Genomic DNA, 56,585 nt, shown 5'->3' on the forward strand with positions numbered 1-56,585 from the left:
AGGGCCTGAAGGCCCCCGCCAGCATCGTGGTGGACCGCTGGGGCGTGCCGCACCTGCGCGCGGAATCCGAGGCCGACCTCTGGTTCATCCAGGGCTTCAACGCGGCGCGGGACCGGCTTTGGCAGATCGACCTCTGGCGCAAGCGCGGCCTGGGGCTGCTGGCGGCCGATTTCGGCCCCGGCTACCTGGCGCAGGACCGCGCCGCGCGGCTGTTCCTGTATCGCGGCGACATGGATGCCGAATTCGCCGCCTATGCGCCGGATGCGCGCGCGATCTGCGGTGCCTTCGCCGCCGGCATCAACGCCTATGTCGATCTCTGCGCGCGGGAGCCCGAGCGGCTGCCGCCCGAATTCGCGCAGATGGGCACCAGGCCCGCGCACTGGGCCGCCGATGACGTGGTGCGCATCCGCACCCATACCCTGACGCGCAACGCGCTTTCCGAGGTCATCCGCGCCATCGTGCTGGCCCGCGCCGACCTCGCCACCGACCTGCTGCGCAAGGACATCGAGCCGATGCGCGAGCCGATCCGGCCGGAAGGCCTGGACCTCGGCAGCCTGGAGATCACCTGCCTCGATACCTTCAAGCTCGCCACGGCGGCGGTGACCTTCAGCCCGGAGCGCCTCGCCGCGCCGCTGGAGGACTGGCGCCGCTGGACCCAGGTGGCCGACAATGGCGAGGTGATGCGCAAGGCCGAGATGGAAGGCTCCAACAACTGGGCCGTGCATGGCAGCCGCACCGAGAGCGGCCGCCCCATCCTGGCCAGCGACCCGCACCGCGCCCATGCCGCGCCCGGCCTGCGCTACATCGTTCACCTCGAGGCACCGGGCTTCAACGCCATCGGCGCTGGCGAGCCGGCGGTGCCCGGCATCTCCATCGGCCATAACGGCACGGCGGCCTTCGCCCTGACCATCCATGGCGCCGACCAAGAAGACGTCATGGTCTATGAGACCATCGGCGACGGCAGCAGCTATCGCTACGGCGACGGCTACGAGCCGATGATCGAGGAGATGGCCGAGTTCACCGTGATGGGGCAGGAGACGCAGAGCCTGCCGCTGCGCTTCACGCGCCACGGCCCCATCATCGCCGAGGCGCCGGGCCGCGCCGTCGCCGTCCGCACTGTCTGGTCGCTGCCGGGTTCCGCGCCCTATCTGCGCAGCCTGACCGGCATGCGTGCCACGACGCTGGAGGATTACGCGGCGGCGATGCGCGGCTGGGGCACGCCCTCGGTCAACCAGATCTATGCCGATACTTCCGGCACCATCGCCTGGATGCCCGCCGGCTACGCGCCGCAGCGCCCCAACTGGGACGGCCTGCTGCCCATGCCGGGCGATGGCCGCTACGAATGGTCCGGCCTGCTGGACCCGGCGGAATACCCCACCATCGTCAATCCGCCGGAAGGCTTCGTCGCCTCCGCCAATGAGCTGAACCTGCCGGCGGACTGGCCGCACGAGCAGAAGATGTTCGGCTTCGAATGGACCGAGGCTTCCCGCGCCCGCCGCATCCGCGAAGTGCTGGGGCGGATCGGCATCAATGAGCAGCCGCTGCACCGCGTGGAGGATTCGGCGGCGCTGCAGACGGATGTTCTGTCCATCCCCGCGCGGCGGCTCTGCGCGCTGCTGCTGCGCCTGCCGCGCAGCGGCGCGGCGCCGGAACTCTGGGCGGCGCTGACGCTGCTGGAGGAATGGGACCACCAGCTTCGCGCCAACAGCGCCGCCGCCGCGCTCTTCGAGGTCTTCCTGGCGAAGTTCCTGAAGCCGCGGATGCTGGAGGCACTGGTGCCCGATGCCTCTCTGCGCCCGCTGCTGCTGCCGCAGGACAATGAAGCGCTGCTGCGCGCGCTGGAGCAGCCCGACAGCCGCTTCGGCACCGACCCGGCGGCGGGGCGCGACGCGCTGCTGGCAAGCTGCCTGACCGATGCTTTCCGCGATTGCGAGAAGCGCATGGGCTCCTCCCCCTCCGGTTGGGAATGGGGCAAGCTGCACCACGGTTATTTCCAGCACGCGCTTTCCGGCCTGCCGGATGCGCCGGCGCATCTGGATGTCGGGCCGCTGCCGGTGGGTGGCAGCGCCTCGACGCCGATGCACACCGGCTACCGCCCCAGCGACTTCCGCGCCATGTACGGCGCCTCCGTGCGGCTGGTGATGGATGTCGGCGAGTGGGACAAGAGCATCGCCATCAATGCCCCGGGCCAGTCGGGCGACCCGCGCTCCCCGCATTACGCGGACCTGGCGCCGAGCTGGTCGCGCGGCGCCTATGTGCCGCTGCTGTATTCGCGCGAAGCGGTGGACGCGATGGAGATGCAGCGGATCGAGCTGATCCCCGGCTGACCAGCCAGACCGGCGGGAAAGGAGGAGCGGATGACGATCTTTCTTTGCAAGGCCTGCGGCACCTCCTACCCGGATGCGCCGCAGCCCCCCGCCCATTGCCCCATCTGCGAGGATGAGCGGCAATATGTTCCCGCCAGCGGCCAGGCCTGGATCTCGCGCGAGGCATTGGCCGAGGGCCATGTGAATGCCTGGCGCCAGCACGAACCCGGCCTGCTGAGCGTGCAGACCATGCCTGCCTTCGCCATCAACCAGCGCGCCTTCCTGCTGCGCACGCCCGCCGGGAATGTCCTGTGGGACTGCATCGCGCTGCTGGATGACGCGACGAAGGAACTGGTGCACGGCCTGGGCGGGGTGCGGGCCATCGCCATCTCCCACCCGCATTACTACACCACGATGCAGGACTGGGCCGCCGCCTTCGGCGCCACGATCCACCTACATGCCGCCGACCGCGAATGGGTGATGCGCCCCGATCCCGCCATCCACTTCTGGGACGGCGAGACGCTGGAGATCCTGCCCGGTGTCACGCTGATCCGCGCCGGCGGGCATTTCGCCGGCGGCACCGTGCTGCACTGGGCAGGCACGGAGGATGGCGCGGGCGCGCTGCTGCCGGGCGACATTGTGCAGGTGGCGCCGGGCGCGCGCCGCGTGTCCTTCATGTGGAGCTACCCCAACATGATGCCCCTGCCCGCCGCCGAAATCCGCCGCGTGGCGGCGCGGCTGGCGCCCTGGCGCTACGGCCGCATCTACGGCGCCTTCAAGGGGCAGGAAGTGCTGGCGGATGGGCCGGAGATCGTGGCCCGCTCCGCCGCCCGGTATATCGAACTGCTGGGCTAGGGAGCGGCCTTCACCACTCGATCGGCCGCCACAGCGACACCGGCGGCGATTCCTTGGCGCGGATCGCCGCCTGCAATTCCGTTTCCAGCGCCGAGAGGAAACGGGACTTGTCGGAACCCTGCATCGGCGCCGGGCCGCGCGTGGTGGCGCCGGTGGAGCGCAGATGCTCCGCCACCGCCCGCCCGGCCAGGGCGCCACCGATATTGTCAGTGGTCCAGACCGTGCCGTTGTGCTTCAGCGCCCGCGCACCCTTGGCCAGGCAGCGGGAGGCAAGCGGGATGTCGGCGGTGACGCAGACATCATGCTCGGCGATATGCTCGGCGATCCAGTCATCCGCGATATCGGCGCCCTCGGACACGATGACGCGCTTCACCCAGTCCACCTCCGGCAGGCGGATGCCGCGCGCCCCGTTGCTCACCACATGCACGATGAGGCCGAGGCGCTCCGCGACGCGGAACACCTCGTCCCGCACCGGGCAGGCATCGGCGTCAATGTAGACTTCAGGCTTCAACCGGCCACATCCGCCAGCCAGCGGGTCACCACGGCGCAGGCAGCGGAGAAATCCTCCATCCGCATCGCCTCATGCGGGTTGTGGCTGCCATTCTGGTTGCGCACGAAGAGCATGCCCGCCGGAATGCCCGCCGCCGCGAAGGCCGCAGCGTCATGCCCGCCGCCCGAGGCCATCTCCATGTGCCGCACGCCGATGGCTTCCGCCGCGCGCGCCAGCCCGGCCCGCACCCCGGCATCCATGGGAGAGGCGGTGGAACCCGTCTCCGGCCCCAGGTCGAACTTCACGCCTCGCCGCGCCTCGATCTCCGGCACCAGCACGGCGAGCCGCGCGAAGATGGCATCGACGCTGGCCGGGTTCACGCTGCGCACGTCCAGCATGAAGGTGGCCTCGCCGGCGATCTTGGTGAAGCCGGCTTCCTCGGTGGTGGCCATGGTGCAGAAGGTGCAGACCAGCTTATGGCCATGCGCTTCCAGCAGCGCCCATTCCTCGTCCAGCCCCAGCGCCAGTTCCGCCAGGGCGATGGCGGCGTCACGGCGGTAGCGGCGCGGCGTGCCGCCGGAATGGTTGTACTCGCCCAGCACCCGCCCCTGCCGCAGGCGGCGGGAGCCGGGGATGCCGGTGACCACGGCCACGGGGATTTCCTCGGAATCCAGCACCGGGCCCTGCTCGATATGCACTTCGAGGAAGGCGGCGGTGTTGTCCGGCGTCACCACCTTCTCGCCACGCACGGCGAAGTCGGGGTCGAAGCCTTCTTCCCGCATGTGGTCGGCGAGGCTGCGGCCGGTGTCCTGCCGCTTCACTTCCAGCTCGGCGGCCTTCAGCATGCCCAGTGCGCCACGGCTGCCGGGATAGGATGTGGGGAACCAGGCCCCCGCTTCCTCCGCCCGCGTCGCCATGACAGTGATGTCGCGGCTGGGGCGGAAGCCGGCGCGCTTCAGCCCGGCCACGGCGGCCAGCCCGGCCAGCACGCCGGCGGCGCCGTCGAAATTGCCGCCTTCCTTCACCGAATCCAGGTGGCTGCCCAGCAGCACCTTCTTTGCCGCCCGGTCGGTGCCGGGCAGCGTCATGTAGAGGTTGCCGACCGGGTCGGCCTGCACGTCCAGCCCCAGCGCCTCGGCTTCCCGCCGCGCCAGTTCATGCGCCATCCGTTCCCCGGCGCCATAGGCGTCACGCGTGACGCCCAGGCCGTCGGTGCTGTTGGCACGCAGCTCATCGAACAACCGCGACGCCAGATCCATGTCCGGCGTCAGGTTGCTGCGGAGAGTCTCAGACACAGCCAACGACCCCGCCATCGATCAGGTGAATGCGGCCGGTCGTATAGGCGGCGCGGTCGGAAGCCAGGAAGGCGCCCATGGGGCCGAACTCGGCGGGCTCGCCATAGCGGCCGGCCGGGATGGTCTTGCTGCGGGCCTCAATGATGTCCTCGGCCGTCTTGCCGGCCTTCTGCGCCGCGCCGGCCGCCAGCTCGATGCTGCGGTTGGTGCGGATGGCGCCGGGGGCCAGGATGTTGCAGGTCACGCCCTCGCCCGCCACTTCGGCGGCAAGGGTCTTGTTCCAGCCCACGATGGCGGCGCGCAGCGTGTTGGACAGCGCCAGGTTCGGCAGCGGCTGCACCATGCCGGAGGAACCGATGGCGATGACACGGCCCCACTTCTGCGCCCGCATGGCCGGCAGCACCCGCGTCGCCACCCGGATGGGGGAGAGGACGATGCGCTGGAACCAGGTGGTCAGGTCTTCCTGCTTGATATCGGCCGCCGTGCATTGCGGCGGGCCACCATGGTTCAGCACCACGATGTCGATGCCGCCCAGCTCGGCCACGGCCTTGTCCACCAGCGCGTCCATCTGCTCGCCATAGGCGACATCGGCGGGGATGCCGACAGCCTTGGCAGCACCCAGCGCCTTCAGCTCGGCCGCGACCTTGTCCAGGCTCGCCTGCTCACGGCCCGAGACGGCAATGGCCACGCCTTCGGCGGCCAGCGCATCGGCCACCGAGCGGCCGAGGCCCTTCGAGCCACCCATCACCAGGGCGCGACGCCCCTTGAGACCCAGATCCATCTTCTCTCTCCCGCAGCACAGCCGTGCGATTCCGCGCGGACGGTGAACGCAACGCGGGGGGAAGGCAAGCCCAACCCCCTTGGCGGCGGCGGCGCCCGCCCGCAAGCTGGCCACCAAACCGCGCCATGCCAGGGAGGCCGAACACCGATGTCCAAGCCGCTGCTGCTGCTGACCCGCCACTTTCCCGAGGCGGTGGAAGCCCGCGCCGCCCGCGACTACGCGACGATTCCCAATACCGCCGACACGCGGATGACGGGGCCCGAGATCGTCGCGGCCGCCCGCAAGGCCGAGCCCGCCGGCATCCTCTGCGCCGCCGGGGATGCGCTGAATGCCGAAACCATCGCGGCCTTGCCGGAGAGCGTGCGGATCATCGCCACCTTCAGCGCCGGCACCGACCATATCGACCTCGCGGCGGCGGCGGCGCGCGGCATCCCGGTGGCCAATACGCCGGACGTGCTGAGCGTCGCCACCGCCGAGATCGCCATGCTGCTGATCCTTTCCGCCGCCCGGCGTGGCGGCGAGGCCGAGCGGATGGTGCGCGCCCGCCAGTGGACCGGCTGGGCGCCGACGCAGCTCATGGGCGTGACGCTGGAAGGCAAGGTGCTGGGCATCCTCGGCATGGGCCGCATCGGCCAGGCCCTGGCGCGCATGGCGCGCGGCTTCGGCATGGAGATCCATTACCGCAACCGCCGCCCGCTGCCGGAAGCCGAGGCGCAGGGCGCCACCTATCATGACAGCGACGAAAGCTTCCTCGGCGCCATCGACGTGCTCTCCATGCACATTCCCGGCGGCGCCGCCACGCGGCACTGGCTGGATGCACAGCGCATTGCCCTGCTGCGCCCCGGCGCCATCGTGGTGAATACCGGGCGAGGCTCCACGGTGGATGACGCGGCACTCTGCGCGGCACTGGAAAGCGGGCATCTGCGCGCCGCCGGCCTGGATGTCTTCGATGGCGAGCCACGGATCTTCGAGGGCTACTACAGCGCCCCCAATGTCATGCTGTTGCCGCATCTGGGCAGCGCCACGGTGGAGACGCGCGATGCCATGGGCTTCCGCGCCCTGGACAATGTCGACGCCGTGCTGCTGCGCGGGGAAGCGCCACCTTATCCGGTGAAGTGATAGTGAATTAAAGATTCCACGATTGTTTTCCGATTAATTATTTACCACCGGATCGGAATCGTTAATCCTGTCACCAACCCGGTGACAGGAAGCGGCCCGTGCCCCATCCGATCCGCATTTTCATCCAGCCCTGGCGACAGGGGTGCAGGCGATGTCGGCGGCATTGAGCCGCCCCCTCCTCCATCCCGCCGACAAGGGCTTTGCCATGACCGATATCGTGATCCGACGCCGCGCCGCGCTGCTGGGCGCCGCCGGACTTCTTGCTTCCCCCGCCATCCTGCGCGCGCAGCCGCTGCCCGTGCTGCGCGTGGGCAACCAAAAAGGCGGCATCCGCTCTCTGCTGGAAGCCTCCAGCCAAGCGCGCGACCTGCCTTTCCGTATCGAGTGGAGTGAATTCCCCGCCGCCGCGCCGTTGCTGGAGGCGCTGAACGCCGGCGCGCTGGATGTCGGCAGCCAGGGCGACCTCGCCTTTCTGGGCGTCTACGCCAATGGGGCGCCGATCCGCGCCGTCGGCGCCACCAGGGCCGAGGCGCGCAGCCAAGCCATCCTGGTGCGGGACGGCAGCCCGATCCGCAGCCTCGCGGATCTGCGCGGCCGCAAGGTGGCGGCCAATCGCGGCGGCTGGGGCCAGTACCTCGTGCGCGCAGCGCTGAAGGATGCCGGCATCGATCCCGGCGAGGTGACACAGGCGGCGCTGGGGCCAATGGATGCGGCGCTGGCCTTTCGCTCCGGCTCCGTGGATGCCTGGGCGATCTGGGAGCCCTATGTGGCCATCGAGGTGGAAAGCTTCGGCGCCCGCGTGCTGCGCGACGGCACAGGGCTGACGCCCACCGTCAGCCTGACCTCGGTGCATGTGGATACGCTGAAGGACAAGCGGCCCTTGCTGCAGGAATTCCTGGTGCGGCAACAGCGCGGCTGGGATTGGGCGCGGGGCAATGTCCCCGCCTTTGCCCGCAGCACCTCGGCCCTCACCCGCATTCCGGAGCCGCTGCTGCGCCGCGCCTATGAGAACCAGGCCACCAAGGCCGTCCCGGTGGATGCGGCCCTGGTGGCGGAACTTCAGCAGGCCAGCGACCAGGCCGTGCAGTTCGGGGTGCTTTCCCGCGCCATCTCGGTGGCAGAGGCCTTCGACACCAGCTTCACCCTGGCTGCCCGCTAGGCGGCATCCAGGCGTCGATCAGCTTTTCGGCATTGGCGGCGGCGGCCCCGGCCGGCCCGCCATGGCCGAACATCTGGCCGGAGACATAGACGCCCTCGATCAACAGCAGCAGCCCGTCGCCCAGCGCCGCCGGGTCGCTGGCGCCCATGTCCGCCGCCATCTCCCGCAAGGTGGCGCGGAGCTGCTGCTTATGCGCCTCGCTCACCACGCGGGCGGGGTGGCCGGGCTCCGGATATTCGATGGCGGCATTGGTCAGGCCGCAGCCACGATAGCCATCCTGCATCGCGCGCTCCCCCGCCCCGCGCAGGAAGGCGAGGATCTGGGCACGCGGATCGCCGGGATGCGCCGCCCGCGCCGCATCGAAGCGGCCCCAGAAGATGCCGCAGTAGTCCCGCAGGTAGGTTGCCGCCAGCTCGTCCTTGGAGGAAAAGGCGCGGTAGAGGCTGGGCTTGGTGACGCCGGCCCGGTTGACGATCTCGTCCACCCCCACCGCCCTGATGCCCGCCCGGTAGAACAGTTCGGCGGCGGTCTGGCGGATGCGGACGGCGGCGCTGGGCTTGGCGGTCGTGCTCATGTGTGCGGATCGGCCTTGACGATGTTACCGATCGGTACGTACTGTGCAGGAAAGCAACGTACCGGTCAGTAACATGGATATAATCCAACGCAGGCCCTTTGGCCAGAAATACGCCTTCGTGGTCGTGGGCGTGATCTTCCTGGCTCTGCTCGCGGCCGCCGGCCTGCGCGCGACGCCGGGCGTGCTGATCCTGCCGCTGGAGGAAGCCTTCGGCTGGGGCCGCGCCACCACCGCGCTCTCCGCCGGCATCGGCATCTTCCTCTATGGCATGGTGGGACCCTTCGCGGCGGCGCTGATGACCACCTTCGGGCTGCGCCGCACCATGCTCTGCGCCCTGGCGCTGATGGCGGCCTCCACCGCCGCCAGCAGCTTCATGACCCAGCCCTGGCACCTGATCCTGAGTTGGGGCGTCTTTTCCGGCATCGGCAGCGGCGCCGTGGCCATCGTGCTGGGCGCCACCATCACCAACCGCTGGTTCTCCACGCATCGCGGCCTGATCATGGGCGTGCTGACCGCCAGCACCGCCACGGGCAGCCTGATCTTCCTGCCCATCCTGGCCACCCTGGCCGAGGCGGGCGGCTGGCGCCCGGTGGTGCTCACCGTCTCGGCCGTGATCGCCGCCGTGATCCCGCTGGTCTGGTGGCTGGTGCCGGAAAAGCCGGCCTCGGTGGGGCTGGTGCCCTACGGCGCCCCCCCGGGCTTCGTGCCGCCGCCGCCGCCCACCGGGCTGCTCTCCATCACCTTCGGCAGCCTGAAGCGCGCCGCACGCACGCGTGCCTTCTGGTACCTCTTCGCCACCTTCTGGGTCTGCGGCTTCACCACCAACGGGCTGGTGGGGACGCATCTCATCGCGCTTTGCGGCGACATGGGCATCCCGGAGGTGCGGGCGGCCGGGCTGCTGGCGCTGATGGGTATCTTCGATCTCGTGGGCACCACCCTCTCCGGCTGGCTGACCGACCGCTATGACCCGCGCAAGCTGTTGTTCCTGTATTACGGGCTGCGCGGCCTGTCGCTGATCTACCTGCCTTATTCGGATTTCTCGCTCTACAGCCTCTCGATCTTCGCGGTCTTCTACGGGCTGGACTGGATCGCCACCGTGCCGCCGACGCTGCGGCTGGCCACCGATGCCTTCGGGGAGCGCGATGCCCCCATCGTCTTCGGCTGGATCGCCGCCGGCCACCAGATCGGCGCCGCCAGCGCCGCCTTCCTGGGCGGTCTGCTGCGCGACACCCAGGGCGATTACCTGACCATGTTCGTGCTGGCGGGCATGACAGGCCTGCTGGCCGCCGGCATCTCCCTGGCCATCCGGCGGGAGCCGGTGGCGGCCGTGCCGGTCAGCGCATAAGCGGGCGGGCGGTGGGCGGCTGGACAGCCCCCGCCGCCCCTGTCCACCATGCGGCCCGCTCCTGCTGGAAGACGCCCGCCATGATGTTCGACTTCGCCACTACCTCGCCCAACAACCGCTACAAGCTGCTGACGGCGACGGTGGTGCCGCGCCCCATCGCCTGGGTGGTTACCCAGGATGCGCAGGGCGGCATCAACATGGCGCCCTTCTCCTTCTTCAACGCCTTCTCCAGCAACCCGCCGGTGCTGGGCGTCTCCATCGGCGGGCCGCATACCGACAAGGACACCCTGGCCAACATCCGAGCCACCGGCCAGTTCGTGGTCTGCCTGGTGCCGGAATCGGCGGTGCATGCCATGAACATCACCGCCATCGACCTGCCGCCCGAGGTGGATGAGATGGCGGAGGCCAAGCTCACTCCGGTGCCGAGCAGCCTGGTCAAGCCGCCCCGCGTCGCCGAAAGCCCTGTGGCCTTCGAATGCCAGACGCATCAGCTGGTCCCGCTGGGCGGCAATACCCTGGTGCTGGGCACCATCCTGGCCGCGCATGTGCAGGACGATTGCGTGCTGGATGCGGCGAAATGCTACGTGGACACGCCGAAGCTGGGGCTGATCGGCCGCATGCATGGCGGCGGCGGCTATGCCCGCACCACCGATATCATCAACGTGCCGCGCATTCCGCTGGCGGATTGGCAGGCGCGCGACAAGGGCTGAAAACGCCGATGGCGGCGGGCGCTTTCCGCACCCGCCGCCATCGTTCCGTGAAAGCCTCTGGCCTCAGTTGCCGGCGACGGCCCGCAGGCGGGGCGACTTCTTGGCGTCGATCAGCTCCTGGTACAGGTCCACATAATCCTGCGCCATGCGGCGGGACGTGAAGCGCTCATCGAAACGCTGGCGCACGCGGGTGCGGTCCAACTCCGGCAGGCGCTTCAGGGCCGCCACCGCCTCTTCCTCGGTCTCGACGATGAAGCCGGTCAGGCCATCCTCCATCACCTCGGGCACCGAGCCGTGGCGGAAGGCGATGACCGGCGTGCCGCAAGCCATGCTCTCGATCATCACTAGGCCGAAGGGCTCCGGCCAGCGGATCGGGAAGAGCAGCGCATGGGCGCCGGAGAGGAATTCCGGCTTCTGGTCGTCGTTGATCTCGCCAATGAACTCGACCTCGCCGATGGAGAGCAGCGGCTTGATCTCGCTCTCGAAATAGGCCTTGTCGGCGTTATCGACCTTGGCGGCGACCTTCAGCTTCATGCCGGCGGCGGCGGCGATGCGGATGGCGCGGTCCAGCCCCTTCTCCGGCGAAACGCGGCCGAGGAAGGCTAGGTAGTCCCGCTTCACGTCCAGCGGCTTCAGGCGGTCGGCCGGCATGCCGTGCAGGATGGTGCGCGCCCAGTCGAGCTGCGGGATCGGCAGCCGCTGGTGGTCGGAGATCGAGACGAAAGGCGTATGGGCATAGGTGCCGTAGATCTCGCCGAATTCCGGCAGGTCCAGGCGGCCATGAAGCGTGGTCAGGAAGGGCGTCCCCTGGCGGTCCAGCAGGCCCAGTGGGAAGTAGTCGATATGGGAATGGATGACGTCGAACTCGCCGGCGCGGCGGCCGACGGTCTCCACCATGCGCATGTAATGCGCCACCCAGTCCTTCACCGTCGGGTCCAGGCGCAGGGCCTCCGGCCGCATCGCGGCCAGCTTCGCGCTGGTGATCGAATCGCCGCTGGCGAACAGCGTCACCTCATGGCCCATCGCGACCAGTTCCTCGGTCAGCGAATGCACCACCCGCTCGGTGCCGCCGTAGAGCTTCGGCGGAACAGCCTCGAACAGAGGAGCGATTTGCGCGATACGCATGAAACATTCCTTCCCACGGCCCGCCGAAGTCACGGGTCGCATGAACAACGACGATGCTGGAATGGACGCAGGTGGTCTGGCCTGGCCGAAGAGCTTCCGTACCCAGTGTCCATCTATAAAAATCGAATATGGCGGAATATGGGCTCGGTTCTGGCCGGGGTTTGGCGCATGCGCCTTCAAATTTGCCGCCGCGCGGCGCAATTCCGCCCAAATTGCCCCCGCCAATCCCTCCGTCATCACCTCGACAGGGCGCATCGCATGTCCCGCCTCATCGTCGTCTCCAACCGCGTCGCCCCGATCACGGAGGGCGAGCCCACCGCTGGCGGCCTCGCCGCGGGCGTCATGGATGCCTTGCGCCAGAAGGGCGGCCGCTGGTTCGGCTGGAGCGGCCAAGTCGTGCCCGACATGGTCACCCCGCCCCTGCCGGTGGTGGAGCAGCGCTCCGGCTCCATCAGCCTCTACACCACCGACCTGAACCAGCGGGACTACGACACCTACTATCGCGGCTTCGCCAATGGCACGCTGTGGCCGATCTTCCATTACCAAACGGAACTCGCCCGGTTCGACTGGGCCGATTTCGAAGGCTACCGCCGCGTCAATGGCCGCTTCGCGGAAGCCATCAGCGCCTTCATGACACCCGAGGACGTGGTCTGGGTGCATGACTACCACCTGCTCTGCCTTGCCAAGGCGCTGCGGCAGCGGGGCGCGCGCAACCGGATCGGGCTGTTCCTGCACACGCCCTTCCCGGCCCCCGCGGTCATGATGAACGTGCCCGCGCATGCCGAGCTGCTGGCGGCCATGTGCCAGTACGACCTGATCGGCTTCCAGACCGAATCGGACCGCCTTGCCTTCGCCGATTACGTTCTGCGGGAAATGGGCGGCGAGGCGCGCGCCGATGGCGTGCTGGCCGTGGGAGGCCGCGCCATCCGCACCGGCGTCTATCCCATCGGCGTGCATGTGGACATGCTGCGCGCGGAGGCCGAGGCCGCCGCCGACAGCCCGCAGATGCAGGCGCTGCGCGCTTCCCTCAATGGCCGTGCGCTGGTGATGAGCGTGGATCGGCTGGATTATTCCAAGGGCCTGCCGCAGCGCTTCGCGGCCTATGAGCGCTTCCTGGCGGAGAATGCCGGCTGGCATCGGCAGGTGGAATTCGCGCAGATCGCGGTGCCTTCCCGCTCCGACGTGCAGGCCTATCAGGAGATTCGGCGGCAGCTGGAAGGCGAGGCCGGGCGCATCAACGGCCGCTTCGCCGAGCTGGACTGGACGCCGCTGCGCTACCTCAACCGCTCCTTCGCGCGGCGGGACTTGATGCCGCTCTACGCGGCCGCCGCCGTCGGGCTGGTGACGCCGCTGCGGGATGGCATGAACCTGGTGGCCAAGGAATTCGTCGCGGCCCAGGACCCGGTGGACCCCGGCGTGCTGATCCTCTCCCGCTTCGCCGGCGCGGCGCGGGAGCTGGATGCCGCGCTGCTGGTGAACCCGCATGACGAGCAGGCCATGGCCGCTGCCCTGGCCCAGGCCCTGGCCATGCCGTTGCAGGAACGGCGGGAGCGCCACGCCGCCATGATGGCAGTGATGCGCCGCAACAGCCTGGAACGCTGGCGCGATCGCTTCGAGAACGACCTACGGACCCCGGCGGCGCTGGAAAGCGTCGCCTAGCGGAAGAGGTAGTCGGCCGGCAGGCCAAGCCGCAGGCAGGCCCGCACTGGCGCGGCGGAAGGCAGCAGCAGCCGGTCCGCCGCCGCGCAGGCGTGCCGCACCAGCGGGTATTCCCAGCGCCGCAGCCCCAGTTCCGGGCCGAGGCCGAGGCGTTCACGAACCCAGTCCGGCGTGGCCTCCACCGCGGCGCGCACCAGCAGCACCTGGAAAGGCCGCAGCGCCGCCGGCAGGGCCGGGGCATGGCGCATCAGGTCCAGGAACTCGAAGACGATGGGCGAAGGCTCCAGCCGCTCCGCCACGGCGGCGAAGAGCGCCTGCCGCTCCGCTTCCGAGCGCGGGGCGCCGGTGGCGCCGTAGAGCCGCGCGGCGGGCAGCGCCTCGGCATAGAGCCGGTCCATCTCCTCCTCCGCCAGCGGGCGGAGGTAGCGGTGATAGGCTTCCGCGAAGCCGAAGGTGGCGGTGGCCTGCACCCAGTCCAGCAGGGCCGGATCATTGGCGCGGTAGGGCTGGCCGGCGGGGGTCTGGCCGGTGACGCGGCCATGCGCCCGCACCACGCCGGCGATCATCGCCTCCGCCTGGCTACGGGCGCCATAGACCGTGACCATGGCCGCGAGGCCGGTGCGTTGCAGCCGCCGCACCGGGTCGCTGCGGAAGGAGGAATGCTCCCAGACGCCGCTACGCACGCCAGGCTCGGCCAGTTCCAGGATCACCGCCGTCACGCCGCCGATGAAGAGCGAAACCGGATTCTTGAAGACGCACCAGGACAGCGAGTCCGCCGGGATCAGCGCGGCCTCGCCGGGCGGCCGGGTGAAGTCGAAGCCGGGACCATCCGGCGGCTGCATCAGGTCACGGGCGCGGGTGTCCAGCCACCGGGTCAGCACGGCCGGCAGGCGCAGCGGGGATGACTCGCGGGGCCGCAGGCTGCTGGCGCCGGGCAGAAGGCGCGGGGCGCAGGCAGGGCGGGCGGTATCTGGCAGCATCGCGTCTCTCCTCCCCGCTGCTTCGGCACTCCCGGAACGGGTGCGCCAGGGCGGCAGTCATGCGGAGATAGGTGGGGGATGTGCCGGCACAGGCCAACCATCCCGCACCGTGGTGCGATGTCAGACTTCGGAAGCGCGGAAGTAGCGGATCAGGTCGATCTCGTCGGCCGTCGGCTTGGCTTCGGCGATGAAGGTGGAGAGCATGTCCTCCGCCAGATCCTGCAGAACGCCCAGCGGATACTTGGCGACGATGCAGGCCATCAGGCAGAGGGCCGGCATCCGGGTATCCTCGGCACCCTCATGAAGGACGCGGCTGGTGATTTCCCACGCCAGATCCAAATCCGACAGCGGCGGGGCGTATTGCAGGGCACTCATCCGGGCACCTTTCCGATCGGCCAGTTCTTAGCCGATTTCACGATCGTGTGATCGTAAGATGTCGTAAGCTTTTCCGACACATTGATCAAGCCCGATATGACCTGGTCTACAGGCCAGCCGTAAGGAACTGGACTGTCGGAAGCCCTATGGCGCGAAAGGTGCCCGCGGATAGAAGACAAGCAGGCGCAAGGCCGGGATGCAGGCCAAGCGATGTATCGAAGCATGTTCTTGAATAAAGCCGCTGTTCTCGAACCGCACTGCGGTGAGATGGCGTCCCCTAGGGGATTCGAACCCCTGTTACCGCCGTGAGAGGGCGGTGTCCTAGGCCTCTAGACGAAGGGGACTTCGTTGGGCGTGGCGGGCTTCTAACCGCGCTGTCGGCGCCGATCAAGGTGCCTTCTGCGTATCCTGGAAAGAAATTTTCATCCGCCTCACCAAACAGGGTCGGATCACTCTCCCAGCCGCACCTCGCCCGTCTGGCGGAGGCTGCGCGGGTCCAGCAACAGCACGCGGCCGCCATCGGGCCGCTCTACCCAGACGGCCAGCTGCCCTTCCAGCGTGGCGATACCGGCGATGCGGCTGCCGGCGGGCTGCCGCAGGGCCAGTTCCGTGCTAGCACCGGGCGCGACACCTTGGGCGGCTCGCCCCATGCGCTGGATCACCAGCACCACCAGCGCCACCGTGGCCACCACGATGAGCAGGCCCATGACGGACACCAGGATCTTGAGCGCGCGCACCGACACCTCCACTGAAAGCCTGACGCCAGGCGAAGCCTTCACCCTGCCGGCCGGCGCCGATGCGGCGGGCCAACGGGTGGACCGCTTCCTGGCGGCCGGGATAGGCACGCTCTCCCGCTCCCGCGTCAAGGCGCTGATCGAGGCCGGGCAGGTGCTGCGGGACGGTACCCCGGTGGCCGACCCGTCCGAGCCCGTGCGCGCCGGCGCCACCTATCGCGTCGAGGTGCCGCCCGCCGCACCGGCGAAGCCGCAGGCACAGGACATCCCGCTGACTATCCTCTTCGAGGACCGCCACCTAATCGTGCTGGACAAGCCCGCCGGGCTAGTGGTCCACCCCGCCCCCGGCAACCAGGACGGCACCCTTGTGAATGCCCTGCTGGCCCATGCCGGGGACGACCTGGCCGGCATCGGCGGCGAGAAGCGGCCGGGCATCGTGCACCGGCTGGACAAGGATACGTCCGGCGTCATGGTCGTGGCCAAGACGGAGCGCGCGCATCAGGCGCTCTCCGCCACTTTCGCGAGCCGGGAGGCGCTGGAGCGTTCCTACCTCGCCCTGGCCTGGGGCGTGCCGAGCCCGTCCAGCAGCGAGGTGGAGGCGCCGATCGGCCGTCACCCCACCGACCGCAAGCGCATGGCCGTGGTCACCCGCAATGGCAAGGACGCCCTCACCCGCTACGGCACCGAGCGAGCCTGGGGCACCGCCTGCGCCCTGCTGCGCTGCCGCCTCGCCACCGGGCGCACCCACCAGATCCGGGTGCATCTGGCGCATATCGGCCACCCGATCGTGGGCGATCCGGTCTACCTCAAGCGCGTGCCTGGCAGCGCCAAGGCGCTTCCGGCCCCTGCGCGGGACGCATTGCTGTCCTTCCCCCGGCAGGCATTGCATGCGGAGTCATTAGGCTTCCCGCACCCCGTTACCGGAGAAACCCTTCGCTTCACGGCTCCGCTGCCGCAAGATTTCAAGGACTTGCTCGCATTGCTGGATGGTGACGCCGGGTAACCCGACTATTACAGTCGGGATTTTCTTGCGCAACCCTCCGCCCCTTGATATCGTTCTCCCAGTCGCCAACGCCGGGTGCCACACCGATGGCGCGGCCGCCGGACCCGTCCCGTTGTGACTGCGGGGCAAGTGCGGTGCGTCAGGGCCCAGCGGGGTGCGACCCGGACAGATGACCTGTTCCGGGGCTCGCCGTCACAGGGGCTCCCGGCAGGTGCAGGAGGCAGATGCAACCATGGCTTCCACTACGTCTTCGATGATTCCGATCGCCCCTGAGGGCAATCTCTCCCGCTATCTGCAGGAGATCCGCAAGTTTCCCATGCTCACGCCGGAGGAGGAATTCCGGCTGGCCAAGGCGTGGAAGGAGGCCGGTGACCAGAAGGCCGCCCATCGCCTTGTCACCTCCCACCTGCGCCTCGTCGCCAAGATCGCCATGGGCTACCGCGGCTACGGCCTGCCCGTCGGCGAACTGATCAGCGAGGGCAATGTCGGCATGATGCAGGCGGTGCGCCGCTTCGATCCCGACCGCGGCTTCCGCCTGGCCACTTATGCCATGTGGTGGATCCGCGCCGCGATCCAAGAGTACATCCTGCATTCCTGGTCGCTCGTGAAGATGGGCACCACCGCCGCGCAGAAGAAGCTGTTCTTCAATCTGCGCCGGCTGAAGGGCCAGATGGCTGCCCTGGAAGAGGGCGACCTGAAGCCTGAGCAGGTGGAAAAGATCGCCCATGTGCTGCAGGTGCCGGAACAGGACGTGGTGTCCATGAACCGTCGCCTGGCCTCGCCCGACAACTCGCTGAACGCGCCGGTGCGCGCCGACAGCGAGGGTGAGTGGCAGGACTGGCTGGTGGACGAGAGTGAGAGCCAGGAAACCGAGATCGCCGAGCGGCAGGACATGTCCAACCGCCGCGAGTTGCTCGGTGAGGCGCTGAAGACGCTCAATGAGCGTGAGCGCCACATCCTGATCGAGCGCCGCCTGAAGGACGAGCCCACCACGCTGGAGGAGCTGTCCCAGCAGTACAACATCAGCCGCGAGCGCGTGCGGCAGATCGAGGTCCGTGCCTTCGAGAAGCTCCAGAAGAGCATGAAGACCCAGATCGCCGAGCGCCGCCTGACGGTGGACTGATCCACCGGAACGGTGGACACAAAAAAAGGGGCGCGGCCTGCGAAGGCCGCGCCCCTTCTCTTTTGGCGCCTCAGTCCGCGAAGGGGTCGCTGACCAGGATGGTGTCGTCACGCTCCGGGCTGGTGGAGAGCAGCGTCACCGGCGCTTCCACCAGTTCCTCGATCCGCTTCACATACTTGATGGCATTGGCCGGCAGCTCGGCCCAGGAGCGCGCGCCCTGGGTGGACTGGGACCAGCCTTCCAGCACCTCGTAGATCGGCTCGGCCTTGGCCTGGGCGCCGGCGGCGGCCGGCAGGCGCTTCACCACTTCGCCGTCGATGCGGTAGCGGGTGCAGATCTTCAGCTCGGTCAACCCATCCAGCACGTCCAGCTTGGTCAGGGCCAGGCCCTGCACGCCGCCGACCTTCACCGCCTGGCGCACCAGGCAGGCATCGAACCAGCCGCAGCGGCGCGGGCGGCCGGTGACGGTGCCGAACTCGCGGCCACGCTCGCCCAGGCGCTTGCCCACGTCGTCAAACAGCTCGGTCGGGAAAGGGCCGGAGCCGACGCGGGTCGTATAAGCCTTGGCGATGCCCAGCACGGTGCCGATCTGGTGCGGGCCGATACCGGCGCCGGCGGCGGCATTGCCGGCCACGGTGTTGGAGGAGGTCACGAAAGGATAGGTGCCGTGGTCCACGTCCAGCATCACGGCCTGCGCGCCCTCGAACATCACGCGCTTGTTGCTGTGGCGGGCCTCGTCCAGCCGCTCCCACACCGCTTCCGAGAAGGGCAGCAGCTTGGGGGCCAGGGCCAGCAGGCGGTCCAGCAGGTCCTGCTTCTCGAAGGTCTCGGCGCCGAGGCCCTTCAGCAGCGTGTTGTGGTGCAGCAGCAGCTCGTCGAGCTTGGCGGAAAGCGTCTCGGGCTCCGCCAGGTCGCAGAGGCGGATGGCGCGGCGCGCCACCTTGTCCTCATAGGCCGGGCCGATGCCACGGCCGGTGGTGCCGATCTTGCTCTCGCCACGGGCGGCCTCGCGCGCCTTGTCGATGGCGGGGTGCAGCGGCAGGATCAGCGGCGTGTTCTCGGCGATCCGCAGGTTGTGCGGGCCGACATCCAGGCCCTGCGCCCGCACCTTCTCGATCTCGGAGAGCAGCGCGTCCGGGTCCAGCACCACGCCATTGCCGATGATGCCCAGCTTGCCGCGCACGATGCCGGAGGGCAGCAGGCTCAGCTTGTAGGTCTGGTTGCCCACCACCAGCGTGTGGCCGGCATTGTGACCGCCCTGGAAGCGCACGACGATATCGGCCCGGCTGGCCAGCCAGTCGACGACCTTGCCCTTGCCCTCGTCGCCCCACTGGGCGCCGATGATGGCGACATTGGCCATGGCTATGCGTTCTCCTCGATCGGCGCGGCAACGGTGCCGCGCAGGATGTGGCTGCACCGCAGGCTCTGCGGTGTGTCGCTGTCAGACAGGGCAGCCAGGGTGATGAAACCTTGCGCGCGCAGGGCGGCGGCCGCGGCGGCATCGGCGCCGCGCGGGATGAAGACACGGGGCGGCTGCGGCGGCGCGGCCACGGCGCGGCCCACGACATCGGGGTAGAGCGTCATGCCGGTGGCAGGCTCCTCCCCGCTCATGTAGCGGCCGCCGCGCGCCAGTTCCCCGGTATTGCCGGGGCCATAGAGCGTGAAGGCGACGCCCACGTGATAGTGCAGGCCACGGAATTCCACCGGGTCCAGCGTGATGCGCAGCCCCGGCGCGCGGGCGCGGATGGCGGCCACGATGGCGGCGGCATTGTCGGCGATGGCGCGGGCGGCGGGCGGCAGGTCAGCGGCGGTCAGCGCGGCCAGCGCGCCATCGGCCGGGCCGGCGGCGGTCAGCAGCCCGGTCAGCCCCACGGCGGGCGGGCCGGCGATGGCGGCCAGTTCCGTCACAGCGGCGGCGTCCTTGCGGTCCAGCGCCCGGGCCAGCTTGCGGCGCAGGTCGCCTTCCACCCCGGCGGCATCCAGCAGGGCCGGCGCCATGGTCGGCAGGGTGATGTCGAGGCTGGGCGCGGCGATGCCGGCGGCCGCGAGCGCTTCCACGCCCAGCAGCGCCACTTCCGCATCGGCCTCGGCGCTGTCGGCGCCGATCAGCTCGATGCCCACCTGCGGGATCTGCCGCTGCGGCGCCAGTTGCGTGCCGCGCACCCGCAGCACCTGCCCGGAATAAGAGAGCCGCAGCGGGCGCGGCACGGCGCCCAGCCGCGTGGCGGCGATGCGCGCCACCTGCGGCGTGGTATCGGCGCGCAGGCCCAGCATGCGGTGGCTGTCCGGGTCCATCAGCCGGAAGGTCTGGTCCGCCACGGCGGCGCCGGAGCCGGCCAGCAGGGAATCCTCGAATTCCAGCAGCGGCGGCTTCACCCGCTCATAGCCATGCGCCGCGAAGACGGCATGCATCGCCTCCACCAGCGCCGCTTCCCGCGCCGCTTCGGGCGGCAGCAGGTCGGTCAGGCCGGAAGGCAGCAGGGCTGGGCTGGGCAGGTCTTCGGTCATTGGTCCCGGAGTCAAGACAAACGGCGGCTGTGTGGCAGCGCCGGGCGGCTGGGGCAAGGGCGGATCGGCGCATGAGAGCCCGGATGCCGCTTGCATGGCCCTGGGATGCGCCAGATGCTGCGGAACAGCAACCCGGTATCCGGCCATGTTCAAGCGCCTGCCCTTCCTGCCTGCCCTTGTCGTCCTGCCGCTGCTCGCCGCCTGCGCCGGGACTTCCGACCCGGCGGATCTCTATCTTGGCGGTGCCGGGGACCCGATCCGGGGGGCGGCGCTGAACGCGCCCTTCCAGTTCGGCGACCTGCCGTCGCAGCGCGGGCAGCCCGCGCGGGTGGCGCGCTCCGTCGCGCAGCTGGAATACCTGACCCGCCGGCTCAGCGAGGACCTGGCGCGTCAGAGCGATTTCAACGGCACCACGCTGCTGCAACTGCAACTGGGACAGGCGGAGGCCCGCCGCGCCTTCGGCATCGCCCCCAGGGCGCCGTCGCGGGAGGTGGAAGGCGCCCTGCGCCGTGCCGCGCGTGCCCTGGAAGGGCTGAACCCCGATGGCGCCCGCGCCGCCCTTTCCGGCCCCAATTTCCCGGAGGGCGGGGCGGTGGTGCTGCAACGGTTGGCCGAGCCCCCGGCCCTGCCGCAGGCAGCGGCCGCGGCGGCGGCCGTGAACAACGACATCATGAACAGGCGTTTCGACCGCAGCAGCCGCCGCCACCGCCGCGCGCCCATCGTATGAGATGATGCGGCGGCCTTTGCCGGCCCTGGGACGTTTCGCAGCGCAACAGCCGCAGTCTATGCTGGAACGCGAACGATTCCCCGGGAGCCTGCATGTCGATCAACGTCGCGCTGACGCACCGCACCAGCTACCGCTATGACCGCCCGGTTTCGCTGGGGCCGCAGACCATCCGGCTGCGGCCGGCGCCGCATGCGCGCACGCCGATCCTCTCCTATTCCCTCACCATCGCGCCCAGGCCGCATTTCCTGAACTGGCAGCAGGACCCGCAGGGCAATTTCCTGGCCCGCGTGGTGTTTCCGGAGCGCGTGACGCAGTTCGACGTCACGGTGGACCTCGTGGCCGACATGGCCACGGTCAATCCCTTCGACTTCTTCCTGGAGCCCGAGGCCGAGACCTGGCCCTTCAGCTACGACCCCGTGCTGGAGCATGAGCTGGCGCCCTTCCGCCGCGCCGATACGCCCGGCCCGCGGCTTGCCGCGCTGCTGGCGCAGATCAGCCGGGAGAAGCAGGGCACGGTGTCCATGCTGATGGACATCAATGCGCTGGTGAACCGCAGCGTCGCCTATGTGGTGCGGCTGGAGCCCGGCGTCTGGTCGCCGGAGGAAACGCTGGAAAAGGGCAAGGGCTCCTGCCGCGACAGCGCCTGGCTGCTGGTGCAGATGCTGCGCCACCTGGGCTATGCCGCGCGCTTCGTCTCCGGCTACCTGATCCAGCTGGTGGCGGATGAGAAGCCGCTGGAAGGCCCGGAAGGTCCCACCACCGATTTCACCGACCTGCATGCCTGGGCCGAGGTCTATCTGCCCGGCGCCGGCTGGGTGGGGCTGGACGCGACCTCCGGCCTGCTGGCGGGTGAAGGCCATATCCCGCTGGCCGCGACGCCGGAACCGCAATCCGCCGCGCCGATCAGCGGGCTGATGAGCAAGGCGGAAGTGAGCTTCGACTTCGGCATGTCCGTCCGCCGCGTGCGGGAAACGCCTCGTGTCACCAAGCCTTATGCCGAGGCGGAGTGGGAAGCGATCAAGGCCGCCGGCCGGCAGGTGGACGCGCAGCTTGAAGCCGGCGCGGTGCGGCTGACCATGGGCGGCGAGCCCACCTTCGTGTCCGCCACCGACCAGGAAGCGGCGGAATGGAACACCGACGCACTGGGCCCCACCAAGCGGAAGCTGGCCGGGCGGCTGCTGAAGCGGCTGATGCCGATCTGGTCCCAGGGCGGCGTGGTGCAATACGCCCTGGGCAAGCACTACCCTGGCGAGCAACTGCCCCGTTGGGCGCTGAACGCCTTCTGGCGCGCGGACGGCCAGCCGGTGTGGCGCGACGCTGGCCTGCTCTCGGACGACGACCACCAGGACAGTGCCACGGCGCAGGATGCCGCCGCCTTCGCCGCGGCCCTGGCGCAACGGCTGGGCCTGGACCCCGCGCTGGTGAACCCGGCGCATGAGGACATCCACTACTATCTCTGGAAGGAAAAGCGCCTGCCGGCCAATGTGGTGGCCGAGGACTCCAAGCTGCGCGACCCGTTGGAGCGCGCGCGGCTGGCGAAGGTCTTCAGCCAGGGGCTTACAGCCAGCGTCGGCTCGGTGCTGCCGCTGCGGCATGGCGCGGCGGGCTGGGAATCCGGCAAGTGGTTCTTCCGGGACGGCGTGCTCTTCCTGCTGCCCGGCGATTCACCCATCGGCTTCCGTCTGCCGCTGGAAAGCCTGCCCTGGGCCGACCCCAGGAGCATCCCCACGGAATTCGAGACCGATCCCTTCGCCCCGCGTGGCCCCCTGCCCGCCGCCGGCAGCTTCCACCGCGCCGGGACCGCCGCCGCGCCGCAGGCCGCGGGCCACGCCCGGCAGTTCTCCCGCCCCGGCGTGCCGCCGGCGACGGAGGGCAGCGCGTTCTTCCCCGTGCTGCACCAGCCGGTACCGGAGGTGGAAGCCGGAGCATCGGCCCTGGTCCGCACCGCCCTGACGGTGGAGGCGCGGGACGGCAGGCTGCATGTCTTCTTCCCGCCCCTGACGAAGATCGAGCACTGGCTGGACCTCGTCGCCGCCGTCGAGGACACGGCGGCGCGGGCCGGCCGCCGCGTGGTGCTGGAAGGCTATGCACCGCCGCGCGACCCGCGCGTGCTGAGCTTCTCCGTCACGCCCGACCCCGGCGTCATCGAGGTGAATGTCCACCCCGCGCTGAACTGGGACCAGCAGGTGGAGCGGACGGAACAGCTTTACGAAGCCGCGCGCCAGGAAGGTCTGGCGGCGCAGAAGTTCATGCTGGATGGCCGCCACACCGGCACCGGCGGCGGCAACCATGTGGTGATGGGCGCGGCCACCCCGGCTGACAGCCCCTTCCTGCGCCGCCCCGATCTGCTGAAGTCGCTGCTGGGCTTCTGGCACAACCATCCCAGCCTCAGCTTCCTTTTCGCCGGGCTGTTCATCGGCCCGACCAGCCAGCACCCGCGCATCGACGAAGCGCGGCAGGACGTGCTGAACGACCTGGAGATCGCCTTCCAGCAGGTTCGGCCCTTTGAGGAGAAGGCGCCCTGGGTCACCGACCGGCTGTTCCGCAACATCCTGGCGGACATGACCGGCAATACCCACCGCACCGAATTCTGCATCGACAAGATGTATTCGCCGGACAGCAGCACCGGCCGGCTGGGACTGGTGGAATACCGCGCCTTCGAGATGCCGCCGCATCCGCGCATGGCCGCCGCGCAGATGCTGCTGATGCGCGCCGCCGTCGCTGCCTTCTGGAACCAGCCTTATGAACGGCGCCTGGTGCGCTGGGGCACACGGCTGCACGACGACTTCATGCTGCCGCATTACGCCGTGCAGGACCTGCGGGATGCCATTGCGGAGCTGCGCTCCCTCGGCGCGCCATTGCAGCCGGAATGGTTCACGCCCCATGCCGAGTTCCGCTTCCCGCAGGTGGGCGAGGTCACGCTGGCCGGCGTGGGCCTGGAGCTGCGCCACGCGCTGGAACCCTGGCATGTGCTGGGCGAGGAAAGCACCGGCACCGGCACCGCCCGCTATGTCGACAGCTCCACCGAGCGTTTGCAGGTGAAGGCCACCGGCTTCGCGCCGGAACGCTACACCGTCGCCGTCAACGGCCGCGCCCTGCCGATGCAGGCCACCGGGCAGGCCGGGGAATTCGTGGCGGGGGTGCGCTTCAAGGCCTGGGCGCCGCCTTCCGCCCTGCACCCGATGATCGGCGCGCAGGTGCCGCTGGTCTTTGACCTTTGGGATAGCTGGACCGGCCGCAGCCTGGGCGGCTTCAGCCACCATGTCGCGCATCCCGGCGGCCGCAACTACGAGACCTTCCCGGTCAATGCCAATGAGGCCGAGGCCCGGCGCCGCGCCCGCTTCTTCCCCTTCGGCCACACGCCCGGCGCGATGCCGGAGCCGCTGCGGGTGGTCAGCGCGGAGCTGAGCCGAACCCTCGACCTGCGCCGTTTCGCGTGATAGCGGCCGCGGGGTGAGTAAGCTTCCCCCGCGCGATGAGATGGTCGATGGCCAGGGCAACCTGCGCCCGCATTGGCGCGGCATCCTGGCCGGGCTGGCCGATGGCGCCGCCGGCAGCTTCGGGGAAGCGGCGCGCCGGATGGAACGTGTCTTCGCCGAGGGCGTGACCTCCCTGCTGCCGGGCGAGGTGCCGGGGGTGGGCCAGGCTTCCTGGCGCTGCGACCCGGTGCCGCTGGTGCTGCCGGCGGAGGAATTCGACCACCTCGCCGCCGGGCTGACGCAACGGGCGCGGCTGATGGAGGCGCTGCTGGCGGACCTCTACGGCCCGCAGCATCTGGTGGCGGAAGGGCTGGTGCCGCCAGCGCTGGTTTACGCCAATCCCGCCTTCCTGCGCCCCTGCCGCAAGGCGGATGGCACCGCCAGCCACCCCTTCCTGCATTGCTATGCCGCCGACCTGCTGCGCGCGCCGGACGGGCGCTGGCATGTGGTGGCGGACCTCACCAGCCGCGCCGGCGGCATCGGCCATGCGCTGGAAAACCGCCGCATGCTCTCGCGCGCCCTGCCCGGCCTGTTCCGTGGCCATCAGCTGCGGCCGCTGCGCCCCTTCTTCGAGCTGTGGCAGGACGCGCTGCAACACCTGGCCCCGCAGCAGCGGGCGCCGGGCAGCGACGGCCCCGCCGTGGCGCTGCTGACGCCCGGCGTGCATCACCGCCTGTGGTTCGAGCATGTGCTGCTGGCGCGCGAACTCTCCTGCGCGCTGGTGGAGCCGGGCGACCTTTCCGTGCGCAATGGAGGCGTCTTCCTGAAGACATTGAAGGGCTTGCAGCCGGTGCACGTGCTGCTGCGCCGCGTGCCCGGCCGGGGCCTGGACCCGCTGGAGCTGGATGGCGGCGGCATGGGCGTGCCCGGCCTGCTGGACGCCGCCCGCCATGGCACCGTGAAAATCGTCAACGAGCCCGGCTCCGGCCTGGCCGAGGCACCGGGCCTGGCCGCCGTCCTGCCAGCGCTGGCCCGCCGCCTGCTGGGCGAGGACCTGCTGCTGCCGCAGCCGGAAACGCGCTGGCCGGTGGACCCGGGGGTACTGGAGAACCTCTCCGGCTGGACCCTCCACCCCGCCACCGGCGCCCATGGCCAGGGCGTGGTGCCGGATGCGCTGGATCTGGCGGCGCGGGCGGAACTGGTCTCCCGCATCGCCGCCCGGCCGGCGGATTACGTGGCGCAGCAGGCGCTGCCGGCCTCGGTGGCGCCCTGCGTGCAGGGGGATGCGCTGATGCCGCACCCGCTGCGGCTGCGACTGTTCCTGATGCAGGATGGCAGCCAGTGGCACATCCTGCCTGGCGGCCTGGCGCGGGTGGAGGCCGAGGATGGCAGCACCCTGGCCAAGGATGTCTGGGTGCTGCACCAGGACAATGCCCGCATCGCCGGCCCGGCCGCGCAGCGCCAGCCGCCGCTGGCTATCCGCCGCGCGGCGGGCGACCTGCCCTCCCGCGTGGCCGACAACCTCTTCTGGCTTGGCCGCCATGCCGAACGGCTGGAAGGCGCGGCGCGGCTGATGCGCGCCACCCTCTGCCGCCTGGACCGGGGCCCGCTGCTGCCGCACGAGGTGGCGGAACTGGCCACCCTGTCCCGGTGCCTGCACCATGCCGGGCTGATCGCGGCCGAGGAACAGCCCAGCGGCGCCGGTACCGGCCCGCTGCGGGAGGCGCTGCTGCGCAGCGTGCAGCCCAGTGGCGCGGTGGTGGAGCAACTGGGGCAGGTCGGGCGGCTGGTGGAGGCGGTGCGGGACCGCCTGACCGCCGATATCTACGCCACCTTCACCCAGCCCCTGCGCAGCCTGCTGGCCCAGGCCGCCACGGTGCGCGGGCTGGATGCGCTGGAAGCCCTGCTGGCCGAGGTGCTGCGCTATACCGCCAGCCTGGCCGGCGTGGCGGCGGAGAACATGGTGCGGGCCGGCGGCTATACCTTCCTGGACCTTGGCCGGCGGATGGAGCGGGCGCAGAGCGTCGCCTCCCAGCTGCATTTCGCCCTGGCCCAGGCCCCGGCGCGGGTGGAAGCGGGGCTGCGGCTGGCGCTGGAACTCTGCGATTCCGTGATCACCTACCGCAACCGCTACCTGGGCATCCTGCAGCCGGCCCCGGCGCTGGACCTGGTGCTGGCGGACCCGGGCAACCCGCGCGGCCTGGGTTTCCAGCTGCGCGCCATCCAGACCCTGCTGGCCGATCTGGGCGACGCCCCCCTGGCCGCCGCCGCCGCCGCGCTGCTGGCGGAGGTGGAGGCCATGCCCCCCGCCATCCTGGCCAGCCCGGAGCAGGCCGCCGCCACCACCACCCTGGCACCCGCCATCGGCCGGGTGGAGGCGGAGGTGGCCAACCTTTCCGATGCCGTCACCCGCCGCTACTTCGCGCTGCTGCCGGCGGCCCAGGCGCTGGGCGGGCAGATGGAAGCCGCCCCACCCGCCACCGCCCCGGCCTTGACCGACATTTACTGAGGGCCGCGATGAACTGGCGCGTCCGCCACGTCACCACCTACCGCTATGCCGAGACGGTGGATATGGCGACCCATATGCTCCACCTATCGCCGCGCGCCGTGCCCGGCCAGCGGGTGCTGGCGGAGGAGATCCGCTGCACCCCTACGCCATCCCGGCTGACGCAGGGCACAGATCATTTCGGCAACCGTGTCACCTGGCTGTCCATCGACCAGCCGCATGACCGCTTCGAGGTGGTGGCCGAGGCACAGGTAGAAACCGCCTTCCCGCTGCCACCGCCCGCCGAAGCGACCCCGCCTTGGGAAGAACTGGCTGCCCGGCCAGGGCCGGAGGCGGTGGAATTCACCTTCCCCTCGCCCATGCTGCCGGAGAATGCGGCGGCACGGGACTATGCCGCATCCTCCTTCCCACCAGGGCGCCCGGTGCTGGCGGGGCTGCTGGACCTGAATGCGCGCATCCGGCGCGACTTTACCTTCCGCGCCGGCGTCACCGGCATCGCCACGCCGGTATCCCAGGTGCTGGCGCAGCGGGCGGGCGTTTGCCAGGACTTCACCCACCTGATGCTGAACGGGCTGCGTGGGCTTGGCCTTCCGGCCCGCTACGTATCCGGGTATATCCGCACCCGGCCACCACCGGGAGCTGTGGCGCGGCAGGGCGCCGACCAGTCGCATGCCTGGGTCGGGGCTTGGCTTGGGCCGGCCCATGGCTGGGTGGGGCTGGACCCCACCAACAACCTGGTGGTGGCGGAAGAGCATGTGGTGCTGGGCTGGGGTCGCGACTTCAGCGATGTCTCGCCGCTCCGGGGCATCATCCTAGGCGGCGGGCGGCACTGGCTGGACGTGGCTGTGGACCTCGCGCCCGGCTGAGCCAAGGCAACCACAACTTCCCCTTGCCGTTCTGATCTGTCGTGCCCCGGCGCGGCTCAAGGAGGATTCGCCATGTCATCCACAGCAGCGCCAACCGCCGCAGGCGGCACGGCCCGCCTGGCTCCGCCTGGGCGGGACACGGCGCTGGATGTCTGGCGTGGCTTCGCGCTGGCCTCGATCTTCATCAACCATGTCTCCGGCAATGTGCTGGAGGGGTGGACGCACAAGAACTTCGGCTTCTCCGACGCGGCGGAACTTTTCGTTCTCTTCGCCGGCTATGCCGCCGCCTGCGCCTATTCCGGCCGCTACAAGAGCCATTCGGCAGAGCGCTTCAATGTCTCCCTGCGCGTGATGAGCCGTGCCGCCGGCCTTTACACCACCCATCTCGCCATGCTGGTGCTGGGAAGCGCGGTCTTTGCCTGGGCTGTGCTGCGCACCGGGGATGCGGAACTCTTCAACGTGGTGGCGCTGGACCCCTTGATCGCCGACCCGATCCAGTCGCTGGTCTCGGCCGTCACCCTCAGCTACCAGCCGGGATACCTGAATATCCTGCCGCTGTATTTCGTGCTGATCGCCATCCTGCCGCTGCTGTTGTGGCTGGGCACGCGCAGCCTTTCGCTGACCCTGGTGCTCTCCGCGGCGCTCTACACCGCCGCCGGGCTGACGCGCACCAACCTGCCCTCCTATCCCATGGAAGGCGGCTGGTTCTTCAATCCGCTGAGCTGGCAGTTCCTCTTCACTATCGGCTTCGCGCTGGGCTGCAAGCGGGAGCGCACGGGCTTCACCATCCCCTATCACCGCCCGGCCTGGCTGCTGGCGCTGGGCTTCCTGATCGTCTCGATGGTGGTGACGGTCTTCCACCTCGCGCCTGTGGCGGAGGATGTGGTGCTGCGCGACTTCTTGCTGGTGCCGGAGAAGCAGTATCTCTCCGTGCCGCGCCTGCTGCACGTGCTGGCGCTGGCCTATGTGGTGGTGCACTCCCCCTTGCAGGCCTGGGCGGAGGCACGGCCCGCGAACAGCCCGCTGGCGATGATGGGCCGTCATTCCCTGCCGGTCTTCTGCACCGGGCTGGTGCTCAGCATGACTGGCGTGACCCTGCGCCAGACGGGCCATGACGGCGTGGGCTTCGATATCCTCTATGTCGCCCTGGGCATTGGGGCGCAGCTCCTGGCGGCCTGGCTGCTGACCCTGGCGGAGAAGCGCCGCGGCAGGGCCGCCGCCGTCGCGCCCGGCCCGGCGGTTCTGCCCTTCTGATGCGGCGGGCGCTGCTGCTCTCCGGTGTCGCGGCCCTCGGGCTGGCGAAGCTGGGCCGGGCGCAGACCGCCATCCCCGCCCCGCCCCCCGCCGCCGCGCCGCTGTTGCCAGCGGCGCCCGGCAGCACCAGTCCGCCCGTGGGCAATGTGCCTGACACCTGCGCCGTGCCGGGGGAGCTGCAAAGGCTGCAATTCGCGCTGCCCCGCATGGCGGCGCTGCTGCAGGACAAGGAGCCGGTGCGCATCCTGGCCATCGGCTCCTCCTCCACCGCGGGGGTTGGCGCCTCGGCGTCCGCGCATGCCTATCCGCCCCGGTTGCGGGATGCGCTGGTGCGGCTGTTGCCGGGAGCCGACATCACCGTGCGCAACGACGGCATCGGCGGCGAAGTCGCTTCCACCACCCTGGTGCGGATGCGCAAGTCGGTGGAGGAGTGGAAGCCCGACGTGGTGCTCTGGCAGCTCGGCACCAACGACGCCATGCGCCACATCTCGGTCGAAGCCTTTGCCGAAACGCTGCGGGAGGGCGTGGATTTCGTGCTGGGCCGCGGGCTCGACCTGCTGCTGATCGACCCGCAGTTCTTTCCCGGCGTGTCCAGCGAGGATCTGTACCGCGACTTCGTGCAGAGCATCGAGCGTGTGGCGGCGGAGAAGCGGGTGCCGCTGATGCGCCGCTACGCCATCATGCGCTACTGGGATGCCCTGCCGCGCAAGGTGCTCATGCTCTCGCCCGACGGCTTCCACATGAACGACCTTGGCTATCTCTGCATGGCGGAGACACTGGCCGGCGGCATGGCACAACGCCTCGCGCGCAGCGCAGCCGCCGGGCCATGAGCCATCCCGTCAGCGGACGGTGAAGCGGCTGATCTCGCAGACATTGACGTTGCGCTGCTCAACCTTGCGGCCGCCATCCAGCACCGCCAGGAAATCGAAGCGGCAGGCGCCGGAGCCATCGTCGATATCGATGGTGACGGAGCGCCCGGGGGGCAGCACGTCCTCGCCCAGGATATCCTCTTCCCAGGAGCCGCGCTTGGTGTTGGAGGCGTAGAATTCCCGCAGATCCTGGCGGGAGGCATTCACGACCTCCACCCGCCGGTCGGCGGCCTCGGCGATGGAGGGCCACATGGCGGCGGCGACCAGCAGCACGGCGGCGGTCAGGGCGGGACGCATGGCGGTTATTCCGTGTCGGTGAAGAGCCCGCAGTATCCGCGCGAAAGCTGAACAGCCCGTTGTCTCGCACCGCGCAGGCCAGGATTCTGGTGCGGGGGAATTTCCGGGCGCCGCGCCGAGGTAGAAGCCAGAATGCGGTCGCCGGAGCGGCCTCAGCCCGGCGCGGGCCGCACGGAGCCGCGGATGATCAGCTTGCCGCGCAACGTGACGGATTCATCCGGCAGGTCCGGGTCCGCCATGCGGGCGGAGAGCAGATCCAACCCGCGCCCGACCATGGTCTTCAGCGGCTGCGCCACGGTGGTCAGGTCATAGATCGGCCGGGCGGCGGCGGGGATGTCGTCGAAGCCCACCACCGAGATATCCTGCGGCACCTGGATGCCCTGCAGCCGCAGGGCATCCAGCACACCCATGGCGATGATGTCGCTGACGGCGAAGATGGCATCCGGCCGTTCCGCCGGCGGCAGCGCGGCGATGCGGCGCCCGGCCTCGTAGCCGCCGTCATAGGTGGACTGGCCGTCCAGCCGCAGCATCAGCTTGTGGCCCGCCTGCTCCAGGTGCTGCACGAAGCCCTGCTCACGCTCCACCGCCGTGGAGGTGGGGTTGGAGGTATTCACCATGCCGAAGCGGCGGTGCCCCCGCGCCATCAGCAGCGTCGCCAGCTCCGCGCCCCCCGCCAGGTTGTCGCAGGCCACGGCGCTGCCATGCTCGCGCGCCACGCGGTTCACCATCACCACCGGCACGCCATTGGCGGCGCAGACGGCGGCGGCGCGGGATGACAGTTCGGCCGAGGTGATCAGGCAGCCATCGACCTTGTATTGCAGCAGCGCCTCGGCGGTCTTGTCCTCGATCGGCCCGGCGCCGGCATGGATCATCAGCATCCGCATGCCGCGCTCTCCCGCCTGGGCCACGGCCTCGTGCAGGATCTCGGTGTAGATCGGGTGGGTGGAAGGCCCGAGCACCAGCCCGATCAGGCCGCTGCGGCCGGAGGAGAGCGTGCGCGCCAGGGCATTCGGCGTGTAGCCCAGTTCCTGCGCCAGCGCGGCGATACGTGCCCGTGTCTCCGCTGAGATGCGGGTATCGCCCTTCAGCGCGCGCGAGATGGTGGACGGCGCCACCCCCGCCATGCGGGAGAGCGTGACGATGGTGGCACGCTGGCGGTTGCCGGGCGGTGGCGAGGCGTCATTCATGCCGCCACCATAGCACAGATGATCGGTGCGCTACCGTTCGCGCAGTTCGCAGAAGCGCGATCAGCCAACAGGCCTCACTATTATTCGGCAATGCAGCAAGAACGTCAGCGGTGTTAACCTGATATTCTGGTTGACCTAGATCAAAATCCACGCCTTACTGCGGCCACCAAGCGCAAACGTTCGCGCAATCGGTTGGCAAGGCCGCTGCCCGGACATGAGCCGGCCGGTGCCCCACCGGCAGAAGGAAAGGCTGAGCTGATGAGCACGTCGCAACGGCAGATGAAAATGGTGGGCTTCCTGCAGGCGCAGAACTGCTCGATCGCCCCCGGCTCCTGGCGCCACCCCGCCAACCCCATGGATTTCCTGAGCGCGAAGTATTTCCAGCGCATCGGCCGCGCGCTGGAGGACGGCAAGTTCCACCTCGCCTTCTTCGATGACCGCCTGGCGATGCCGGACATCTACAACAACGACCATCGCGATGCCGTGGAGAACGGCGTGCGCGTGGTGAAGATGGACCCCGCCACCATCATCACCGCCATCGGCATGGCGACGGAGAAGCTCGGCCTCGGCGTCACCTATTCCACCACCTACTACGAGCCCTTCCACGTCGCCCGCCTCTTCGCGACGCTGGACCTGATGACGGGCGGCCGTGCCGCCTGGAACGTCGTCACCTCCCTGAACAATTCGGAAGCCGCCAATTTCGGCCGCGACGGCCACCTGGCGCATGACGCACGCTACGAACGCGCCGACGAGTTCATGGAAGTCGTCATGGGCCTCTGGGACAGCTGGGAAGACGACGCCATCATCGGCGACAAGGTTTCCGGCCGCTTCGCCGATGGCAGCAAGGTCCACAAGCTCAACCACCAGGGCCAGTACTTCAAGTCGGCCGGGCCGCTGCCTGTGCCGCGCTCGGCCCAGGGCCATCCGGTGCTGATCCAGGCGGGGCAGAGCGGCCGTGGCCGCCAGTTCGCCGGCCGCTGGGGCGAGCTGATCTTCGTGGTCTACCCCAACAAGGAGATGGGCCAGAAGCAGTATGGCGAGCTGAAGGCTTCCGTTGCCGCCGCCGGCCGCGACCCGGACAGCGTTGCCGTCTGCCCGGCCTGCTATGTCTGCGTCGCCGAGACCCAGGCGATGGCCGAGGAGAAGCGCGAATACATCCGCGCCCTGGCCAAGCCGATCGACGCGCTGGTGCTGCTCTCGGAAGCGCTGAACTTCGACTTCGGCTCCAAGGACCTCGATTCCGAATTCACGGATGAGGAACTGAAGAAGCTCTCCTGGACCGGCTTCAAGGACCGCATCGTCGCTCTCTCCGGCAAGCCCAACCCGACGGTGCGCGACTTCGTGCATTTCTCCGGCCGCGGCACCATCGGCGAATTCCCCATCTTCTGCGGCACGCCCACCCAGGTGGCCGACCAGATGGAGGAATGGTTCACCGCCCGCGCCTGCGACGGCTTCGTGCTGGCCGCCACGCATATGTCCGGCGCCTTCGAGGACTTCACCCGCTTCGTGGTGCCGGAGCTGCAGCGCCGCGGCCTCTATCACAAGGACTACGCGGGTAGCACGCTGCGCGAGAACCTGGGCCTGGCGAAGCCGGCCATCGGTTCCTGGCGCCAGCCGGCGATGCGCGAGGTCTCATGAGCGCGGCCGGCACGCTGATCGACCCGGCGGCGTTCCGGGCGGGCATGCGCGCCATGCCGGGGGCGGTGGCGGTCATCGCCACCGGCCCCGCCGGCGCGCGCACGGGCATGACGGCCACCGCCGTCTGCTCGTTGAGCGATGCGCCGCCGATGCTGCTCTGCTGCGTCAATGCCAGCGCCAGCGCGCATCCGCTGATCCGCGCCCATGGCAGCTTCAGCGTCAACCTGCTGGCCGAGGAGCAGGCGGAGATCGCCGCGCGCTTCGCCGGCCGCGACGGGCTGAAGGGCGAGGCACGCTTCACGGCGGGCGACTGGGGCATGGCGGAAACCGGCGCCCCGGTGCTGCGCGATGCCATGGTCAGCTTCGACTGCGACCTGGAGGCGGAGCATGTGCACGCGACGCATTCCATCTTCGTCGGCACCGTGCGGGGCGTCAGCACCCGCGAGGGCGTGCCACCGCTGCTCTACCTCGCCGGCGGGTTCGGCGGGTTCCACACGTTCGGCTGAACAAGAAGAAACCAGGGAGAGAACAATGAACAAAGACCACACCATTCTTGCGTCTGCCACGCGCCGCACGCTGCTCGGCGCCGGGCTGGCGGCATTGGCCATGCCCGCCATCCGCCCGGCCTGGGCGCAGGACAAGTGGCCCAGCAAGCCGGTGCGCGTCGTTGTTCCCTATGCCCCCGGCGGTGGCACCGATGTCACCACCCGCGCGCTGGCGGAAGCGCTGGGCAGCAGCCTGGGCCAGACCTTCGTGGTGGAGAACCGCGCGGGCGCCAATGGCATCGTCGGCAGCGAGGCCGTGATGCACAGCCCGGCCGATGGCTACACGCTGATGGTGGTGACCTCCACCCACGTGATGTCGCGCTACATCACGCCGAATATTCCCTTCGACCCGCTGAAGGATTTCACGCCGATCGCCATGACGGCGCGCTACCCGCTGGTGCTGATGACAGCGGCCAAGAGCCCCTTCAACAGCCTGGGCGACCTGCTGAAGGCCGCCAAGGAGAAGCCGGGCGCCATTGCCCAGGGTACGTCCGACGCGCAGTCTTCCTTCACCGCCAACCAGTTCGCCAAGCGCGCCGGCGTGGAGATGATCGAGATTCCTTATCGCGGCAGCGGCGCCTATCTGGCTGAGCTGACGGGCGGCCACCTTCCCGTGGCCTGGGGCAGCACCGCCACCGCCATGCCGCTGCTCGGCGCCGGCACGGTGAAGGTGCTGGCCATCAGCAGCGACAAGCGCTCCGCCTTCCTGCCGGATGTGCCGACGCTGGCCGAAGGCGGCGTGCAGGGCGCCGACTTCACCGGGTGGTTCGGCATGTTCGCCCCCGCCAAGCTGCCCGAGGCGATCGCGGAAAAGCTGAATGCCGAGGTGTTGAAGGCGATGGAAACCCCTGCCCTCAAGGAGCGCCTGAAGAACCTGGCCGTGGACCCCACCGACCTGTCGCGCGCCGCCTTCGCGAGCCAGTTGGTGGAAGAGGACAAGCGCTGGCAGCAGGCGGACAAGGACGGGCTGCTGCCCAAGGGCTGAGCCTGCTTCCCTATGGTTAGACTTTGATTCAGGAGCGTCCTTTGAACGAGTTCAGAATGCTCTCGACGAGCGGTATCCTCGGATACGGCTATGCCGAGGAGTCGCTGCGGATTGGCATGTCGTGGGAGCCGCATATCATCGGCTGCGATGGCGGCAGCACCGATCCCGGCCCCTACTACCTGGGCGCCGGCAAGTCCTTCTGCTCGCGCCTTTCGGTCAAGCGCGACCTGCGGCTGATGCTGATGGCGGCGGTGGCCGCCAAGATCCCCTGCATCATCGGCACCGCCGGCGGCGCGGGCGGCGAGCCGCATCTGCAGGACACCGCCGCCCTGGTGCGGGAGATCGCGAAGGAGGAGGGCCTCTCCTTCAAGATGGCGCTGATCCATTCCGAGCAGAGCGCGGACAGCCTGGTCGAGCGCGTCAATGCCGGCCTGTCCCGCCCCCTGGCCAAGATGAAGCCGCTGGACGAGGCGACCATCCGCCGCGCCGAGCGCATCGTCGGCATGATGGGTCCGGAGCCGTTCAACCGCGCGCTGGACAATGGCGCGCAGGTCATCCTCGCCGGCCGCAGCAGCGACCCGGCGCAATGGGCGGGTCCGGCCATCCGCGCCGGCATGAATCCGGCACCGAGCTGGTACGCCGGCAAGATGCTGGAATGCGGCGCCGAGCCTTCCGTGCCGAAGGAGCCGGACTGCATCTTCGTCCGCGTGCGCGACGACCACCTGATCTGCGAGCCGCCGAACCCGATCCGCCGCTCCACGCCGCTGGCGGTGGCCAATTTCGCGCTGCACGAGAATTCCAGCCCGATCCATCACGTGGAGCCGGGTGGGCTGCTGGACACCAGCGCCTGCACCTTCACCGCCGTCAGCGACCGCGCCGTCAAGGTCGACGGCATGACCTGGACGCCGGCCGAGCAGTACACCATCAAGCTGGAGGGCGTGGAGCGCGCCGGCTACCGCGCCATCACCATCTGCGGCACGCGCGACCCGGTGCTGATCGGCCAGATCGACAGCTACCTGGAGACGCACCGCGACAAGGTCGCCACCAAGGCCGCCTCCTTCGGCGTGCCGCCCAGCGACTACCAGATGGTGGTGCGCACCTATGGCAAGGACGGCGTCATGGCCGCCTGGGAGCCGCAGAAGGAGATCACCTCCCACGAACTGGGCTTCGTGATCGAGGTGGTGGGCCGCACGCAGGACATCGCCAACGCCGTGCTGGCCATGGCGCGCACCTCCATGCTGCACGCCGATTTCCCTGGCCGGCTATGCAAGGAAGGCAACATGGCTTTCCCCTTCAGCCCCTCCGATATCGAGCTGGGGCCGATGTTCCGCTTCAGCGTCTTCCATGTCGTGGCGCCGAAGGACCCCTACGAGATGTTCCCCATCGAATACGAGATGGTGTGAGGAGCCACGTCATGCCCCGCATTCGCGAGATCGCGCAGATCTGCAAGAGCAAGAACGCCGGCCCCTTCATGGTCACCATCGACGTGTTGTTCGAGGACCATGAGATGTACCGCAAGGTGAAGGCCACCGGCGTGCTGAACGCCGCCCTCTTCTCCCGCCTCTACGGCGTGGAGGAGAAGGACGTGCTCTTCACCCCCTACGACACCGCCGCCGCCTTCAAGGCGACCCTGCCGCGGCTGGTGCCGGCCGGCGACATCGGCGACACCGATGTCTACGGCGCCCAGCAGCACGCGCCGCTGCTGGAGGTGGAGATCCCGCTGAACGACGCCTGATCTGGCCGCGCGCCACCGGCCATGGCAAGCTTCCATGGAACGACCCGATAACCGGGCGGAACAAGGGAGCTGGCTATGGCAGAGGCCTACAAGGGCGTCTTTCCGGTGGTGCCGACCATCTTCGACGAACGCGGCGGCCTGGACCTCGCGGGCCAGCGCCGCTGCGTCGACTTCATGATCGACGCTGGCTCGCACGGGCTCTGCATCCTGGCGAATTTCTCCGAGCAGTTCGTGCTTTCGGACCATGAGCGCGAAGTGCTGCAGGATACCATCCTGGCGCATGTGGCGGGCCGGGTGCCGGTGATCGTCACCACCACGCATTTCTCCTCCCGCCTCTGCGCCGAGCGCTCACGCCGCGCGCAGGATGCCGGCGCCGCCATGGTGATGGTGATGCCGCCCTATCACGGCGCCACCATCCGCGTGCCGGAGCCCGCGATCTTCGATTTCTACAGCCTGGTCTCGGATGCCATCGACATCCCCATCATGGTGCAGGACGCGCCGGTGGCGGGCACGCCGCTGTCCGCGGCCTTCCTGGCCCGCATGGCGCGGGAGATCAAGAACCTCTCCTATTTCAAGATCGAGGTGCCCTTCGCCGCTAACAAGCTGCGGGACATGATCGCGCTGGGCGGCGAGGCCATTGTCGGCCCCTGGGATGGCGAGGAAGCCATTACCCTGATGGCGGACCTTGAGGCTGGCGCCACCGGCTCCATGACCGGCGGCGGCTATCCGGACGGCATCCGGCAGATCACCGATGCCTGGTTCGCCGGGGACAAGGAAGGCGCCGCCGAGGCCTATGGCCGCTGGCTGCCGCTGATCAATTACGAGAACCGGCAAGGCGGGCTGCTGGCCGCCAAGGCGCTGATGAAGGAGGGCGGCGTCATCGCCTGCGAGGCCGGGCGCCATCCGATCCCCGCCCTGTCCCCCGCCACCCGCGCCGGGCTGATGACGGTGGCGCGGCGGCTGGACCCGCTGGTCCTGCGCTGGGGCCGTTGACAGCCCGCACGGGCCACTGACGCAACATCCACGCCGCCGCACGGTTTACCGGCCAGTGCAAGCGGAGAGGAGGTTGCGGCATGAAGCGTCTGCAAGGTGGCCTGGGCCGGCGGGCCCTGGGGAGAGGCCTGGCTGCCACGGCGGCCGGCGCGATGGCGGCCTGTGCCTGCGGCCGGGCCCAGGCGCAGCCGGCCTCCCCGCATTCCGGCGGGCCGGCGGCGGCGGGCGATCCTCCCTCCGCGCGTAGCCGGGCGCTGGGCGCCGGGGCGGCGCTGCTGCAGAGCAAGGCGCCGCTGAACGCGATGGACCTTTATCTCAACGGCTTCCATTTCTATGCCGATGACATGGGCCGGCAGGTCGAGGCGCATCACTTCTGCACCCACCTGACCGAGGACTTCCACCAGTGCACGATCTTCGACAGCAACGAGGCCAATGCCCGGCTGATCGGCATCGAATACATCATCTCCGAGCGGCTGTTCCTGACATTGCCGGAGGATGAGAAGCGGCTCTGGCACAGCCACCACTACGAAACCACTTCCGGCGAGCTGGTGATGCCCGGCATCCCCGAGGCGGTGGAGACGGTGGCGATGCGGCAGCTCGCCGGCACCTATGGCAAGACCTGGCACACCTGGCAGGTGGACCGTGGCGACACGCTGCCGCTGGGTATCCCACAGTTGATGATGGGCTTCACGGCGGATGGCCAGCTGGAGCAGCGGCTGGCCGATGAGCGGGACCGGCGGCTGGGCACGTCCATCGCGGAAAGCCGCAAGGCGCGGGCCGACATCCCGGTGCCCCAGCCTGCCCCTGGCGCCAATTCCTGGCAGAGCGGCCAGTCGCCGCAGCTCACCCTCCAGACCGTGCCGTTGCGCAACAGGCGCCCCGGCGGCACGCCTTGACACCGCCGAAAAGCGGGGGACAGGCTGCACCATGGATCATCCGCTCTCCTTTGATGCTCTGCGGCTGCCTTGAGCACGAGCGAGATCGACCGGCTCCGGCAACGCGAGCGGTTCCTGGAAGCGGAGGTGGCGCAGCTGCGGCGCCAATTGGCCGGGCGTCCGGGTCCGGCCGCTGACGCACCCCTCCCCGAGGCTGCCATCCTGGGCAATGTGCTGGATGTCGCCATCATCGCGTCCGACCTCGAAGGCCGGGTGACGGAATGGAGCACGGGGGCGGAGCACCTCTTCGGCTGGACGGCCGCCGAGATGCTGGGCCAGCCGCTGGAGCGCCTTTTCACGCCCGAGGATCGCGCCGCCAACCGCATCCCGGCGGAGAGGCGGCAGGCCCTGCGGGAAGGCCGCGCCATCGCACAGGGCTGGCAGTTGCGCCGCGACGGCAGCCGGCTCTGGGCTTCCAGCGAACTGATGCCCTTGCAGCAGGCGGACGGCACCGCCTCGGGTTTCCTGCGGCTGTTGCGGGACCGCTCGGAAGAGCGGACGGCGAGCCGCCGGCTGGCCGAGAGCGAGGCCCGCTACCGCACCCTCTTCGAGGCGATCGACGCCGGCTTCTGCATCATCGAGATGCGCTTCGATGCGCGGCAGGTGCCGGTGGACTATCGCTTCATCGAGGTCAACCCGGCCTTCGAGCGCCAGACCGGCCTGGTGGATGCCGCCGGCCGCTGGATGCGCGACATGGCGCCGGAGCATGAGCAGCACTGGTACGACATCTACGGCCGCGTGGCGCTGACCGGGGAGCCGGCGCGCTTTGAGAACGCGGCAGCCTCCCTGGGCCGCTGGTACGAGGTCCACGCCTTCCGCGTCGGTGAGCCGGAGGAACCGCGCGTCGCGGTGCTGTTCAACGATATCTCGGACCGCCGGCGGGCCGAGCTGGCCTTGCAGAAGAGCGAGGCGCATTGGCGCGGGCTGTTCGGGCAGCTTCGCGAGGGCTTCGTGATCGGCGAGGTGGTCCGCGACGCCTTCGGCCGCGTCACCGACTGGCGCTACCTGGACGTGAACCCGGCCTGGGACGACCTGACCGGCCTGCCGCGTGAGCAGGCCGTCGGCCAGACGGTGCGGGAACTGATCCCCGGCATCGAGGACGAATGGGTGGACGATTTCGCCCGTGTGGTCGAGACAGGGGAATCCGCCACCTTCACCCGCCAGGTGCGGCAGTTCGGCCGCTGGTATGAGGGCCGCGCGCATCGCCTGGAGGGCGACCGTTCGCCGTGCTCTTCCTGGAAGTGACGGAGCGCCGCCGTGCCGACGAGGACATGCGGCGGCTGGCGGCGCTGGTGGAGCAATCGGCCGATTTCATCGGCGCCTGCGGGCCGGATGGGCAGATGGTCTTCGTCAACCCCGCCGGCTGCCGCCTGGTGGGACTGGAGGAAGCGGCGGCGCGCGACAGCCGCATCACCGACTATTTCGCGCGGGAGGAGCGCGAGACCATCGCGGGCACCGTGCTGCCCGCCGTGCAGCGCCAGGGCACCTGGCAGGGCGAGCTGCGCTTCCACGACTTCCGCAGCGGCGCGGTGCTGCCGGTGCTGTTCAATATCTTCACGCTGCGCGACCCGCAGGGCCGCCTCACCGGCTATGGCACCGTGACGTGCGACATGCGGGAGGTGCGCAAGGCGGAGCTGCGCCGCAATGCATTGCTGGAACTGGGCGACCGCCTGCGCGACCTGCGCGATGCCGGCACCATGTCCATGATCGCCGCCGAGATCCTCGGCCGCACCCTGGGCGTCGACCGCGCCGGCTATGGCCGCTTCGCCCCGGATGGCGAAACCATGATGCTGGACCAGGACTGGGTGGCCCCGGGCATCCGCAGCATCGCCGGGCGGCACAGCATGCGGGACTACGGCTCCTTCATCGAGGACCTGCAGCGCGGGCTGACGGTGGTGGTGCCCGATGCGCGGAAAGACCCGCGGATGCGGGAGCGCGCGGCGCTGGTGGAAGCCCTCTCCGCCCGCGCCATCGTCAACCTGCCGCTGATGGAGGATGACCGCCTCGTCGCCTTCTTCTTCGTCAACCAGGCGCAGCCGCGCCGCTGGACGGAGGAGGAGGTCACCTTCCTGCGCAACGTGGCCGACCGCACCCTGGCCACCATCGCGCGGCGGCAGGCGGAGGATGAGCTGCGCGCTCTGGCCGGCCGCCTGGAAGAGCTGGTGGCCGAGCGGACGCGGGAGCGTGACCGGCTGTGGGAACTGAGCGAGGACCTGCTGGTGGTGGCCGATTACGAAGGCCACCTGCTGCGCGTCAGCCCCTCCTGGAGCCGCCTGCTGGGGATGGAGGAGGCGGATCTGCTCGCCATTCCCTATGCCCGACTGATGCATCCCGAGGATATCGGCCCGGTGCGGACGGCCTTGCAGGGTATGCGCCGCACCGGCCAGGCCATACGCTTCGAGAACCGGCTGCGGGATGCCCAGGGCGGCTGGCGCTGGTTCGCCTGGACACTCTCGCCGGAGCCGGGCGGGGAGCGGCTCTTCGGCGTCGGGCGAGACGTGACGGTGGAGAGGGAGCAGGCCGCGGCGCGGGAACGGCTGGAAGAGCAACTGCGCCAAAGCCAGAAGATGGAGGCGGTGGGGCAGCTCACCGGCGGCATCGCGCATGACTTCAACAACCTGCTGACCGGCATCAGCGGCAGCCTGGAACTCATCTCCACCTGCATGGCGCGGGGGCGCATACAGGAGATGGAACGCTTCATCGAGGTCGCTCAGGGCGCCGCCACGCGCGCGGCGGCGCTGACGCACCGGCTGCTGGCCTTCTCCCGCCGCCAGACGCTGGACCCGCGCCCCACAGACGCCAACCGGCTGGTGGCGGGGATGGAGGAACTGGTGCGCCGCACGGTGGGCCCCGCCATCTCGCTGCAGGTTGTGCCGGGCGCCGGGCTCTGGCCGATCCTGATCGACCATCACCAACTGGAAAACGCGCTGCTGAACCTCTGCATCAATGCGCGCGATGCCATGCCGGAAGGCGGCCGGCTGACCATCGAGACCGCCAACCGCCCGATGGATGCGGCGGAAGCAGGGGCGCTTGACCTGCCGCCGGGGGCCTATGTCTCCGTCTGCGTCTCCGACACCGGCACGGGCATGACGCCGGAAGTGGCGGCCAAGGCCTTCGACCCCTTCTTCACCACCAAGCCGCTGGGCCAGGGCACCGGGCTCGGCCTGTCCATGATCTATGGCTTCGCGCGGCAGTCGGGAGGGCAGGCGCGGATCTGCTCGGCGCCGGGCGAAGGCACCACCATCTGCCTCTACCTGCCCCGGCACGAAGGAGCCAGCGCGGCCGAGGGAACGGGCGAAGCGCCCCATGGCATGGCCCCGGCACGGCGGGGCGAGACGGTGCTGGTGGTGGATGACGAGCCCACCGTGCGGCTGCTGGTGGTGGAGATCCTGCAGGACCTCGGCTACGCCACCATCGAGGCGGCGGATGGCGCCAGCGGCCTGCAGGTGCTGCGCTCCGATGCGAGGATCGACCTGCTGGTGAGCGATGTGGGCCTGCCCGGCGGCATGAACGGGCGCCAAATGGTCGATGCGGCGCGGGAAGCGCGGCCGGACCTGAAGGTGCTTTTCATCACCGGCTATCATGAGGATGCGGCGCTCGGGCCCAGCCGGCTGGCACCAGGGACGCAGGTGCTGAGCAAGCCCTTCAGCATGGAAATCCTGGCGGACAGGGTGCGCGCGCTGATTGCCCATGGCGGCACGCCGGATGCTGCCCAGGGCGGCGCGCAGGGCTGAGCGGCGGCTGCCCCATTGCCCGCACCCCCCTCCCCGCGTTAAACCCCGGCCCCGCCCGCCTCCCGGCCCTGCCGGGAGCGCGGCCCTTTTTCGTTCCTTCAAGCGTCTCCAGACACAGGTGCCCCGCCCATGAAGCAGCAGGCCAACCAGATGCGCCCCGGTCAGGTCATCGAGTACGAGGGCCGTCGCTGGACCGTGCTGAAGATCCAGATCATCACCCCGGGCAAGGGTGGCGCCTTCATCCAGGTCGAGATGCGCGACATCAAGACCGGCACCAAGAAGGACGACCGCTGGCGCACCGCCGACACCGTCGAGCGCCTGATGACCGAGGACAAGGAGTTCACCTACTCCTACGCCGACGGCGAGAACCTGGTGCTGATGGACCCGGAGACCTTCGAGCAGACCGTGGTTCCCTCCGCCATCCTGGGCGACCGCCTGCCGTTCCTGGAAGAGAACATGACGGTCTCCGTCAAGCTCATCGAGGGTGACCCGGTGGCCATGGAGCTGCCGCAGAACGTGACGCTGGAGGTGGCCGAGGCCGACCCGGTGGTGAAGGGGCAGACCGCCTCCTCCTCCTACAAGCCCGCGCTGCTGTCCAACGGCGTGAAGACGCTGGTGCCGCCCTTCATCACCGCCGGTGAGAAGATCGTGGTGAAGACGGAAGACGGTTCCTACGTCGAGCGCGCCAAGGGCTGAGGCCCTTCGGGTGCCGTCCTGACGCACCCCTCCTGATCGCCGCGGCGGGCAACCACCCGCCGCGGCTGTTTCTTTTCTGCCGCGTCCTTCGGAGAAACCCCGCCCGTGGCCCAGTCCGCCCGCCTTTCCCCCGCCCTGAATGTTGTCGTCGCCGCCGTGCAGAAGGCGGGCAAGCGCCTGCTGCGCGATTTCGGCGAGGTCGAGCAGCTGCAGGTCAGCGTGAAGGGTCCGGGCGACTTCGTCTCCCAGGCCGACCTGCGGGCCGAAGAGACCCTGCGCAACGACCTCGGCCGCGCCCGCCCCAACTTCGCCTTCCTGGGCGAGGAAGGCGGCATCACCGGCGCCGAGGACTGGGAATGGCGCTGGGTGATCGACCCGCTGGACGGCACCACCAACTTCCTGCACGGCATCCCGCACTGGTGCATCTCCGTGGGCATCGAGAAGCGCACGGGTGAGAACACCAGCGAGATCATGGCTGGCGTGATCTACAACCCCGCCGCCGACGAGCTGTTCTGGGCCGAGAAGGGCATGGGCTCCTTCCTGAATGACCGGCGCCTGCGCGTTTCCGGCCGCCGGGAGATGCTGCCGGCCGTCTTCGCCACCGGCATCCCCTTCGCCATGACGCAGCGCAAGGCCGAGTTCAGCGCCACCCTGGCGCGGCTGATGCCGCAGGTGGCCGGCGTGCGCCGCATGGGCGCCGCGGCGCTGGACCTCGCCTGGACCGCCGCCGGCCGCTACGACGGCTACTGGGAACTGGGCATCAAGCCCTGGGACATGGCGGCCGGGCTGATCATCCTGAAGGAAGCCGGCGGCTACGCCACCACGCCGGACGGCGGCGACCCCTACCCGAGCGGCGACATCGTCGCCGGCAACCCGCACCTGCAGCCCAAGCTGCGGGACGTGGTGCAGGAGGGCATCGCCATGGTCGCCCGCGCCCGCGCCGAGGGCCGCCACGAAAGCTGAGCCTTTCATCGCCGGGCGGGCGCGCATTGAGCCTGCCCGGCGATAGGTCTAGGGTGCGGCACATATGCGTCCTTGTCGCACCCTTCCCCGCCGCCATGCCCGCCGCGCCCTGATGGCGCTGCCGCTGGCCCTTCTGCTGGCCGCGCCCGCCCTGGCGCAGGTCGGCCTGCCCACGGCCGTCATTCGCGCACAGCAGCCCGCCGCGCCCAGTGACCCGGCGCCCGCCGCGCCGCAGCCGCCGGACCTGACCCAGCCGCCGCGCCCCGCGACTCCGCCGGCGCGCCTGCCGCTGGTGGCCCTGCCCCCGAGCATGCGCAACCTGCCCGAAGGCGGCTGGCGCATCGAGGGCGCGCCCGCCACCGGCCGGCTGGACCCCGCCACCACCAATACCCTGGCCGAGATCGCCCGCCGCCTCGCCGCCGTGCCCGGCCGCGTCACGGTCGTGGCGCAGGTGGCCGGGCCGGCCGAGGATATCTCGGTGGCCCGCCGCGCCGCCCTGGCCAATGCCCAGGAAATCCGCCGCGCCCTGGAAGCCGGCGGCCTGCCGGGCACGCGCATCGACCTGCGCCCGATCGGCCGTACGGCGGCGGCGGAAGATGCGGTGGAACTGCTGCCGCCCGGCGTGCCCAGCCCCAGCCTCACCGCCCAAAGCCAACAGGCCGCCCCCCCGAAATGACACGCCCCAACCGCTACCTGCTGCGGATGCTGGTCTTCCTGCTGGCCGTTCTCGTGCTGGCAGCGGTGCTCTCGGGCGAGTTGATCCACGCCTTCTCGGCCAACCCGGTGCTGAATGCCGTCATCCTGGCGGTGCTGCTGCTGGGCATCGCCTGGAACATCCGGCAGGTGGTGAGCCTGAACCCCGAGGTCGCCTGGCTGGAAGGCTTCCGCGAGCCCCGCCCTGGCGCCCCGGCCCGCCCGGCGCCGCGCCTGCTGGGCCCGATGGCCTCGATGTTCGCTACCAAGCGGGGGGACCGGCTCTCCCTTTCCGCCCCCGCGATGCGCAGCGTGCTGGATGGCATCGCCTCCCGCCTCGATGAAAGCCGGGAGCTGTCGCGCTACGTCACCGGCCTTTCCATCTTCCTGGGCCTGCTGGGCACCTTCTGGGGGCTGATCCTGACCATCGGCTCGGTCGCGGAAGTGATCTCCTCCATGTCCGTCGGCTCGGGCGACGTGAACCAGCTCTTCAACCAGCTCAAGAGCGGGCTGACCCAGCCGCTGCGGGGCATGGGCGTGGCCTTCTCCTCCTCCATGCTAGGCCTCGCCGGCGCATTGGTGCTGGGCTTCCTGGACCTGACGGCCGGGCAGGCGCAGACCCGCTTTTACAACGAGCTGGAGGAATGGCTGGCGGGCGTCACCCGCCTCTCCTCCGGCGTGCTGGGGGATGTTGGCGGCGAAACGGGCGGCGGCTCCGTGCCCGCCTATGTCCAGGCGCTGCTGGAACAGACCGCCGAGAACCTGGAGAACCTCCAGCGCATCATCACCCGTGGCGAGGAAGGCCGCGCAGCCTCCGCCCAGGCGCTGGTGACGCTGACGGAGCGGCTCTCCATCCTGGCCGACCAGATGCGCGCCAGCCAGGTGCTGATGCAGCGCGTGGCCGATGGGCAATCCGCCCTGGCCCCCACCCTGACCCGGCTGGCCGAGGTGCAGTCCCACGGCGCGCTGGACGATGCTTCCCGCGGGCATCTCCGTAACGTGGAGCTCTACCTCGCCCGGCTGCTGGAGGATGTGTCCCAGGGCCGCGCCCAGGCCACCGCCGAGATCCGGGGCGAGATCAAGATCCTGGCCCGCACCATCGCGGCGCTGGCCGACGAAGGCCCGCGCTGAGCCATGGCCCTGCGCCGCAACAGGGAGGGGCTGAACGCCTGGCCCGGCTACGTGGACGCCCTGTCCACCCTGCTGATGGTGTTGATTTTTGTTCTTCTGGTCTTCGTGCTGGCGCAGGGCTTCCTTTCCGTCGCCCTCTCCTCGCGCGACCAGGCGCTGGACCGGCTGAACCGGCAGGTGGCGGAACTGGCCGACCTGCTGGCGCTGGAACGCAATTCCGGCGAGGAGCTGCGCGGCCGCCTGTCCCGCATGACCGAGGAACTGCGCAGCGCCACCGGCGCCCGTGACGCCGCCCTGGCGCAACTGGGCGGCCTGCGCGACGAGCGGGACCGCCAGAGCGCCGACCGGGACGCCACCCGCGCCGACCGCGACCGCCTCGCGGCGCGCCTCGCGGACCTGGAGGCCTCCTCCCGCGGCGCCGGCGAACGCATCGCCAGCCTGGAGGAGCGGCTGGCCGAGGCCCTTTCCCGCGCCGAGGCGCGCGGGGGAGATGCCGCGGCCTCCGTACGGGAGCTGACCGAGGCGCGCAGGCAACTGGCCGGTGAGCGGGAGGCCCTGACGGCGACCCGCCGGCAACTGGCGGAGCAGCAGGCCCGCGCCGGCAGCGCCGAGACGGCGCGCGACCAGCGGGCCGCCGAACTGGCTGCTGCCCGCGCCGACCTGGACCGCATGCGGCAGGCCATGGCGGAACTGGACCGGACGGTGCAGGCCGACCGCGCCACCATCGCCACCCGGCTCTCCGACATCGCCCGGCTGAACGAACAGGTCCGCGCCCTGACCGCGCTGCGGGACGAGCTGGAGCAGCGTGCCCAGACCGCCCTGAACCAATCGGCCACCACCGAGGAAGCCCGCCGCAAGGCCGAGGAAGAAGCTTCCGGCCATGCCCGGCTGGCCGAAAGCGCCCGCGCCCAGGTGGCGCTGCTGACGCAACAGGTGGCGCAGCTTCGGGCCGAATTGTCCCGCGTCGCCGCGCTGCTGGATGCCGAGGAGGACGCCGGGCGCGACAAGGACGCGCAGATCACCGCCCTGGGCCAGCGGCTGAATGCCGCCCTGGCGGCGCGGGTGGAGGAATTGCAGCGCTACCGCAGCGACTTCTTCGGCCGCCTGCGCGACGTGCTGGGCACCCGGCCGGAAGTGCGCATCGTCGGCGACCGCTTCGTGTTCCAGAGCGAGGTTCTGTTCCCGGTGGGCAGCGCCGAGCTTTCCGCTTCCGGCCGGCAGCAACTGCGGCAGTTGGCGGCGGTGCTGCTGGATGTCAGCACGCGCTTCCCGGCCGACCTGCCCTGGATTCTGCGCGTGGATGGCCATGCCGACCGCAGCCCGCTCAGCGGCAGCGGCCGCTATGCCAGCAACTGGGAGCTTTCGGCGGCACGCGCCATCGCCGTGGCGCAGTTGCTGATCGGCGAAGGGCTGCCGGCCAACCACGTGGCCGCCGCCGCCTTCGGCGACAACCAGCCGCTGGACCCCGGCGACGGTCCCGACGCCCTGGCGCGCAACCGCCGGATCGAGCTGCGGCTTACCGACCGGTAGCGGGGGCGATGCCGCCGAAGAGGCGGATCAACAGCCCGCTCATGCCCCGGTAATTGGCGCGGTGGAAGGCGGAGGTCATGGGCATTTCCGCCGCCAGCCGCCGGTGCGCCTCGCCCAGCGCGTGGTAGGGCAGGCCCGGCAGCAGGTGGTGCAGCGCGTGGTAGCGCAGGCCCACCGGCGCCCAGAGCGCCGGCAGCAGGCCCGGCGGCGGCACATTGACGCTGTCCAGGTACTGCTCGGCGATGCTGATGGGCTCGCCCTCGTTTTCCCAGAGATGTGCCACCAGGGTGCGAAGCTGGTTGAGCACCGCGACGCCCGAGGTCACCAGCAGGAAGGTGACAAAGGCCCCCGTGGCCAGGAAGCCGGCGGCGATCAGCGCCCAGGCCCAGAGGCAGGCGACGGCTTCCCACAGCAGCCAGTCCTGCTTCGCCTTGCCTTCCGGCGGCTTGCGGCGGAAGGCGGGGTCGATGGCCAGGGCCGAATAGCGTTCCACCACCACACGCCGCAGCGGCGGCACCAGGGCGGAGAGCGGCGCCAGCACGGCATAGCGCAGCAGCAGCGCCACCGGCGCCAGGGCCGAGGCCAGCAGGAAGAGCGCCACCGTCCAGGGCTTCATCAGCGCCAGCGGCAGGTATTCCGGGTCCTCGGCGGTGCCGTAGCGGGTGCGGGCATGGTGCAGGTTGTGCACGCCCTCATACATGAAGGAGGGCACCAGCATCGGCACGCCCACCAGCAGGTTCCAGCCGGTGCGGAAGCCGGGCACGGCGCCGGGCTTCAGATGCGTCAGCTCATGGATGAAGCTCAGCGCCCGGTAGAGCGCCAGCACCGAGGCCAGCCCCGCCGCCAGCTTCACCCCCAGCGGCGCCGCCAGGATGGCCAGCGCCAGCGCGCTGTAGCCGATGCCGGTGGAAAGCAGCAGGTCCGCCCAGTAGACTCCGGGCTTGGCTGTGCCGAGGTCGCGCGTCAGCTTGGCGGCGGTGCGGATGAGCTGGTCGTCATCCGGCACCGGGGCGGCCTTGGGGCGGTCCATCGCCGCATCCTGCGTCAGGGTCTGCATGCTCTGACACTCCTGCGCCGCGGGGGGCGGCGTCAATATTTCACCCTGTGCGACAAGGCAGCCATGTTGATGCGTCCTGCGGCAATTTAGCGCAGACAGGGCATTTTCGGCCGCCTCGTTACGGATTATGCCTGGGACATGAGCGAAAAGATCATCGTCCTCGACCCGATCACGCCCTCCACCGCCGAGCGGATGCGGGCGTTGTTGCCCCCAGGCCTGACGCTGGACCACGCCAAGACCCGCGACTACGCGGAGTTGAAGGCGCTGGTGGCCGAGGCGGATTACATCGTCTCCGGCCAGATCCCGGTGGATGCCGACCTGCTGGCCGCCGCCGGCAAGGCCAAGCTGCTCCACAAGTGGGGCGTGGGCGTCGACAATTTCGACCTGGAAGCCGCCAAGGCGCAGGGCGTGACCGTCGCCCGCACCACAGGCAGCAATGCGGTACCGGTGGCGGAATTCGCAGTCGGGCTGATGATCGCGCTGCTGCGCAACCTCGCCTTCGGCCATGCCACCCTGCGCGAGAACGGCGCCTGGCGCACCACCACCCTGCCCAAGGAAAGCCTGATGATCTCGGGCAAGACCGTGGGCATCATCGGCTATGGCGCCATCGGGCAGAATGTGGCGCGGATGGTGAAGGCCTTCGGCTGCCCCGTGCTCTACAACAAGACCCGCCCGCTGAGCGCCGAGGAAGAGGCGGCCCAGGGCGTGCGCTTCGCCACCGTGCCGGAGATCCTGGCGCAGTGCGACATCGTCTCCCTCCATTGCCCGATGACGCCGCAGACCAAGGGGATGATCGACCGCAAGGCCCTGCAGTCCATGAAGCCCAAGGCCGTGCTGATCAACTGCGCCCGCGGCGGCGTGGTGATCGAGAGCGACCTGGTGGAGGCGCTGAAGGCCAAGGAGATCCTGGGCGCCGCCACCGATGTCTACGAGACCGAGCCGGTGCCAGCCGACCACCCGCTGCTGAAGCTGGATAACGCGGTGGTCACGCCGCATATCGCGGCCATGGCGGCGGATAACTTCGCCAGCACCATCAACCAGATGTGGGGCAACATCCACGCCGTGGCCCAGGGCGGCCGGGTGGCGGAGAACGACTTCGTCTGCTGAGCGGCCGGGCGCGGGCCCCGGCCCGCGCCGCTTCTAGATCAGCCTTGCCTCGAAGGGCGGCACGAAGTCCGGCGCCTCGAACTCGATGACCCAGAGGTCGGGGTCGCGCGCCGTCTGGCGGGCGACATAGGCATCGGCTTCCGGCTCCGGCACCGGGTCCTTGCCGGTGCCGCGCATCCAGGCGGGGCGGCCCTCGGCGTCCCGCGTCTGGACCAGCACCACGCAGCCTTCCCGCCCCCGCAGCACGCAGAGGATGCCGCCCGCATCCTCGTCCCCCTTGCGCAGCACCATGGCGGGGCGTCCGGCCAGGTCCGCCATGCGGATGGCCATGCTGGCCCAAAGGCCGGCCTTCAGTCTCGGTTCCATGCACACCAGGGAAGGCTAGCACCGGCCGATGCGCAAGCCCCTTGATGCGACGGGCCGCAGCGGGCATCTGGCGCATGCGGCACCAACTGGCCGCGCAGGGACCGAGCATCGATGGCCAAGACGAGCGACACCACCGCCCCCCGCATGAGCGAGGGCCAGCGCGCCTATGAAGCCAAGCGCGCCGCCAAGGCCGGCAAGACGCTGGAGCAGTGGCTGAAGCTGAAGGCGCAGGAGCGCGAGGCCCTGCTGGCCGCCGCCGCCAAGGCCGCCCCCTCGGCCGAGCCGAAGAAGCAGGGCTTCTTTGCCCGCCTGATGCAGAAGGCCACCAAGCCGCTCTGAGCCGTCTAGAGCATCCGCCGCAGCAGCCCGTCGCGGCGGATCAACCCGTGCCAGACCAGCGCGGCGCCGGCATGCAGCAGCACCAGCAGGCCGAGCGTCAGGGCCACCCAGCCGTGCAGGCTGGTCAGGCCCGGGGCGATGGCTTGGTTCTCGCCGATCAGCGCCGGCAGGGGCAGCAGGCCGAAAAGGCTGGGCGGAAAGCCCCAGGCCGTGGTGGCCAGCATGCCCAGCACCGGCTGCACCAGCAGCAGCAGATAGAGCGCCGCGTGGTTCGCCAGGGCGATCCGGGCCAGGATGGCGGGCTGCACCGGCCCACCGGGCGGCGGCGGGTGGCGCCAGCGCCAGAACAGGCGGAACAGCGTCAGCGGCAGCAGCAGGAAGCCCAGGCTTTCATGCCACATATAGAGCCGCAGCTTCAGCGCCTCGTCCTCCGGCGGCGCCCATCCCAGCCACAGGCCCAGGGGCGCGAGGCCCAGCAGCAGCGCCACTGTCAGCCAGTGCAGCAGGCGGGCCGTGCGGGTGTAGCGCATGGCTGAACCTTCCCTGATAGCGGCACATGCCGATTGGAGCGTCGATCCCGGCAAGCGATGGGTCAGCATCGCCTTCTGCCGGGACGGCATCTGGCAGGCCGAGGCTCCCGCGCCGGTCGGCGACCCTAGCATATTGGTGCGCCGGCTGCTGGAACATGGCGCGCCGCTGCTGCTGGGGCTCGACCTGCCGCTGGGCCTGCCGCGCGCCTATGCCGCCGGGCGGGATGAAGCCGGCTTCCTGCCCTTCCTGCGCGGGCTGGCCGGGACGCCGGATTTCTTCCGTGTCGCCGCCGGGCTGGAGGAGGTCTCGGCCCAGCGCCCCTTCTACCCGGCGCGCGGCACCAAGGGCATGACGCGCGCGGCGCATGCGGCGGCGTTGGGCATGGCGGGCGCGGCGGGGCTTTCCCGCCTCTGCGACCTCGCCACCACCGAGCGCCCGGCCGGCGCGCCATTGTTCTGGACCCTCGGCGCTAACCAGACCGGCAAGGCCGCCATCAGCGCCTGGCGGGACTGGCTCTCCCCTGCCCTGGCCTTCGGCGCGCCCTACCGGCTCTGGCCCTTCGAGGGGCTGGTGCGGGATCTGCTGGCGCCGGGCGTGGCGGTGCTGGCGGAAACCTATCCGGCGGAGGCGATGCGGCATCTCGGCGTGAAGCTCGCCGGCAGCAAGCGGGCGCGGGAAGCGCGGCTCGCCGCCGCCCCTTCCCTGCACCTGGCCATGGCGCGCCTCGGCGTACGGCCCGGCGCGGCGCTGGAACGGGCGATGGAGCATGGCTTCGGCACGGATGCGGTGGCCGAGGACCGGTTCGACAGCCTGCTCGGGCTGCTCTGCGTCATCGGCGTGCTGTCAGGGGCGCGGCCGGATGTGGTGCCGGAAGACCCCTGGGTGCGGCATTGGGAAGGCTGGGTGCTGGGGCAGGCCGCGATCCCGGCCCACCCCGCGCCCATTCCCTACGCGGCGGGCTTGTAGAGCCCGGCCTCGGTCGCCTGCTGCACCGCCAGCGCCACGGCGAGGTCCAGCACCGGCGTCTCCACCCCCGCCATGCGGGCCATCTCCAGCGGCACGCGGAACATGGCGGCGACTTCCATCGGCCGCCCCAGTTCCAGGTCCTGCAGGATCGAGGCCTTGTGGTTGGAACGGCTGATGGAAGCCACACGCTTCTCCGCGTCCAGGTTCACGTCATGGCCCAGCGCCCGGGCGATGGCGTTGCACTCCTGCAGGGCGCGCACCATGGCCGTGCGCACCACCGGGTCCCGCGCCGCGCCGCCGGAACCCATGCGGGAGAGGATGGCGAAGGGCCCGAAGGCGAGGTTCATGGCCAGCTTGGTCCAGATCTCGCCACGGATGTCCTGCGTCACCTCGCCGCCCATGCCGCCCTTCTTCAAGACTTCGGCGATGGCCTCGGCGCGCGGGCTGGCGCTGCCGTCGGGCTCGCCCAGCACCACGCGGTTGGTCGCGTTCTCCACGAAGATATGGCCGGGCTGCTTCACGGTGCAGGCGGAATAGACCACGCCGCCCAGCGTCCGCTCCACGCCCACCGCCTTGCGGATGGCCTCGCCGGGGTCGATCTCCGGCAGGCGGCGGCCATCCAGCGCGCCGCCGTGGCGGTCGAAATACCACCAGGGGATGCCGTTCATGACGAAGGCGACGGTGGTCTCCGGCCCCAGCAGCGGGCCGATCGCCTCCGCGACGCTGGGCAGCGCCGGCGCCTTGACGGTGACGATCACCGCATCCTGCACGCCCAGCTCCTGCGGGCTGCCGACGCGGGGGTGGACCTTGTGCGTGCCGTCCTTGGCCTCGACGGTCAGGCCCTCGGCGGCCATGGCGTCACGATGCGCGCCGCGCGCCACCACCGAGACATCCGCCCCGCCCAGTGCCAGCCGCGTCGCCACATGGCCGCCGATGGCACCGGCGCCGAATACGCAGATTTTCATTCTATGTCCTGTTCTCAGCCCAGCAGTTGCAGCGCGACGCGCGACAGCGCCTCCACCCCCGCCGGAATGCAGCCCTCGTCAGGCTGGTACTTGGCGTTATGCAGCGCATCCTGCCGCCCTGGCGCGGAAGAGCCAATACGCAGCTGCAACGCCGGCACCCGCGTCGCGAAGGCCGAGAAATCCTCGGAACCCATGCTGGGCTCGCCTTCATCGACGAAGTCCATGCCGAACTGGTCCGCCAGCGCGACGAGCGCCGGTTCCAGCACGCGGTCGCTGTTGAGCAGCGGCGGCACCTTGCGCTGGTAGTCCATCTGCGCCTCGACCCGCATACCGACCGCGATGCCTTCCGCCAGGCGGCGCAGCGCGGCTTCGGCGGTATCGCGCGCCTCGGGATGCAGAGTGCGAACGGAACCCTTCAGGTGAACACGCTCAGGAATGATATTATAGGTTGTGCCGCCGGTGGATTGGCCGATGGTGACAACCGCCGGTTGCAGCGGCTTGATCTCGCGCGAAACCACCGTCTGCGCCTGGGTCACGAAATGCGCCGCCGCCACGATGGGGTCCACCGCCGCATAGGGATGCGCCGCATGGCCGGACTTGCCGCGGATGATCAGGTCGAACTTATCCGCTGCCGCCAGGCAGGCGCCGCGCACGTAGCCGAAGCGGCCGGTGGGCATGTCCGGGTGGTTGTGGAAGCCCAGGGCCATGTCCACGCCCTCCAGCGCGCCATCGGCGATCATGGCGTCCGCGCCTTCAAGCGTTTCCTCGGCGGGCTGGAAGACCAGGGCGACACGCCCGGCGAAATGCGGCGCCAGATCCTTCAGGACCGAAGCAACGCCCAGCAATGTAACGGTGTGGATGTCGTGCCCGCAGGCATGCATCTTGCCGTCCGTCTGGCTGGCGAAGGGCAGGCCGGTTTCCTCGTGGATCGGCAGGGCGTCCATGTCGGCGCGGATGGCCAGCGTCGGCCCGGGGCGGCCGCCCTCGATGAAGCCGAGCACGCCGGTGCGGCCGACCCCGGTGCGGTGCGCGATTCCCATGCGCTCCAGTTCCGCGGCCACGATTCCACTGGTACGCACCTCCTCGAAGGCCAGCTCAGGATGCGTGTGGATGTCGCGGCGGAGTTCCACCAGGCGCGGCGCCAGCGCCGCGGCGGCCTCGCGGATGCGGCGCGACGGGTCATTGATATGTGTAAAGTCGTTCATGTTCTTGCGATCCTGAGAGGAAGGTTCGAGCAAACTGCACCTGACGCAACTTTCTTGCTACAACGAGCCGAATGAAGTTCTCTTCATCGTGAGCATGGTTATTGCCGTCGCCCGGCGATGATGACATAGGTGGCCTGCTTCGTACGAATGGGGGAGGAGGAAGCCGGCGGGGGGCAAGAAAGCCCTGGATTTTGCCGTACACGGCGGGATTGTCATCCGCTTCGAATCGCGGCACTCCGCGCTGCGCACAGGGCCAAGACTTGGCTCCGGCAACATCAACACTGACTCCCACTCGTCTTCTTCTAAGCGTTAAGGCGTGCCTGCCGCACGCGGAGGTTCAAGAAAGGATCGGCATGAAGATCAACGCGAAAGACCTTGCCTCTGGCATCTTTCTGCTGGTGCTGGCGGGTCTCGGCCTTTGGCTGAACATGGACCACACGCTGGGCAATGCCCGGCGCATGGGCCCTGGCTACATGCCGATGCTCGTGTTCTGGCTGGAACTCGGCCTAGGCGCCATTGTGTTTGTTACATCCTTCTTTGGCGGCACCGACCCGCTGGAGAAGTGGACCAAGATCGATTTCGTCACGCTGGCGCTGGCGATCGCCGCCGGCCTGCTGGGCTACCAGCTGCTGAGCACGGTGCCCGCGCTGTCCACCAACTGGTACGCCCTGGGCCTGTCCATCGTCATCGCGATGTTCATCCTGGCGATCAGCCCGGGCTGGCGGGTGCTGGCCACAGTGCTGGCCGGCATGTCCCTCTTCGGCGTGCTGCTCGATGCCGGCGGGCTGTTCCTCAGCATCGCCATCATGGTGGTCGTCGCGGCCTTCGCGGACAAGGAGCACCGTCCGCTGGGCGTTGCCGCCTGCGTCGTGTTCCTGATCGCGCTGTGCTGGTGGGTGTTCATCCACGAACTCGATATCCGCGTGAATATCTGGCCGACCTTCTTCTGAGCCGCCAAGGGTAGGGACGACCAATGGATCTCCTCATTAGTAACCTCGCGCACGGCTTCGGCGTCGCGATGAGCTTCGACAACCTGCTCTTCGCCCTGCTGGGCGCGCTGATCGGTACCGCGATCGGCGTGCTGCCGGGCATCGGACCGGTTGCCACTATTTCGCTGCTGCTGCCCATCACCTTCGGCCAGCCGGCCACCACCGCCATCATCATGCTCGCCGGCATCTATTACGGCGCGCAGTACGGCGGCTCGACCACGGCCATCCTGCTGAACCTTCCAGGCGAGGTCTCCTCCGTCGTCACGACGCTGGAAGGCTACAAGATGGCGCGCAACGGCCGTGCGGGCGCGGCGCTGACCATCTCGGCGGTCGGCTCCTTCATCGCCGGCTCCGTCGCCACACTGCTGGTCGCGGCCTCCGGCCCGCTGCTGACGGAAGTGGCGCTGAGCTTCGGCCCGGCCGACTACTTCTCCCTCATGCTGCTCGGCCTGATCATCTCGGCCGTTCTGGCGCAGGGCTCGGTGCTGAAGTCGGTGGCCATGGTGGTCCTCGGCGTCGCGCTCGGCCTGGTGGGCACGGACGTGCAGACCGGCCAGCAGCGCTTCACCTTCGGGGTGCCGGAACTGTCGGACGGCCTGGACTTCGCGGCCATGGCCATGGGCGTCTTCGGCATCTCCGAGATCATCCTGAACCTGGAGCGCCCGGAAGTCCGCAGCGTGCTGACCGCCAAGGTCGGCAGCCTTTTCCTGACCAGGGAAGAGGTCAAGCGCTCCATCCCGTCGGTTGTCCGCGGCACGATCATCGGTTCCGTGCTGGGCATCCTGCCGGGCGGCGGCGCCTCCCTCGCCTCCTTCGGCTCCTATATGATGGAGCGGAAGATGTCGAAGGGCCGGGCCCAGTTCGGCAACGGCGCCATCGAGGGCGTGGCCGGTCCGGAAGCCGCCAACAACGCGGCGGCGCAGACCTCCTTCATCCCGCTGCTGACGCTGGGCATCCCCTCCAACGCCGTCATGGCGCTGATGGTGGGCGCGCTGATCATCCAGGGCATCCAGCCCGGCCCGCGCATGGTGGAAAGCCAGCCCGACCTGTTCTGGGGCCTGATCTGCTCCATGTGGATCGGCAACGTCATGCTGCTGGTCATCAATCTGCCGATGATCGGCATGTGGGTGAAGCTCCTGCAGGTTCCCTACAAGTACATGTACCCGGCGATCCTGACCTTCTGTGCGATCGGCGTGTATTCCATTAACAACAACGTGTTCGACGTCTATGCCACCGTCTTCTTCGGCATCCTCGGCTATGTGTTCAACAAGCTGAAGATGGAGCCGGCGCCCCTTCTGGTGGGCTTCGTGCTGGGCCCGATGATGGAGGAACACCTCCGCCGCGCCATGCTGCTCTCCCGCGGCAGCGTGTCGGTGTTCATCGAGCGCCCAATCAGCGCCGTGCTGCTGGTCATCTGTGCCCTGGCCCTGGGCCTGATGCTGCTGCCCGGCCTGCGCAAGAAGAAGGAAGAGGCGATGGCCGGCTGACGCCGCCCACCCGCCCTGACCATCCGGCACCTGCCGGCGAGCCGCCCCGGACATCTGTTCGGGGCGGCTTTTCTTTGTGGCCCTCGCTCCTTATGCTCCATCGTCGCGTCTCAGATAGGATCAGACGAACAAGATGGTCGAAGCCAACTCCCAGCGGATCGTGCCGGTCGTGCTATCTGGCGGCACCGGCAGCCGGCTGTGGCCGTTGTCCCGGGAAGGATATCCGAAGCAGTTCTGGCCCCTGGTTTCAGTGGACACGACCATGCTGCAGGACACCGTGGCCCGCGCCATGGGCAGCGGGTTCAGTGCCCCCATCATCGTCTGCAACCAGGCCCACCGCTTCATGGTGGCCGAGCAATTGCAGGCGGCAGGGGTCGCCAAGCCGACCATCGTGCTGGAGCCTGTGGCCCGCAACAGCGCCCCGGCCATCGCCGCCGCCGCCCTGATCGCGCATGAGCAGGACCCGGGCGCCGTGCTCTGGCTGATGGCGGCCGATGCCGCCATCTCGGACACCGCCGCCCTCTCCGCCGCGTTGGACCGCGCCGCCGCCGCCGCCCGCGCCGGGCGGATCGTGGCCTTCGGCATGCAGCCCACCTCGCCCGAGACCGGCTACGGCTATATCGAGACCGGCGAGCCGCTGGAGGGGCTGGACGGCGTCTTCAGCATCGCCCGCTTCGTCGAGAAGCCGGATGTGGCCACGGCCGAGGGCTTCCTGACCGGCGGCAGGCA

52 protein-coding genes and 1 tRNA gene (2 of these 53 running past the window's edge) are annotated in these 56,585 nt (G+C 69.7%); 35 read left to right on the plus strand and 18 right to left on the minus strand.

Going from position 1 to position 56,585, the window contains the following annotated elements; all coding sequences use genetic code 11:
• Positions 1–2,327: the 3' portion of a penicillin acylase family protein gene (locus EBE87_RS17645; RefSeq protein WP_120636954.1), read on the plus strand. 49 nt of this gene lie to the left of the window's left edge; only the last 2,327 of its 2,376 coding nucleotides appear in the window; the start codon falls outside the window, past its left edge; its stop codon occupies positions 2,325–2,327.
• 30 nt (positions 2,328–2,357) lie between these two features.
• Positions 2,358–3,161: an MBL fold metallo-hydrolase gene (locus EBE87_RS17650; protein ID WP_120636955.1), complete on the plus strand. Its 804-nt coding sequence runs from the start codon at positions 2,358–2,360 to the stop codon at positions 3,159–3,161.
• 10 nt (positions 3,162–3,171) lie between these two features.
• Here the strand turns inward: EBE87_RS17650 and EBE87_RS17655 are convergent, their stop codons facing one another.
• From EBE87_RS17655 to EBE87_RS17665, 3 genes are read right to left on the minus strand one after another with little or no spacing between them, the layout of a single operon-like run.
• Positions 3,172–3,672, minus strand: coding sequence for a YaiI/YqxD family protein (locus EBE87_RS17655; RefSeq protein ID WP_120636956.1), 501 nt, complete (start codon positions 3,670–3,672; stop codon positions 3,172–3,174).
• Positions 3,669–4,946: a hydantoinase/carbamoylase family amidase gene (locus EBE87_RS17660; RefSeq protein WP_233553071.1), complete on the minus strand. Its 1,278-nt coding sequence runs from the start codon at positions 4,944–4,946 to the stop codon at positions 3,669–3,671. Before EBE87_RS17660 ends, EBE87_RS17655 begins: the two co-directional genes overlap by 4 nt.
• Positions 4,939–5,727: an SDR family oxidoreductase gene (locus EBE87_RS17665; protein WP_120636958.1), complete on the minus strand. Its 789-nt coding sequence runs from the start codon at positions 5,725–5,727 to the stop codon at positions 4,939–4,941. Before EBE87_RS17665 ends, EBE87_RS17660 begins: the two co-directional genes overlap by 8 nt.
• Positions 5,728–5,874: 147 nt before the next feature.
• On the opposite strand from EBE87_RS17665, the gene EBE87_RS17670 reads away from it, so the two are divergent.
• Both EBE87_RS17670 and EBE87_RS17675 read left to right on the plus strand, forming a co-directional pair.
• A complete protein-coding gene (locus EBE87_RS17670; protein ID WP_120636959.1) occupies positions 5,875–6,846 on the plus strand; it encodes a 2-hydroxyacid dehydrogenase in 972 nt (323 codons plus the stop codon).
• A 205-nt stretch (positions 6,847–7,051) separates the two neighbouring features.
• A complete protein-coding gene (locus tag EBE87_RS17675; protein ID WP_120636975.1) occupies positions 7,052–8,005 on the plus strand; it encodes an ABC transporter substrate-binding protein in 954 nt (317 codons plus the stop codon).
• On the opposite strand, the gene EBE87_RS17680 is transcribed toward EBE87_RS17675, so the two are convergent.
• Positions 7,986–8,579, minus strand: a complete 594-nt coding sequence (locus tag EBE87_RS17680) for a TetR/AcrR family transcriptional regulator (protein WP_120636960.1) — start codon at positions 8,577–8,579, stop codon at positions 7,986–7,988. The two genes, EBE87_RS17675 and EBE87_RS17680, sit on opposite strands and share 20 nt — an antisense overlap.
• A gap of 73 nt (positions 8,580–8,652) precedes the next feature.
• On the opposite strand from EBE87_RS17680, the gene EBE87_RS17685 reads away from it, so the two are divergent.
• Both EBE87_RS17685 and EBE87_RS17690 read left to right on the plus strand, forming a co-directional pair.
• On the plus strand, positions 8,653–9,924 hold the full coding sequence (locus EBE87_RS17685; RefSeq protein ID WP_120636961.1) for an MFS transporter: 1,272 nt from the start codon (positions 8,653–8,655) through the stop codon (positions 9,922–9,924).
• An 80-nt stretch (positions 9,925–10,004) separates the two neighbouring features.
• Positions 10,005–10,634: a flavin reductase family protein gene (locus EBE87_RS17690; protein ID WP_120636962.1), complete on the plus strand. Its 630-nt coding sequence runs from the start codon at positions 10,005–10,007 to the stop codon at positions 10,632–10,634.
• A 63-nt stretch (positions 10,635–10,697) separates the two neighbouring features.
• Here the strand turns inward: EBE87_RS17690 and EBE87_RS17695 are convergent, their stop codons facing one another.
• Positions 10,698–11,759 (minus strand): glycosyltransferase family 4 protein, encoded by a 1,062-nt coding sequence (locus tag EBE87_RS17695; RefSeq protein WP_120636963.1) that lies wholly within the window; start codon positions 11,757–11,759, stop codon positions 10,698–10,700.
• Between the two features lie 258 nt (positions 11,760–12,017).
• Between EBE87_RS17695 and otsA the strand changes: the two genes are divergently transcribed.
• Entirely contained in the window at positions 12,018–13,418 is a 1,401-nt protein-coding gene (gene otsA / locus EBE87_RS17700; RefSeq protein WP_120636964.1) for an alpha,alpha-trehalose-phosphate synthase (UDP-forming), read from the plus strand.
• Here the strand turns inward: otsA and EBE87_RS17705 are convergent.
• From EBE87_RS17705 to EBE87_RS17720, 4 genes are all read right to left on the minus strand, one after another.
• Positions 13,415–14,398 carry an oxygenase MpaB family protein gene (locus tag EBE87_RS17705; RefSeq protein WP_199707134.1) on the minus strand — a complete coding sequence of 328 codons (984 nt, stop codon included), beginning with the start codon at positions 14,396–14,398 and terminating at the stop codon, positions 13,415–13,417. The genes otsA and EBE87_RS17705 overlap by 4 nt on opposite strands.
• A 120-nt stretch (positions 14,399–14,518) precedes the next feature.
• Positions 14,519–14,773, minus strand: a complete 255-nt coding sequence (locus EBE87_RS17710; RefSeq protein WP_120636965.1) for a hypothetical protein — start codon at positions 14,771–14,773, stop codon at positions 14,519–14,521.
• Between the two features lie 268 nt (positions 14,774–15,041).
• Positions 15,042–15,117, minus strand: a tRNA-Glu gene (locus tag EBE87_RS17715).
• Between the two features lie 105 nt (positions 15,118–15,222).
• Positions 15,223–15,510, minus strand: a complete 288-nt coding sequence (locus tag EBE87_RS17720; protein WP_233553072.1) for a DUF6476 family protein — start codon at positions 15,508–15,510, stop codon at positions 15,223–15,225.
• On the opposite strand from EBE87_RS17720, the gene EBE87_RS17725 reads away from it, so the two are divergent.
• Both EBE87_RS17725 and rpoH read left to right on the plus strand, forming a co-directional pair.
• Positions 15,497–16,510: an RluA family pseudouridine synthase gene (locus tag EBE87_RS17725; protein WP_456316261.1), complete on the plus strand. Its 1,014-nt coding sequence runs from the start codon at positions 15,497–15,499 to the stop codon at positions 16,508–16,510. The two genes, EBE87_RS17720 and EBE87_RS17725, sit on opposite strands and share 14 nt — an antisense overlap.
• Positions 16,511–16,742: 232 nt before the next feature.
• Complete coding sequence (gene rpoH, locus EBE87_RS17730) at positions 16,743–17,633, plus strand: RNA polymerase sigma factor RpoH (protein ID WP_199707136.1); 891 nt, start codon at positions 16,743–16,745, stop codon at positions 17,631–17,633.
• Between the two features lie 70 nt (positions 17,634–17,703).
• Here rpoH and EBE87_RS17735 read toward each other — a convergent pair whose 3' ends face one another.
• Positions 17,704–18,993: an adenylosuccinate synthase gene (locus EBE87_RS17735; protein WP_120636968.1), complete on the minus strand. Its 1,290-nt coding sequence runs from the start codon at positions 18,991–18,993 to the stop codon at positions 17,704–17,706.
• Between the two features lie 2 nt (positions 18,994–18,995).
• Entirely contained in the window at positions 18,996–20,141 is a 1,146-nt protein-coding gene (locus EBE87_RS17740) for an ATP phosphoribosyltransferase regulatory subunit (RefSeq protein ID WP_122140092.1), read from the minus strand.
• Between the two features lie 145 nt (positions 20,142–20,286).
• On the opposite strand from EBE87_RS17740, the gene EBE87_RS17745 reads away from it, so the two are divergent.
• The 6 genes from EBE87_RS17745 (at position 20,287) to EBE87_RS17770 (ending at position 29,743) form a co-directional block, all read left to right on the plus strand.
• Positions 20,287–20,868, plus strand: coding sequence for a hypothetical protein (locus EBE87_RS17745; protein ID WP_120641138.1), 582 nt, complete (start codon positions 20,287–20,289; stop codon positions 20,866–20,868).
• Between the two features lie 92 nt (positions 20,869–20,960).
• Positions 20,961–24,308 (plus strand): transglutaminase family protein, encoded by a 3,348-nt coding sequence (locus EBE87_RS17750; protein ID WP_122140093.1) that lies wholly within the window; start codon positions 20,961–20,963, stop codon positions 24,306–24,308.
• 13 nt (positions 24,309–24,321) lie between these two features.
• Entirely contained in the window at positions 24,322–26,796 is a 2,475-nt protein-coding gene (locus tag EBE87_RS17755) for a circularly permuted type 2 ATP-grasp protein (RefSeq protein WP_147426133.1), read from the plus strand.
• 8 nt (positions 26,797–26,804) lie between these two features.
• The gene (locus tag EBE87_RS17760; RefSeq protein ID WP_120639616.1) at positions 26,805–27,659 is read left to right on the plus strand and encodes a transglutaminase family protein; all 855 of its coding nucleotides are present in this window, start codon (positions 26,805–26,807) and stop codon (positions 27,657–27,659) included.
• 72 nt (positions 27,660–27,731) lie between these two features.
• Entirely contained in the window at positions 27,732–28,913 is a 1,182-nt protein-coding gene (locus EBE87_RS17765; RefSeq protein ID WP_120639617.1) for an OpgC family protein, read from the plus strand.
• Positions 28,913–29,743: an SGNH/GDSL hydrolase family protein gene (locus EBE87_RS17770; protein WP_120639618.1), complete on the plus strand. Its 831-nt coding sequence runs from the start codon at positions 28,913–28,915 to the stop codon at positions 29,741–29,743. The genes EBE87_RS17765 and EBE87_RS17770 overlap by 1 nt, the downstream gene beginning before the upstream one ends.
• A 9-nt stretch (positions 29,744–29,752) precedes the next feature.
• On the opposite strand, the gene EBE87_RS17775 is transcribed toward EBE87_RS17770, so the two are convergent.
• Positions 29,753–30,079 carry a hypothetical protein gene (locus EBE87_RS17775; RefSeq protein WP_120639619.1) on the minus strand — a complete coding sequence of 109 codons (327 nt, stop codon included), beginning with the start codon at positions 30,077–30,079 and terminating at the stop codon, positions 29,753–29,755.
• Positions 30,080–30,231: 152 nt separating this feature from the next.
• The gene (locus EBE87_RS17780; RefSeq protein WP_120639620.1) at positions 30,232–31,266 is read right to left on the minus strand and encodes a LacI family DNA-binding transcriptional regulator; all 1,035 of its coding nucleotides are present in this window, start codon (positions 31,264–31,266) and stop codon (positions 30,232–30,234) included.
• 258 nt (positions 31,267–31,524) lie between these two features.
• On the opposite strand from EBE87_RS17780, the gene EBE87_RS17785 reads away from it, so the two are divergent.
• The 14 genes from EBE87_RS17785 (at position 31,525) to EBE87_RS17850 (ending at position 46,844) form a co-directional block, all read left to right on the plus strand.
• A complete protein-coding gene (locus tag EBE87_RS17785; protein ID WP_120639621.1) occupies positions 31,525–32,904 on the plus strand; it encodes an LLM class flavin-dependent oxidoreductase in 1,380 nt (459 codons plus the stop codon).
• Positions 32,901–33,410 (plus strand): flavin reductase family protein, encoded by a 510-nt coding sequence (locus tag EBE87_RS17790; RefSeq protein WP_120639622.1) that lies wholly within the window; start codon positions 32,901–32,903, stop codon positions 33,408–33,410. Before EBE87_RS17785 ends, EBE87_RS17790 begins: the two co-directional genes overlap by 4 nt.
• 25 nt (positions 33,411–33,435) lie before the next feature.
• Entirely contained in the window at positions 33,436–34,434 is a 999-nt protein-coding gene (locus EBE87_RS17795; protein ID WP_158600961.1) for a Bug family tripartite tricarboxylate transporter substrate binding protein, read from the plus strand.
• A 41-nt stretch (positions 34,435–34,475) separates the two neighbouring features.
• Positions 34,476–35,837, plus strand: coding sequence for an acyclic terpene utilization AtuA family protein (locus tag EBE87_RS17800; protein WP_233553328.1), 1,362 nt, complete (start codon positions 34,476–34,478; stop codon positions 35,835–35,837).
• An 11-nt stretch (positions 35,838–35,848) separates the two neighbouring features.
• The gene (locus tag EBE87_RS17805; RefSeq protein WP_120639625.1) at positions 35,849–36,169 is read left to right on the plus strand and encodes a DUF4387 domain-containing protein; all 321 of its coding nucleotides are present in this window, start codon (positions 35,849–35,851) and stop codon (positions 36,167–36,169) included.
• 75 nt (positions 36,170–36,244) lie between these two features.
• Positions 36,245–37,162 (plus strand): dihydrodipicolinate synthase family protein, encoded by a 918-nt coding sequence (locus EBE87_RS17810; protein WP_120639626.1) that lies wholly within the window; start codon positions 36,245–36,247, stop codon positions 37,160–37,162.
• 80 nt (positions 37,163–37,242) lie between these two features.
• On the plus strand, positions 37,243–38,058 hold the full coding sequence (locus EBE87_RS17815; protein ID WP_233560127.1) for an OBAP family protein: 816 nt from the start codon (positions 37,243–37,245) through the stop codon (positions 38,056–38,058).
• A gap of 69 nt (positions 38,059–38,127) precedes the next feature.
• Positions 38,128–39,342: a PAS domain-containing protein gene (locus tag EBE87_RS17820; protein WP_120640805.1), complete on the plus strand. Its 1,215-nt coding sequence runs from the start codon at positions 38,128–38,130 to the stop codon at positions 39,340–39,342.
• On the plus strand, positions 39,324–41,831 hold the full coding sequence (locus EBE87_RS17825; protein ID WP_122140094.1) for a PAS domain S-box protein: 2,508 nt from the start codon (positions 39,324–39,326) through the stop codon (positions 41,829–41,831). The genes EBE87_RS17820 and EBE87_RS17825 overlap by 19 nt, the downstream gene beginning before the upstream one ends.
• A 129-nt stretch (positions 41,832–41,960) precedes the next feature.
• On the plus strand, positions 41,961–42,527 hold the full coding sequence (efp, locus tag EBE87_RS17830) for an elongation factor P (protein ID WP_120640804.1): 567 nt from the start codon (positions 41,961–41,963) through the stop codon (positions 42,525–42,527).
• Between the two features lie 105 nt (positions 42,528–42,632).
• Positions 42,633–43,490, plus strand: a complete 858-nt coding sequence (locus tag EBE87_RS17835; protein WP_120640803.1) for an inositol monophosphatase family protein — start codon at positions 42,633–42,635, stop codon at positions 43,488–43,490.
• Positions 43,491–43,554: 64 nt separating this feature from the next.
• Positions 43,555–44,166 carry a hypothetical protein gene (locus tag EBE87_RS17840; protein WP_147465039.1) on the plus strand — a complete coding sequence of 204 codons (612 nt, stop codon included), beginning with the start codon at positions 43,555–43,557 and terminating at the stop codon, positions 44,164–44,166.
• A complete protein-coding gene (locus EBE87_RS17845) occupies positions 44,163–45,314 on the plus strand; it encodes a MotA/TolQ/ExbB proton channel family protein (RefSeq protein WP_120641237.1) in 1,152 nt (383 codons plus the stop codon). The genes EBE87_RS17840 and EBE87_RS17845 overlap by 4 nt, the downstream gene beginning before the upstream one ends.
• 3 nt (positions 45,315–45,317) lie before the next feature.
• Complete coding sequence (locus EBE87_RS17850) at positions 45,318–46,844, plus strand: peptidoglycan -binding protein (RefSeq protein WP_122140096.1); 1,527 nt, start codon at positions 45,318–45,320, stop codon at positions 46,842–46,844.
• Here the strand turns inward: EBE87_RS17850 and EBE87_RS17855 are convergent.
• Positions 46,831–47,901, minus strand: coding sequence for a fatty acid desaturase family protein (locus tag EBE87_RS17855; RefSeq protein ID WP_120637358.1), 1,071 nt, complete (start codon positions 47,899–47,901; stop codon positions 46,831–46,833). The genes EBE87_RS17850 and EBE87_RS17855 overlap by 14 nt on opposite strands.
• A gap of 138 nt (positions 47,902–48,039) precedes the next feature.
• Here EBE87_RS17855 and EBE87_RS17860 point away from each other — a divergent pair, with 138 nt between their 5' ends.
• A complete protein-coding gene (locus EBE87_RS17860; RefSeq protein WP_120637359.1) occupies positions 48,040–49,008 on the plus strand; it encodes a 2-hydroxyacid dehydrogenase in 969 nt (322 codons plus the stop codon).
• Between the two features lie 33 nt (positions 49,009–49,041).
• On the opposite strand, the gene EBE87_RS17865 is transcribed toward EBE87_RS17860, so the two are convergent.
• Positions 49,042–49,374, minus strand: a complete 333-nt coding sequence (locus EBE87_RS17865) for a DUF1491 family protein (protein WP_120637360.1) — start codon at positions 49,372–49,374, stop codon at positions 49,042–49,044.
• 111 nt (positions 49,375–49,485) lie between these two features.
• Between EBE87_RS17865 and EBE87_RS17870 the strand changes: the two genes are divergently transcribed.
• Positions 49,486–49,713, plus strand: coding sequence for a hypothetical protein (locus EBE87_RS17870; RefSeq protein WP_120637361.1), 228 nt, complete (start codon positions 49,486–49,488; stop codon positions 49,711–49,713).
• Positions 49,714–49,718: 5 nt separating this feature from the next.
• Here EBE87_RS17870 and EBE87_RS17875 read toward each other — a convergent pair whose 3' ends face one another.
• Positions 49,719–50,243 (minus strand): cytochrome b, encoded by a 525-nt coding sequence (locus EBE87_RS17875; RefSeq protein WP_120637362.1) that lies wholly within the window; start codon positions 50,241–50,243, stop codon positions 49,719–49,721.
• Between EBE87_RS17875 and EBE87_RS30345 the strand changes: the two genes are divergently transcribed.
• Positions 50,242–51,210: a hypothetical protein gene (locus EBE87_RS30345; RefSeq protein WP_120637363.1), complete on the plus strand. Its 969-nt coding sequence runs from the start codon at positions 50,242–50,244 to the stop codon at positions 51,208–51,210. The genes EBE87_RS17875 and EBE87_RS30345 overlap by 2 nt on opposite strands.
• Here the strand turns inward: EBE87_RS30345 and EBE87_RS17885 are convergent.
• On the minus strand, positions 51,192–52,175 hold the full coding sequence (locus tag EBE87_RS17885) for a ketopantoate reductase family protein (RefSeq protein WP_120637364.1): 984 nt from the start codon (positions 52,173–52,175) through the stop codon (positions 51,192–51,194). The genes EBE87_RS30345 and EBE87_RS17885 overlap by 19 nt on opposite strands.
• A gap of 14 nt (positions 52,176–52,189) precedes the next feature.
• A complete protein-coding gene (locus EBE87_RS17890) occupies positions 52,190–53,380 on the minus strand; it encodes a M20 metallopeptidase family protein (RefSeq protein ID WP_120637365.1) in 1,191 nt (396 codons plus the stop codon).
• Positions 53,381–53,733: 353 nt separating this feature from the next.
• On the opposite strand from EBE87_RS17890, the gene EBE87_RS17895 reads away from it, so the two are divergent.
• The 3 genes from EBE87_RS17895 to EBE87_RS17905 form a co-directional block, all read left to right on the plus strand.
• Positions 53,734–54,330 (plus strand): hypothetical protein, encoded by a 597-nt coding sequence (locus EBE87_RS17895; RefSeq protein ID WP_120637366.1) that lies wholly within the window; start codon positions 53,734–53,736, stop codon positions 54,328–54,330.
• A gap of 23 nt (positions 54,331–54,353) precedes the next feature.
• Positions 54,354–55,856, plus strand: a complete 1,503-nt coding sequence (locus EBE87_RS17900) for a tripartite tricarboxylate transporter permease (protein ID WP_120637367.1) — start codon at positions 54,354–54,356, stop codon at positions 55,854–55,856.
• Positions 55,857–55,989: 133 nt separating this feature from the next.
• Positions 55,990–56,585: the 5' end (the start) of a mannose-1-phosphate guanylyltransferase/mannose-6-phosphate isomerase gene (locus EBE87_RS17905; RefSeq protein WP_120637368.1), read on the plus strand. The gene runs 841 nt beyond the window's last position; only the first 596 of its 1,437 coding nucleotides appear in the window; its start codon is at positions 55,990–55,992; the stop codon falls past the right edge of the window.

This window comes from Teichococcus wenyumeiae (genome assembly GCF_003696345.1).
Taxonomy (GTDB): Bacteria; Pseudomonadota; Alphaproteobacteria; order Acetobacterales; family Acetobacteraceae; genus Pseudoroseomonas; species Pseudoroseomonas wenyumeiae.

Coding starts and splice junctions, on each gene's coding strand:
- EBE87_RS17650 (WP_120636955.1), top strand. CDS start 2,358: ATGACGATCTTTCTTTGCAAGGCCTGCGGCACCTCCTACCCGGATGCG.
- EBE87_RS17665 (WP_120636958.1), bottom strand. CDS start 5,727: ATGGATCTGGGTCTCAAGGGGCGTCGCGCCCTGGTGATGGGTGGCTCG.
- EBE87_RS17670 (WP_120636959.1), top strand. CDS start 5,875: ATGTCCAAGCCGCTGCTGCTGCTGACCCGCCACTTTCCCGAGGCGGTG.
- EBE87_RS17675 (WP_120636975.1), top strand. CDS start 7,052: ATGACCGATATCGTGATCCGACGCCGCGCCGCGCTGCTGGGCGCCGCC.
- EBE87_RS17680 (WP_120636960.1), bottom strand. CDS start 8,579: ATGAGCACGACCGCCAAGCCCAGCGCCGCCGTCCGCATCCGCCAGACC.
- EBE87_RS17685 (WP_120636961.1), top strand. CDS start 8,653: ATGGATATAATCCAACGCAGGCCCTTTGGCCAGAAATACGCCTTCGTG.
- EBE87_RS17690 (WP_120636962.1), top strand. CDS start 10,005: ATGATGTTCGACTTCGCCACTACCTCGCCCAACAACCGCTACAAGCTG.
- EBE87_RS17695 (WP_120636963.1), bottom strand. CDS start 11,759: ATGCGTATCGCGCAAATCGCTCCTCTGTTCGAGGCTGTTCCGCCGAAG.
- otsA (WP_120636964.1), top strand. CDS start 12,018: ATGTCCCGCCTCATCGTCGTCTCCAACCGCGTCGCCCCGATCACGGAG.
- EBE87_RS17705 (WP_199707134.1), bottom strand. CDS start 14,398: ATGCTGCCAGATACCGCCCGCCCTGCCTGCGCCCCGCGCCTTCTGCCC.
- EBE87_RS17710 (WP_120636965.1), bottom strand. CDS start 14,773: ATGAGTGCCCTGCAATACGCCCCGCCGCTGTCGGATTTGGATCTGGCG.
- rpoH (WP_199707136.1), top strand. CDS start 16,743: ATGGCTTCCACTACGTCTTCGATGATTCCGATCGCCCCTGAGGGCAAT.
- EBE87_RS17735 (WP_120636968.1), bottom strand. CDS start 18,993: ATGGCCAATGTCGCCATCATCGGCGCCCAGTGGGGCGACGAGGGCAAG.
- EBE87_RS17740 (WP_122140092.1), bottom strand. CDS start 20,141: ATGACCGAAGACCTGCCCAGCCCAGCCCTGCTGCCTTCCGGCCTGACC.
- EBE87_RS17745 (WP_120641138.1), top strand. CDS start 20,287: ATGTTCAAGCGCCTGCCCTTCCTGCCTGCCCTTGTCGTCCTGCCGCTG.
- EBE87_RS17750 (WP_122140093.1), top strand. CDS start 20,961: ATGTCGATCAACGTCGCGCTGACGCACCGCACCAGCTACCGCTATGAC.
- EBE87_RS17760 (WP_120639616.1), top strand. CDS start 26,805: ATGAACTGGCGCGTCCGCCACGTCACCACCTACCGCTATGCCGAGACG.
- EBE87_RS17765 (WP_120639617.1), top strand. CDS start 27,732: ATGTCATCCACAGCAGCGCCAACCGCCGCAGGCGGCACGGCCCGCCTG.
- EBE87_RS17770 (WP_120639618.1), top strand. CDS start 28,913: ATGCGGCGGGCGCTGCTGCTCTCCGGTGTCGCGGCCCTCGGGCTGGCG.
- EBE87_RS17775 (WP_120639619.1), bottom strand. CDS start 30,079: ATGCGTCCCGCCCTGACCGCCGCCGTGCTGCTGGTCGCCGCCGCCATG.
- EBE87_RS17780 (WP_120639620.1), bottom strand. CDS start 31,266: ATGAATGACGCCTCGCCACCGCCCGGCAACCGCCAGCGTGCCACCATC.
- EBE87_RS17785 (WP_120639621.1), top strand. CDS start 31,525: ATGAGCACGTCGCAACGGCAGATGAAAATGGTGGGCTTCCTGCAGGCG.
- EBE87_RS17790 (WP_120639622.1), top strand. CDS start 32,901: ATGAGCGCGGCCGGCACGCTGATCGACCCGGCGGCGTTCCGGGCGGGC.
- EBE87_RS17795 (WP_158600961.1), top strand. CDS start 33,436: ATGAACAAAGACCACACCATTCTTGCGTCTGCCACGCGCCGCACGCTG.
- EBE87_RS17805 (WP_120639625.1), top strand. CDS start 35,849: ATGCCCCGCATTCGCGAGATCGCGCAGATCTGCAAGAGCAAGAACGCC.
- EBE87_RS17810 (WP_120639626.1), top strand. CDS start 36,245: ATGGCAGAGGCCTACAAGGGCGTCTTTCCGGTGGTGCCGACCATCTTC.
- EBE87_RS17815 (WP_233560127.1), top strand. CDS start 37,243: ATGAAGCGTCTGCAAGGTGGCCTGGGCCGGCGGGCCCTGGGGAGAGGC.
- efp (WP_120640804.1), top strand. CDS start 41,961: ATGAAGCAGCAGGCCAACCAGATGCGCCCCGGTCAGGTCATCGAGTAC.
- EBE87_RS17840 (WP_147465039.1), top strand. CDS start 43,555: ATGCGTCCTTGTCGCACCCTTCCCCGCCGCCATGCCCGCCGCGCCCTG.
- EBE87_RS17845 (WP_120641237.1), top strand. CDS start 44,163: ATGACACGCCCCAACCGCTACCTGCTGCGGATGCTGGTCTTCCTGCTG.
- EBE87_RS17850 (WP_122140096.1), top strand. CDS start 45,318: ATGGCCCTGCGCCGCAACAGGGAGGGGCTGAACGCCTGGCCCGGCTAC.
- EBE87_RS17855 (WP_120637358.1), bottom strand. CDS start 47,901: ATGCAGACCCTGACGCAGGATGCGGCGATGGACCGCCCCAAGGCCGCC.
- EBE87_RS17860 (WP_120637359.1), top strand. CDS start 48,040: ATGAGCGAAAAGATCATCGTCCTCGACCCGATCACGCCCTCCACCGCC.
- EBE87_RS17865 (WP_120637360.1), bottom strand. CDS start 49,374: ATGGAACCGAGACTGAAGGCCGGCCTTTGGGCCAGCATGGCCATCCGC.
- EBE87_RS17870 (WP_120637361.1), top strand. CDS start 49,486: ATGGCCAAGACGAGCGACACCACCGCCCCCCGCATGAGCGAGGGCCAG.
- EBE87_RS30345 (WP_120637363.1), top strand. CDS start 50,242: ATGGCTGAACCTTCCCTGATAGCGGCACATGCCGATTGGAGCGTCGAT.
- EBE87_RS17875 (WP_120637362.1), bottom strand. CDS start 50,243: ATGCGCTACACCCGCACGGCCCGCCTGCTGCACTGGCTGACAGTGGCG.
- EBE87_RS17885 (WP_120637364.1), bottom strand. CDS start 52,175: ATGAAAATCTGCGTATTCGGCGCCGGTGCCATCGGCGGCCATGTGGCG.
- EBE87_RS17890 (WP_120637365.1), bottom strand. CDS start 53,380: ATGAACGACTTTACACATATCAATGACCCGTCGCGCCGCATCCGCGAG.
- EBE87_RS17895 (WP_120637366.1), top strand. CDS start 53,734: ATGAAGATCAACGCGAAAGACCTTGCCTCTGGCATCTTTCTGCTGGTG.
- EBE87_RS17900 (WP_120637367.1), top strand. CDS start 54,354: ATGGATCTCCTCATTAGTAACCTCGCGCACGGCTTCGGCGTCGCGATG.